The sequence below is a fragment of the Mesorhizobium sp. Ca11 genome (assembly GCF_020165275.1).
In the GTDB taxonomy this organism is placed as follows: domain Bacteria; phylum Pseudomonadota; class Alphaproteobacteria; order Rhizobiales; family Rhizobiaceae; genus Mesorhizobium.
Map to the genome: position 1 here is coordinate 56636 of NZ_JAIUHU010000012.1, position 54863 is coordinate 111498.

Genomic DNA, 54863 nt, shown 5'->3' on the forward strand with positions numbered 1-54863 from the left:
GGCGCGAGCAGGCCAAGGAACTGGCGAAGAAGTAATCCTCCGGCGACCGTGGTCGCCGGTACGCACTTGAAACGGAACGCGAACGCGTTCATAAGACCATTCAAGCGCCTCAGGGCGCATCGGAGTTAGTCAAATGGCACACAAGAAAGCTGGCGGTTCGTCGCGCAACGGTCGCGATTCGCACTCCAAGCGTCTCGGCGTGAAGAAGTTCGGCGGCGAAGCCGTCATCGCCGGCAACATCATCATTCGTCAGCGCGGCACGCAATGGCATCCGGGCACCAATGTTGGCATGGGCACGGACCACACCCTTTTTGCGCTCGAAGCCGGCGCAGTCACCTTCAACAAGAAAGCCAACGGCCGAACCTACGTATCGGTGAACCCGATTACCAAAGCAGCGGAGTAGCCGGTTCCGCACCATAACACCGGCGCCCATCTCGGGAACCGGTGTCTGGCCAGGCCAGGAAAAGGATCAGGAGAGATGGGTTTGCCCTCTCTCCTTTTTCATTTTTTCTTGCCCTGGAGGACTAAAATGGTTGCCGAAGCGGAAGACTCCGAAGACGAAAGTTACGCGATCGATTGCCCTGTGCTGGCCACTGAGCGTCTGGCCATGCGCGCCCCGCGCGAGAGCGATCTCGAGCAACTCGTCGCGCTGGCCGACAACCGGCATGTCGCCGAAATGCTGGCCCGCATGCCGCATCCCTATGGCGAAGCCGAGGGCCGCACCTTCCTCGCCATGGCGGCGTCGCGCCGCGCCGGCATCGTCTATGCCCTGACGCTCAAGGATACCGGCACCTTCGTCGGCTGCGCCGGGCTCAACACCACCGATCGTGGCCTGGAACTGGGCTACTGGATCGGCGAGCCTTACTGGAAGCGCGGCTATGCCACCGAGGCCGCGCACGCCCTGGTCGACCTCGCCTTCCAGCGGACCTCGATCCAGGTGCTGCATGCCTCGACAAGGGTGATCAATCCGGCCTCGCGCCGGGTCATCCACAAATGTGGCTTCCAGTATGCCGGCCAGGGCATGCTGAACTCGATCGTCGCGGGGCAGGTGCCGGTCGAGCGCTACAGGCTCGACAGGAAGACCTGGACGAGCCTGAGGAATTGGATTCATTTTTGACGATTGCTTCACAGGGCTGGGCAAGCGCCCCCTCACCCGGATTGCCAGCCGAATTGCGAAGGGCAATTCGGGGCAATCCGGCCTCTCCCCAAGGGGAGAGGAGCAGGTAAGCGCGGGCGCCAATCTCTTCTCCCCTCGGGGAGAAGGCGGCCGCGTAGCGGCCGGATGAGGGGGAGTTCAGAATTCAGCCCAGCTCGGCCCAGAGCGGCAGGTGATCGGAGCCGACGGCGTCCCGGTCGGACCATAGACGCTTCAGCGATCTGGCCAGCGAGGCGCTGGTGAAGATGTAGTCGATGCATTTGTGGCGGCGTTTGTCGTCGGGGCGGTCGGGGTCGACCCAGGTGACGAGGTCGGCGACGGCAAGGCGCTGGGCGACGTCGACGGCAAGATCGGCGGTCAGCGGCATGCCGAACTCATGGTCCGGGCGGCCGGCGAGTTCGACATATTCGGGCGAGCCCGGCAGCATGTTGAAGTCGCCCATGACGATGAAGGCTTCCGGATAGGGCAGGTCCGGCAGGCCGATCTCGGGAATGCCCGACAGGCCGCCGCCTTCGAGCGCATAGTTCAGGAGGCGCTGGCGCAGGAAGCGGATCTGGCTCTGGCGCTCGACCGGGCTGCGGTGGTCGAGATGGGTGGAATAGAAGCGGATGAAGCCGAGCGGCGTCTCGATCAGCGCTTCGAGCGCGCCGCGCTGGAAATTCATGGCCTCGAGGCTGCGGCTGCGCGGCAAAAGGAGATTGCGCGACAGATGAATGGGTGTCTTCGACAGCACCATGTTGCCGAGCTGGAAGGAGGTCGAGATGGCGCGGCCGTTCTCCAGGCGCGAGCCGATATTGACCTCGAAATTGCTGCCATAGGCGGCAAAATAATCGGGCAGCGCCTCGCTGATCTCGGCCACCATGTCGCGGTCGCCGTTGCGCGGATTGTTGCGGGTCACTTCCTGCAGCGCGACCACGTCGGCGCCGCGCACGGCGTTGGCGATGCGGCCGACATCGTATTTGCCATCGAGGCCGATGCCGTACTGGATGTTGTAGGAAACGATCTTCATTCCCGCGCCCCTTTAGTCCCCGCCAGTGCTACCGCGTGCGTGCCGAAAGGGCATCCGGCGCTTTAGTCGCAATTCGGCCTCGCCCTCGGCCCTGCCTTGGTTTAGAGCAATCCCGCAAGTGCAATAGCAGAAACTTGAAACGATGAAATTCCTCGACCAAGCCAAGGTTTACATCCGTTCCGGCGACGGCGGTGCCGGTTCGGTGTCGTTCCGGCGTGAAAAGTTCATCGAGTTCGGCGGGCCCGATGGCGGCGATGGCGGCCGCGGCGGCGATGTGTGGGCGGAAGCGGTCGACGGGCTGAACACGCTGATCGATTATCGCTACCAGCAGCATTTCAAGGCCAAGACCGGCATGCACGGCATGGGACGCAACATGACAGGCGCCAAGGGCGCCGACATCACGCTGAAAGTGCCGGCCGGCACGCAGATCTTTGCCGAGGACAATGAGACGCTGATCTGCGACCTGACCGTCGTCGGCCAACGCTTCCTGCTTGCCAAGGGCGGCAATGGCGGCTTCGGCAACCAGCATTTCAAGACCTCGACCAACCAGGCGCCGCGGCGCGCCAATCCCGGCCTGCCGGGCGAGGAGCTGAGCATCTGGCTCCGGCTCAAGCTGATTGCCGACGCCGGCCTGGTCGGCCTGCCCAACGCCGGCAAGTCGACCTTCCTTGCGGCCGTCACCGCGGCCAAGCCGAAGATCGCCGACTATCCGTTCACCACGCTCTATCCCGGCCTCGGCGTCGCCCGCATCGACGGCCGCGAGTTCGTGCTCGCCGACATTCCCGGCCTGATCGAGGGCGCGCATGAGGGGGTGGGCATCGGCGACCGCTTTCTCGGCCATGTCGAGCGCACGCGCGTGCTGCTCCACCTCGTCTCCGCGCAGGAGGAAAACCCGGGCAAAGCCTATAAGACGGTTCGCGCCGAGCTCGATGCCTATGGCAATGGGTTGACGGACAAGGTCGAGATCGTGGCGCTCAGCCAGGTCGACATCCTCGACGCCGACGCCCGCAAGAAGAAGGCGGCCTCGCTGAAGCGCGCCGCCGGCCGCGCGCCGATGCTGCTTTCGGCCGTCACCGGCGAAGGTGTCGAGGCCGTGCTGCGCGCGCTGATGGCGGTGGTCGCAGAAGCGCGCGATGCCGTTGCGGCTCCTGTCGACACGCGCTGGCGATAAGACCCATGAAATCGCTGAAATCATACCGGCGCATCACAGTGAAGATCGGTTCGGCGCTGCTCGTCGACCGCACGACCGGTTTGAAGCGCGACTGGCTGACCTCGCTTGCCGGCGACATCGCGGTGCTTGCCGATGCGGGCGCCGAAGTGCTCGTCGTCTCCTCGGGAGCCATCGCGCTCGGGCGCACCATTCTCGGCCTCGGCAAACGCGCGCTGAAGCTCGAGGAGAGCCAGGCGGCGGCCGCCGTCGGCCAGATCGCGCTTGCCGGCGCCTGGTCTGACGCGCTCGGCAAGGACGGGCTGAAATCGGGCCAGATCCTTTTGACCCTCGGCGATACGGAGGAACGCCGCCGCTATCTCAATGCGCGCGCGACGATCTCGACCCTGCTCAAGATGAAGGCGGTGCCGGTCATCAACGAGAACGACACGGTGGCGACCTCCGAAATCCGCTATGGCGACAACGACCGGCTGGCGGCGCGGGTGGCGACGATGATGGGCGCCGACCTGCTGGTGCTGCTTTCCGATATCGATGGGCTCTATACGGCGCCGCCGGCCAAGGATCCGCAAGCGAAGTTCATCCCGGTGGTCGACCGCATCACGCCGGATATCGAGGCGATGGCGGGCGCGGCCGCGTCCGAACTGTCGCGCGGCGGCATGCGCACGAAGCTCGACGCCGGCAAGATCGCCAATGCCGCCGGCACCGCCATGATCATCACGTCGGGCACCAGGCTTTCGCCGCTGATGGCGATCGAACGCGGCGAGCGCGCGACCTTCTTCAAGCCCAGCGCCAACCCGGTGAAGGGCTACAAGACCTGGATCGCCGGGCAGCTCGAACCGGCCGGCCGGCTCACGGTGGATGCCGGCGCCGTCGGGGCGTTGAAGTCCGGAAAGTCGCTGCTGGCTGCCGGCGTCAAGCTGGTCAGCGGCAATTTCTCGCGCGGCGATACGGTGGCGATCCTGTCGCCGGAGGGCCGCGAGATCGCGCGCGGCCTGGTTGCCTACGATGCCGCCGATGCCGTAAGGATCGCAGGCCTGAAGACGGCCGAGATCGAAAACGTGCTCGGCTACGAGGCGCGATCGGCGATGATCCATCGCGACGACCTTGTGGTAAGCGTTGCCGGCGACCAAGTATTGGCCGACGACTAGATGGGGCGGAGGGATGAACCATGCTGAAGCTGCATGAAAAGTCCGGCGAAGACACTGTGGCACTGATGGCCGATATCGGCCGTCGCGCTCGCGCCGCCGCCCGACCGTTGGTCGTCGCTTCCACCAGGGCAAAGAACGATGCGCTGGTTGCCATGGCAGACGCCATCCTGCGCAACGAGCAGGCCATTCTCGACGCCAACGCCATCGATACGTCGAATGGCGAGGAGGCCGGCTTGTCGGGTTCGTTCATGGACCGGCTGAAGCTCAATCCCTCGCGCATCAAGGCGATGGCCGACGGCATCCGCGAGATCGCCGCGCTCAAGGATCCGGTCGGCGAAACCATTGCGGCGTGGGACCGGCCGAATGGGCTCCGCATCGAACGCGTGCGCACGCCGCTCGGCGTCATCGGCGTCATCTATGAGAGCCGCCCGAATGTGACGGCGGACGCCGGCGCGCTCTGCCTAAAGGCCGGCAATCCGGTGATCCTGCGCGGCGGTTCGGATTCGATCAATTCTTCGGCCGCGATCCATGCCTGCATGGTCGAAGGGCTGAAGGCCGCCGGCCTGCCGCAGGAATCCATCCAGCTGGTGCAGACCACCGACCGCGCCGCCGTCGGCGAGATGCTGAAAGGTCTCGGCGGCAATCTCGACGTCATCATCCCGCGCGGCGGCAAAAGCCTGGTCGGACGCGTGCAGACCGAGGCGCGTGTGCCGGTCTTCGCGCATCTGGAAGGCATCTGCCATCTTTATGTCGACCGCTCGGCCGATCTCGACATGGCGGCCAATATCGCCGTCAACGCCAAGATGCGGCGCACAGGCGTGTGCGGCGCGGCCGAGACCTTGCTGGTCGACCGCGCGGCGGCCGCCACGCATCTGGTGCCGATCCTGGAAGCGCTGCGCGCCGCCGGCTGCGAGATCCATGCCGATGCCGAGGTGATGGAAGCCTTCGCCGACGCCAGCCCGGCGACCGATGCCGACTGGGTGACGGAATATCTCGACGCCATCATCGCGGTGAAGCTGGTCGACGGCGTCGCCGGTGCGATCGAGCATATCGAGACGTTTTCCTCGCACCACACCGAGGCGATCGTCGCCGAGGATACGGCTGCGGTTGAGCGCTTTTTCAACGAGATCGACTCGGCGATCCTGCTGCACAATGCCTCGACGCAGTTCGCCGATGGCGGTGAGTTCGGCATGGGCGCCGAGATCGGCATCGCCACCGGCAAGATGCATGCACGCGGACCGGTCGGTGTCGAGCAGCTCACCTCGTTCAAATACCGCGTGCGCGGGTCTGGACAGGTGAGGCCTTGACGCTTGCCGCTAGAGTGTGAGGCTTTGCGCCCAGGCCGCCCCCTCTGGCCTGCCGGCCATCTCCCCCTCAAGGGGGGAGATTGGCAGCTTCGGCGCCGGCGCTCGGCTTGCAACGCCGGCGATTGGCGAAAGTCGCGGCGACATCTGATCTCCCCCCTTGAGGGGGAGATGGCCGGCAGGCCAGAGAGGGGGGGCTAGCACCATGCTTTCCCAAGCTGAGCAGCCAGTCCCCGCCCGCTACCTCCGCATGCCGCACGCCGCCAGAGGGCTGACGGTGGGGCTGTTCGGCGGTTCGTTCAATCCGCCGCATGCCGGTCATGCGCTGGTCGCCGAGATCGCGCTGAGAAGGCTCGCGCTCGACCAGCTTTGGTGGATGGTGACGCCCGGCAATCCGCTGAAAAGCGCGCGCGAACTGGCGCCGCTCGCCGAGCGTGTCGAGCTGTCCGAAAAGATCGCCAGGAACCCGAAGATCAAGGTAACCGCCTTCGAGGCGGCGCAGCATGCGCGCTACACCGCCGACACGCTTGCCCTGGTCAAGGCGCGCAACCCAGGCGTGGATTTCGTCTGGATCATGGGCGCGGACTCATTGCGCGACTTCCACCGCTGGCAGCGCTGGCGCGAGATCGTGCTGACCTTCCCGATCGCGGTCATCGACCGTCCGGGCGCCACGCTCTCCTTCCTGTCGTCGGTCGTCGCCAAGACCTTCGACTATGCCCGTATCGACGAGGGCGACGCGCCGCTGCTTGCCCGCATGCCGGCGCCGGCCTGGACCTTCATCCACGGTCCGCGCTCCTCACTGTCATCCACGGCGCTCCGCAAGGCGGCGAAGGGGTAGAAGAGCTCCCCCTTCTCCCCTTGTGGGAGAAGGTGTCGCCGAAGGCGACGGATGAGGGGTGTTCCAGCTTGGCGAATGCGCTCACTAAAGCCGCAATCGCAAGCGTCTCACTCCGCTGGAACACCCCTCATCCGTCTTGCCGCTTCGCGGCAATCCACCTTCCCCCACAAGGGGGGAAGGGAAAGCGCGGCATGTCGCTTTTGAGGCGGCTTTTTTCCTGTCCGTAGACCAAGCTGCACAAGCATGCTGAAGCAGAACCCCACCACAACCGAACCCGCCCGTGCCGCGCAATCGGCGCCGCTTATCGCCATTGCCAGCGTCATCGTGTCGATGGCGCTGATCGCGATCGGCAATGGACTGATGTTCGCTTATATCCCGGTGCGCCTCGGCGCCGACGGGTTCGACCCGACCTGGGCCGGGCTGATCGTCACCGGGCTTTCGGCCGGCGGGCTGGCCGGCTGCATCCTGACCGGGCCGCTCGTCAAGCGAGTGGGTCACGCCCGCGCCTTCATGGTGCTTTCGGCGCTGATCGCGCTTTCCAATGCGGCGATCGGCGCCGGGCCGATACCGCTTTTATGGATCGCCGCGCGGGCGCTCTACGGCTTCGCCATCTGCGGGCTGTTCATCGTCGCGCAGAGCTGGCTGAATGACGCCTTGCCCAATTCGATCCGCGGCCGGGTCATGGCGGTGTTCTACGTCGCCTATATCGCCGGGCTAGGCGTGGGTTACGCGACGCTCGCCGCGGTCGACATCCATACAGCCGCGGCAGCGCTGATCGGCATCACCTTCACGGCGCTCTCCATCCTGCCGGTCGGCATGACGCGGCTGGCGCAGCCGCCGGCGCCGCAGGCCGCATCGGTGGCGCTTCGCCGCGCCTGGCGCATCTCGCCGGTCGGCGTCGCCGGCATGCTCGCCGTCGGCGGGCTGTCGATGATCGTCTCCGGCTTCGCGCCGATCCATGCCACCGCCAAGGGCTACAGCCAGGCCGACGTCGCGCTGCTGTTGTCGGCGATGCCGGTCGGCACGCTGATCCTGCAGATTCCGCTCGGCTGGATATCCGACCGCACCGACCGGCGCTACGTGCTGGCGGGCGCGGCGGCGCTCGCGGCGATCGCCAGCGTGCTTGCCATCGTCTTCGACGGTGGCGCGCTGATGGCGCTGGTGGTGATCTATCTCATCTGGGACGGAGCGTCGGAATCGATCTACGCGCTCTCCAGCGCGCATGCCGCCGACCGCGCCGGCAAGGACGAGCTTCTGGCGCTGTCGAGCTCGATGCTGTTCGCCTGGTCGCTGGCCGGCTTCATCGTGCCCGGCATCGTGACGGCGCTTTCCGCCGTCTTCGGCACCGCGACCTTCATCTATGTCGGCATCGTCATCGCATCGGCCTTCTGCCTGTTCGTGCTGTGGCGCGTGATGGCCGGCCGGCCGACACCCGCGCCCACAAGCGGCAGTTTCGCGCCGATGTCGGCGCAGACGCCCCTGCCGGTGGAGCTTGCCTTCGCGCAGGATGAGTCGGTCACTTCCAAGTGAAGAACCGGCACTGAAGAACCGGTGAGACTATTGCTTGCGCGCCTCCGGCGCCGGCATTTCCGGAGGCGGCAGCGGGATCGAGATGCCCTCGGTATCGAAAGCCTGCTTGGCGCGCTTGGTCATGTCGATCTGGGTCGAGAAATAGTCGGCGGCCGACGTCCAGTAGCGCAAGGTGAGTGAAACGGTGGTGTCGCCGAGACTGGCCACGAAGGCGATCGGCGCCGGTTCGCGCCGGATGCGCTTTTCGGCGGCGGCGATGGCAAGCAGCGTCTTTTGCGCGCGGTCGATGTCGTTCCACGAGCCGATGCTCAAGGTGACGTCGGTGCGCCGCACGCCGTTGCGGGTGAAATTGCGCACCGGCTGGTTCCACAGCGTCGAGTTGGGCGCCATCACATAGACACCGTCGACGGAACGCAGCTTGGTGGCGAAGAGACCGATCTCCTCGATGGTGCCGGCGATCGCGCCGACCTCGACATATTCGCCGATGCGGAAGGGCCTGAGCGCCAGAAGCATGATGCCGGCGGCGATGTTCTGCAGCGTGCCTTGCAGCGCCAGCCCGATGGCCAGGCCGGCAGCGCCTATTGCCGCGATGATGGAGGCGGTCTGCACGCCGAATTGGCCGAGCACCATGATGACGACGAGGATCAGGATGGCGTAACGCACGACCTGCGAGAAGAAATGCCGCAAGGTCTCATCGAAGCCGTGGATGTGGCCGAGGCCCGCATAGATCGAGCGCTCGGCAAGCCCGGCCACGAGATATCCGACAACCAGGAGGATGACGGCGCCGACGGCCGAGAAGGAATAGGAGACGATCAGCGTGCTCAGCTGTGCAAGCCCGGCCTGGATGGTGATGAGGGCGCTTTGCGGGTCGGTGGGCATGGCGGGTATCCCGTTGGTCAATGCGCCGATAACCCGTGCGTCTGGCATCGGTTCCCGCCTTTTGCGGCTTGGCGGAGCGCCTCCTCAACATCGCGCGGAGATCACGCTTCGAAGGCGCCCGTCTTGAAACTGCAACGGAACTCTGCCTATCTAAGTGGTGTCACCTGATTTGCCTGGTGATTTGGTTGTTCTTGTTGGGAAAGGAAACACACTGAGAACAGCACTGCGGAAGAAGGCTGACATCATGCCTTCGCCGGCAGGGATCAGCGGAAACGACGCCGCGTCCCTCGCCATCGACACAGTCCTTGCCAGTCTGGAAGACTCCAAGGCCGAAAACATCGTCTCAATCGACATCCAGGGAAAATCGAGCCTCGGCGACTATATGGTCATCGCCTCGGGCCGATCGCACCGTCATGTCTCGGCTGTCGCCGATCATCTCCTCAAGGCGCTGAAGGATGCCGGCCTCGGCAATGCGCGCGTCGAGGGGCTGGCCAGCGCCGACTGGGTCCTGATCGATTCGGGCGACATCATCGTCCACGTCTTCCGCCCCGAAGTCCGCGAATTCTACAATCTCGAAAAGATGTGGCAGGCGCCGGATCTCGAGGAAGAGACCCTGCACTGAGCCTTGATCCGCGTGCCGTGACCGTCACGGTGCGCGTTAGGACAAGCTCGCCGGGGCGAGGATGAAGATCACCGTTCATGCCGTGGGCCGGATGAAGACCGGCCCCGAGAGAGAACTCGCCGACCGCTATTTCGAGCGCTTCGCCAAGAGCGGGCCCGCGGTCGGGCTGGAGTTTGCCGGCATTGTCGAAATCCCCGAGAGCCGCGGACAGAGCGCCGACGAGCGCCGCCGCGAGGAAGCCCAGAAGCTGCAGGCGCAATTGCAGTCCGGCACCGTTCTCGTCCTGCTCGACGAACGCGGCAAGTCTCTTTCCTCGGAAGACCTGGCCGCCCGCATCGGCCAGTTGCGCGACGGCGGCCGCAAGGCGCTGGTCGTCGCGATCGGCGGTGCCGACGGCCATGACAGATCCCTGCGCGAGCAGGCTGACCTTGTGCTGTCCTTCGGCGCGCTGACCTGGCCGCACCAGCTGGTGCGCGTCATGCTGGGCGAGCAGCTTTACCGGATAGCGACGATCCTGGCGGGTCATCCGTATCATCGATCGTGATACGGCTCGACGGCCAAGAAGCTGGGGATTGCCGGCCCACGCCAGGATTTCTGCCTCAATCGCGCGGCAACGGGGTATTCTGTTTTACGCAATCCCGGACGGAAAACCGTTACGCACTTTTCCCGGAATTGCTCTGAGCGGCGCTTCCAACATGGTTGATGGTTCGTTAACGAAGCGGCGGATAGGTTAGAGGCCTGATGTCTGAAGGCTGGTACCCGATTACGCGCGCCTGGCGCGTCCGCTGCGGCTTGACCCTTGTCGCCGCCCTGGTCGCGCTCGGTCCGGTCCAGGCGGCCGAAAATTCGCTTGACCTTGCGCCCGACCCGGATCAGAGCCGGGCCGAATACGAGCAGGTTTCCAAGGAGATCACGCTCTCGTCGGAGCGGCTGGGCAAGCTCGCCGCCGACATCGCTTCGGTGCGCAAGGACTATGCTTCGATCACCGCGGCGCTCATCCAGTCGGCGATGACGGAGCAGAAGCTCGGTCAGGACATCGAGGATATCGGCGCCAAGCTCGAAGGGCTGAAGGCCGAGCAAAATAAGCTGCGCGCCTCGCTGATGGCGCGGCGCGACGTGTTGGCCGAAGTGCTCGGCGCATTGCAGCGCATGGGGCTCAATCCGCCGCCGGCGATCCTGGTCAAGCCCGAGGATGCGCTGTCGTCGGTGCGCAGCGCCATCCTGCTCGGCGCCGTGGTGCCGGAACTGCGCCAGCAGACCGACCGGCTGATGGCCGATCTCAAGGAGCAGACGCGTGTGACGGCCTCGATCGAGGCCGAGCGGGCCAGGTTGACCGCCGCCGTCACCGACCAGACGGCGGAGAAGAAGCGACTCACCATGCTGCTCGAAGCCAAGAAAAAACTGCAGGCTGATACCCAGGCCGCGATGGCGGCAGAGCAGCAGCACTCGCAGCAGCTGGCGGCGAAGGCGAGCAGCCTCAAGGACCTGATCGCCTCGCTCGAAGCCGACAAGGCGCGCAAGGCGCAGGACCAGGCCAAGGCGGGCGAGCGCAAATCGGCGGACAACGACACCACGGCCTCGACCACCGAGCTCGCTGCGCTGTCGGTGCCGGAAGCGAACCGTCTCACGGGATCGGCGCCGTTTTCGGCATTGCAAGGCCAGATCGCGCTGCCTGTCATCGGCAAGATCAAGCTGCGTTTCGGCGCCGACGATGGCAATGGCGCGGCGATGCAAGGCGACATGGTTGCGACACAATCGGGAGCCATCGTCACCGCGCCGGCGGACGGAAACGTGCTTTATGCGGGGCCGTTTCGCTCCTATGGTCAACTCTTGATCCTCAACGCAGGCGACGGGTATCATGTCGTTCTGGCGGGGATGAGCAGAATCAGCGTCGCGACCGGACAGTCGGTGCTCGCAGGAGAGCCGATCGGCGCGATGGGAGAGGCCCGGGTGGCAAGCACTTCGGCCTCGCGAAATGGAAATGCGGCGCTGGAACTCTATGTTGAGTTCCGCAAGGATGGAAAACCCGTCGATCCGGCCCCATGGTGGGCGGACCGATTTTCTGGAAGGACGTGAAATGATGCGGAAACTGTCGCTTCTGTTTGCCGGCGCGCTGATGGGCGCATCGGCAATGAGCCTGGTCTACGGCGCACCGGGTTCGGCGGCGAATGCTGCGGGTTCGGAAACCTATAAGCAGCTGGCGATCTTCGGCGACATCTTCGAACGCGTGCGCGCCAATTATGTGACGCCGCCGGACGATAAATCGCTGGTCGAGAACGCCATCAACGGCATGTTGTCCTCGCTCGACCCGCACTCCTCCTACATGAATGCCGAGCAGGCGCAGGACATGCGCGTGCAGACAAAGGGCGAGTTCGGCGGACTCGGCATCGAGGTCACCATGGAAAACGACCTCGTCAAGGTGATCACGCCGATCGACGACACGCCGGCCGCCAAGGCGGGCGTGCTTTCCGGCGATTACATCGCCAAGATCGACGGCGAGGAGGTTCGCGGCCTCACCCTCAACGACGCGGTCGAGAAGATGCGCGGGCCGGTCAACACGCCGATCAAGCTCACCATCCTGCGCCAGGGCGCCGACAAGCCGATCGAGCTGACGGTGGTGCGCGACATCATCAAGGTCAAGGCGGTGAAGTACCGGGTCGAGAACGACATCGGCTACATGAAGATCACCTCCTTCACCGAGAAGACCTATGACGATCTCGAGAACGCCATCGAGAACATCAAGAAGCAGGTGCCGAACGACAAGCTGAAGGGCTATGTGCTCGATCTGCGCCTCAATCCGGGCGGCCTGCTCGACCAGGCGGTCAGCGTGTCGGACGCCTTCCTCAAGCGCGGCGAGATCGTCTCGACGCGCGGCCGCGATCCGAAGGACGTCACCCGCTTCGACGCCAAGCCGAAGCAGGTCGACGACATCAACGGCAAGCCGATGATCGTGCTGGTCAATGGCGGCTCGGCGAGCGCCTCGGAAATCGTCGCCGGCGCGCTGCAGGACCTGCGCCGCGTCACGGTGGTCGGCACGCAGTCCTTCGGCAAGGGCTCGGTACAGACCATCATCCCGCTCGGCGAGAACGGCGCGCTCAGACTCACCACGGCGCTCTATTACACGCCGTCGGGCAAGTCGATCCAGGGCAAGGGTATCACGCCCGACATCAAGGTCGATCAGCCGCTGCCGCCGGATCTCCAGGGCCGCGACCTGACCCGTGGCGAATCCGACCTCAAGGGCCACATCAAGGGCGCCGACGAGAGCTCCACCGGCTCGGGCTCGGCAGCCTATGTGCCGCCGGATCCGAAGAACGACCTGCAACTGATCTATGCCGAGCAGCTTCTGCGCGGCGAGAAGACCGATCCGTCGTTCCCGCCGAACCCGGACAAGGCTGTGCTGAACCAGTAATGCGATCCGGCTCTGGCCGGCTGCGCGAAGCAATGCAATGCTGCCGGGGCCGCGAGGTTCCGGCAGTTTGATTCGGGGACTGCGGTTGGGGCGCCACGCGTGTGGGGTATCGCGCCAGCGATTGTGAAGCTTACGCGAGAGGTCACGAAAAAGTGACCCTGGCGTGCTTCCGGGGAAACACGACTTGGCTGAGATCGGCAAGGACATCGAACGCCCGCTCGGACAGACGCTCCGGCCTCAGCGCAAAGCCTCGCACGGCATCGGCTCCGGCTCGCTCATCGCGGTGCTGGCCGTGCTTGGCGTGATCGGTGTTTCCGGCGCTATTGCGCTGCGTGAAAGGCCGTTCCGCAAGCCGGAAGAGGTCGCCGTTTCGACGCCGAAGGTCACCGCCGAGGCTGCTCCTGCCGCGACAGCGGCGCCCGCGCCGGCTCCGATGGCGGCGGCGGCGCCACAGGCCAGCACGCCGATGAAGAGCGGCGGCCCGCAGATCATCCACGTCCAGACCGAAGAAGGCGACGGCCCGCCGAAGGCCGCTATCGTGATTCGCGATCCGTCGACGCTCGGCCAGAACCTCAAGGTCGCCCATATCCCGGACAGGGCGCTGATCGAGGCCACCGACACCGGACCGCTGCCGATCCGCAGCGCCGACGGCCGGCGGCCGTTCGACGTTTATGCGCGGCCTTGGTCGGGCGCGCGCGGGGCACGGGTGGCGATCGTCATCGGCGGGCTCGCCGTCTCGCAGACCGGCACGCAGGCGGCGATCGCCAAGCTGCCGGCCGAAGTGACGTTGGCCTTCGCGCCGCAAGGCAACAGTATCGGCCGCTGGATGCAGACGGCAAGGCAAAGCGGGCATGAGATCGTCATGCAGGTGCCGCTCGAGCCGTTCGATTATCCCAACGTCAATCCCGGCCGCAACACGCTGACTGTCGCGGCCAGCCCGGACGAGAATTTGAAGAGCCTGCACTGGGCCCTGTCGCGCACGACCAACTATACCGGGGTCATGAACTATATGGGCGCCCGCTTCTCGGCCGACGCCGCGGCGATGGAACCGTTCATGGCCGAGCTCGGTAAGCGGGGGCTTGCCTACATCGATGACGGCTCGTCATCGCGCAGTGTGGCGCCTGACCTGGCGTTGAAGGACGGCGTGCCATTCGTCGCCGGCGACATGGCGATCGATGCCGTCCAGGATCGCGGCGAAATCCTCAAGAAGCTGGACAGCCTCGAAGCCACGGCGCGGGCCAAGGGCAGCGCCGTCGGCGTCGGTTCGGCCTTCGATATCACCGTCGACACGGTGACGTCGTGGATTGCCGAAGCGAAGAAGCGCGGCATCGAGATCGTGCCGATCTCGGCTGTGGCGATCGATCCGCAAAAAGGCTAACCCTACCCGCCTCGCCGAACTCCATTCTCAAAGACAGCTGGAACGCTGACATATGGCCAAGACGATCGATCCCGAAACGCTGCCTTACCGTCCGTGCGTCGGGCTGATGATCCTCAACAAAGCAGGTCTGGTCTGGGTTGGGCACCGCATCGCCGAACCGGACAGCGAGTTCGCCGGCACGACGCAGCTTTGGCAGATGCCACAAGGCGGCATCGACAAGGGCGAAGAGCCGATCGAGGCCGCCGGGCGCGAGCTCTACGAGGAGACCGGCATGCGCAGCGTGTCGCTGCTGGCTGAGGCGCCGCGCTGGATCAATTACGACCTGCCGGAGCATCTGGTCGGCGTCGCCTTCAAGGGCCGCTATCGCGGCCAGACGCAGAAATGGTTCGCCTACCGCTTCGAGGGCGACGAAGGCGAGATCGAGATCAATCCGCCTCCCGGTGGCCATAAGGCCGAGTTCGATGAATGGGCCTGGCGGCCGATGCGGGAGCTGCCCGACCTGGTCGTGCCGTTCAAGCGCAAGGTCTACGAGCAGGTGGTCGCGGCGTTCCAGCATCTCGTCCCCTGAGTGGCCGCCATCTGTCCCGGTTGTCGCGGCCGCCCCATGGCCGTATTGATTGCCGATGCAATGAGCGGGGGTCGCCATGAGCGACGACACGGGACGCGGGTTTCCGGCACATGATGCAAGGAGTGGCTCGACGGTGAGCGAGGCGGCTGCCGGCGCGATCCTGACGATCGACCTCGGCGCCATCCGGGAAAACTACCGCCGGCTGAAGGCGCGGCTGGACGGCGTCCGCTGCGCCGGGGTGCTCAAGGCCGACGGATACGGACTTGGCGCCGCACAAGTGGCATCGGCGCTGGCGAAAGAGGGCTGCGGCATCTTCTTCGTCGCACTGCTCGGCGAGGGCATCGCGCTGCGCAAGGCGATCGGCCCGGGGCCGGACATCTTCGTGCTGAACGGGCTGCCTCCGGATTCTGAACCGGAAGCCGCGGCGGCCGGGCTTTGGCCGGTCATCAACAGCGCCATGCAGCTTAAGGCCTGGCGCGAGACCGCGCGAGGCATGGGCCAGAGCCTTGCCGCCGCCATCCAGGTCGACAGCGGCATGGCAAGGCTCGGCATGGCGCCGGCGGAAGTCGAGGCGGTCGCGGGGGAGATCGGCGCCTTCGATGGCGTCGACATTCGTTTTGTCATGAGCCATCTCGCCCGCGCCGACGAGCCGCAACAGGCGGCGAACGAGAGGCAGCGGCACGAATTCGAAAGGCTGCGCAGGATGCTGCCCGCGGCGCCCGCCTCCTTGGCCAACTCGTCCGGCATCTTTCTCGGGCCGGCCTATCACTACGACCTTGCCCGCCCGGGAGCCGCGCTTTACGGCGTCAACCCGACACCACACACACCCAATCCGATGCTGCCGGTCATACGGCTGCAAGCCAAGGTGGCGCAGACGCGGCAGGTCGACGCCGGCGCCGGCATCGGCTATGGCCATACCCACCAGGCGGATGGACCGCTCGATCTCGCGACCATTTCGCTGGGCTATGGCGACGGCTGGCACCGTCGCGCCGCTTCGGCCGCCTGGTTCGAGGGCGTGCGACTGCCCTTCGTCGGGCGCGTGTCGATGGACTCGATCATCCTCGACATTTCGGCGCTTTCGGCAGGTAGGCTCGGCGAAGGCGACCTCGTCGAGCTCATCGGTCCGTCGCAAAGCGTCGACGACGCGGCCGGCTATGCCGGTACCATCGGCTATGAGATATTGACTAGTCTGGGCGCGCGCTTTCACCGCCGTTACATCGGCGGATAACGCAGCCCTTGGCGGGTGCCGCAAAATCCGGCAGACAGGGAATGGCCATGCCTCGGGCGGCATGATCGGCCTTTGAGGGAGCCTTGAATGAAAGTCATCGTGCTGGGCGGCGGCGTGATCGGGGTCACCACCGCCTACTTCCTCGCCGAGGCCGGTCATGAAGTGACCGTCTACGATCGCCAACCGGGGCCGGCGCTCGAAACCAGCTTCGCCAATGCCGGCGAAGTATCGCCGGGCTATGCCTCGCCTTGGGCCGGGCCCGGTATCCCGGTCAAAGCCGTCAAATGGCTGTTGATGAAGTACGGCCCTCTGGTCGTGCGGCCCGCCTTCGACCCGAACATGTGGACCTGGCTCCTCAAGATGCTGCGCAACTGCACGGCCGAGCGCTACGCGCTCAACAAGTCGCGCATGGTGCCGCTTGCCGAATACAGCCGCGACACGCTGAAGGCGCTGCGCGAGGCGACCGGCATCACCTACGACGAACGGACCAAAGGCACGCTGCAGCTGTTCCGCAAGCAAAAGCAACTCGACGGCACCGGCGGCGACGTCGAGGTGCTGAAGAAATACGGTGTGCCTTACGAGATCCTCGACCGCGACGGCTGTATCGCCGCCGAGCCGGCCCTTGCGGCGGTGCGCGAGAAATTCGTCGGCGGCCTCAGGCTGCCGGGCGACGAGACCGGCGACTGCAAGATGTTCACCGACAAGCTCGCGGAACTTTGCGTGGCGCGCGGCGTGACCTTCGAATATGGCTCGACCATCCGGCGCATCGTCAGGAACCGCAATCGCCTCACCAACGTCCTCACGGAGGGCGGATGGAAATCCGCGGACGCCTTCGTGATGGCGATGGGCAGCTATTCGGCGCAGTTCATGCGCTCGCTGGGGCGGCCCATACCGGTCTATCCGGTCAAGGGCTATTCGATCACCGTGCCGATCGACAATGTCGAGGCCGCGCCTGTGTCGACCGTCATGGACGAGACCTACAAGGTGGCGATCACCAGGCTCGGCGACCGCATCCGGGTCGGCGGCACGGCGGAGATTTCGGGCTATGACCTTCGCCTGCAGGAATCGCGCCGCCGCACGCTCGAACACTCGGTCGGCGATCTCTTCCCCGGCGGCGGCGATCTCAAGGCGGCGAGCTTCTGGTGCGGCTTGCGGCCGATGACGCCGGATGGACCGCCCTTGATTGGGCAAAGCGAGGTTGCCAACCTCTATCTCAACACCGGCCATGGCACGCTCGGCTGGACCATGGCCTGCGGCTCGGCCAAGGTGCTCGCCGACATCATGTCCAACCGGGTGCCGGAGATCAACGCGCGCGACCTCAGCCCGGAGCGGTATCTCAAACCTATCTGAGGGGCTTTGCATCTGCTTCGGCGGGCTTGCCTCGGAACGCTTCCCCGACCCAGCTGTCGCCGAACAGCTGCTGGTAGAGCTTGGCGCTGGCAAGGCGGCGGCGACCAACTGCCTGTGATAGGATCGGCCGCAGCGAGGGGACTTTGGATGCGTCTTTTTCTTTTTGCGGCGGCCGCCTATCTGACCTGCGCCCCGCCGGCGCTGGCAGCGGACAAAACCGTTCACGACAAGGAGCACGGCTTTTCGCTGACCTATCCCGAGCAATGGGCGAGCGAAACCGCCTTTGACAACACCATTCGGCTCAAGATCAAATCCGGCGAAGGAGGGCTCACCTGCCGCGTGTCGGAAAATGCCTATGATCCGACCGCTCCCGACAATCCGCCCGATGTCAGGGCGTTCATGGAGGAAGACTGGAAGGTGAGCAACTGGCAGACCATGGTCGGCGTCGCCTATCAGTCGGCCGCCTTCCGCCAGGACAGGTTGGCGCATTTTCCGGACGGCTATCCGGTGCGCACAGCCGAGATGGATTTCCACTATGCCGACGAGAATGTCAGCTTCTACGGCCATTCCCGCATCGCGCTGACGCTGCGCAGCTCGCATTACGGCTTCGTCGATTGCGGGGTCGCGGGCGACAACTCCGAAGAGGTGGAGCGGAAATGGGCGCCGCTTGCGGACGAGGCCGAGAAGATCGTGAGCTCGTTCGTGCTCGACGCGGATTAGACAAAAAGGCCGCGCTCGCGTTCCACGGCCTTGGTAATGAAGTTGGCGACCAGCTGCACGCGGCGCAGCGGCCGCACCGATTCATGATAGACCAGCCAGTAGGCGCGGCGGATGGGCGCGACGATGTCGACCGGCACCAGCTCCGGCATCGAATGGGCGACAAAAGTGTGGAGGATGCCGATGCCGGCGCCGGAGCGCACCGCTTCGGCCTGGCCAAGCGCCGAGGAGATGGCAAAGCTGGTGCGCCATTCGGGGCTGAATTCGGCAGCATAGTCGAGCGAGGGGCTGACGATGAGGTCCGGCACATAGCCGATCAGCGTGTGCCGGCCGAGCTCGGCCGGCGCTTTCGGCAGGCCGTTGGCTTCGGCATAGGCGCGGGAGGCGAAGAGGCCGAGCGTATAGTCGACCAGCTTGCCCGCCACCAGCCGCCCTTCGCTCGGCCGCTCGACGGTGATCGCAATATCGGCCTCGCGCCTGGACAGCGAGAAGGAGCGCGGCACCGGCACCAGCTGGATGGTGAGCTCGCGGTGCAGCGCAGTCAGCTCGCCCAGCCGCTTTGCCAGGAAGGCGACGCCAAATCCGTCCGGCGCGCCGATGCGCACCGTGCCCGAAACGTCGTCGCCCTCGCCGGCAATGGTCGAGCGCGCGGCGATCATGTCGCTCTCCATGCGCTCGGCTATGTCGAGGAAGCGCTCGCCGGCCGGCGTCAGCTCGCTGCCGGTGGTCAGGCGGCGGAAGAGCTTTGTGCGGAGCGCCTCCTCGAGCGCGGCGATGCGGCGCGAGACGGTGGCGTGGTTGAGCTCCAGGCGCTTGGCCGCACCGAGAATCTGGCCGGCGCGGGCGACTGCAAGGAAGATGCGGACGTCATCCCAGTTCATGGGAGTGGTCCGTTTTAACCGGCAGCGCCGCGTTCCCGCCCACCCCCCTCTGTCCTGCCGGACATCTCCCCCGCAAGGGGGGAGATTGGCAGCTTCTCTGATGGCGCTTCTTTTCAATCGTTGGTGATTGGCGAAAGCCTTCGTGACGTCTGATCTCCCCCCTTGCGGGGGAGATGGCCGGCAGGCCAGAGGGGGGTGTGAAGGAACGCAAGCTTCGGCCTTTTCGGCAATCCATCATTTGCGGCAATTAATGCACACCTCGGGATCGTTGTCTATTTTCCGCACAACGGTTGCGTTTTGGCTCGCGTTGCCATCGCCGCCGCAAAGGCAGACAATGGGTCATCATCAGAACAGGGAGAGAAAAGCATGATCGAATACGGTCATTTCATCGGCGGCAAGCGTGTCGCCGGCACCAGCGGGCGCAAGCAGGATGTGATGCAGCCGATGGACGGCTCCGTGCGCGGCACGGTGGCGCTGGCCTCACAGGCGGAACTGCGCGCCGCGGTCGAGAACGCCAAGGCGGCGCAGCCGAAATGGGCGGCCACCAACCCGCAGCGCCGCGTGCGCGTGCTGATGAAATTCCTCGAGCTGGTCGCCCGTGACTACGACGAGCTGGCCGACATCCTGGCGCGCGAGCACGGCAAGACCATTGCCGATGCGCGCGGGGACATCCAGCGCGGCCTCGAAGTGGTCGAGGTCTGCATCGGCGCGCCGCACATGATGAAGGGCGAGTTCACCGACGGCGCCGGCCCCGGCATCGACGTCTATTCGATGCGCCAGCCGCTCGGCGTCGTCGCCGGCATCACCCCGTTCAACTTCCCCGCAATGATCCCGTTGTGGAAGATCGCCCCGGCCATCGCCTGCGGCAACGCCTTCATCCTGAAGCCGTCCGAGCGCGATCCGGGCGTGCCGTTGCGCATTGCCGAGCTCTTCATCGAGGCCGGCCTGCCCGAGGGGATCCTCAACGTCGTCAACGGCGACAAGGAAGTGGTCGACGCCATCCTCGACGATCCGGACATCAAGGCCATCGGCTTCGTCGGCTCGACGCCGATCGCGCATTACATCTATTCGCGCGGCACCGCCTCGGGCAAGCGCGTACAGTGCTTCGGCGGCGCCAAGAACCACATGATCATCATGCCCGATGCCGACATGGACCAGACTGTCGATGCGCTGATCGGCGCCGGCTACGGCTCGGCCGGCGAACGCTGCATGGCGATCTCGGTGGCTGTCCCGGTCGGCAACGACACCGCCAACCGTCTGATGGAAAAGCTGGTGCCTCGCGTCGAGAGCCTCAAGGTCGGCCCCTCGACCGACTCTTCCGCCGATTTCGGTCCGCTGGTGACCGCGCAGGCGCTGGAGCGCGTCAAGGGTTACGTCGATATCGGCGTCAAGGAAGGCGCCAAGCTCGTCGTCGACGGCCGCGGCTTTAAGATGCAGGGCTATGAGAACGGCTACTATATGGGCGGCTGCCTGTTCGACAACGTGACCGCCGACATGCGCATCTACAAGGAAGAGATCTTCGGGCCGGTGCTCTCGGTGGTGCGCGCGCCGCGCTACGAGGATGCCATCAAGCTCGCCAATGACCACGAGATGGGCAACGGCGTCGCCATCTTCACCCGCGACGGCGATGCCGCGCGTGATTTCGCCAGCCGCGTTCAGGTCGGCATGGTCGGCGTCAACGTGCCGATCCCGGTTCCGATCGCCTATTACACGTTCGGCGGCTGGAAGGCGTCGTCCTTCGGCGACCTCAACCAGCACGGTCCGGACGCGTTCCGCTTCTATACCAAGACCAAGACGGTCACCTCGCGTTGGCCGTCGGGTATCAAGGACGGCGCCGAGTTTGTCATCCCGACGATGAACTAGCCCGAACGGTCGTCCAAACCAACATTGAGAAGGCGCGGCGCAAGCCGCGCTTTCTTTTTATGGACGAAGGCGAAGCACAACTTCAGGCGCATGAATTCCGGCGCATCGCGTCATGCGTGCGTCCGCATATTCTAATAATTCCATCGCCGTGTGATGGAACCAACAGACCACCATCTGCCTTAGGCTTTATTCCTGCCATGCGTGCAGGCAACCAAGCAGCGCCGGTTCAAGCCGGGGTTCTCGTCTGGCGCGAGGAGGTGTCAGATGACACGATTTGTTGTGGCGGCAATATTGGCGGCGACGGCGATGACCGTTGGAGCCGCGCCGGCGAGCGCGGCGGCGCAATGCGCGGCGCGCGCCGACATCATCAAGGCGCTTGGCGACAAGTTCCACGAAACCGAGGCTGGGCGCGGCCTGATCAATCCGAACGTCGTGCTCGAGATCTTTGTCTCCGACCAGGGAAGCTGGACGGTGCTCGCCTCCGATACCAAAGGCCAGAGCTGCGTGCTTTCCGTCGGCGAGGGCTGGGACAGCCCGACGATCACCGCGGCGATGCCGGGCGCCTGAAACCGGCAGGGAGCCGGGGTGCGCGCCACAACGGCTCCCACGGTCGGGCGTCAAGTGGCGCCAAGCAAGGCGCTCTCCGCGGCGCCGCTTGTTTACGGAGCGGAGCTTCACCATATCGAATCTCAGGGAGTCATGATCTCCCGACGACAGACCGGAAGCCAGAAGGAGTGACGCGATGAAGACGTCCAATCCGGCCTGGAGCCTTCCGGCACACTGAGGCGGCCGAATGTGCCTCCCTTTGCCGGAATGCGACGGCAAAGGAGGTGCCCCATGGCACGCGAATTTTCGTTTCAATGGGTCAAGCTTGCGGCCCTTGGCGCCATGATGGCGCTGCCGGCAGTTCCGGCGCGGGCGCAAGTCATCTGCGGCGGCCATGACTATCTGGTCGCGAAGCTGGCGGAGGCATTCGAGGAGAAGCGGCTGGGCTATGGCGTGGCCGGACAAGTCGCCATCTTCGAGGTGTTCGTCTCGGCAGGCGGAACCTGGACCATCCTGATGACGGACGTCAAAGGCCAGAGCTGCATCCTGGCCGCCGGCGAGGGGTGGGAAGACACGCTGGCCACCGCGGTCGGGCAGCCGGGTGGCTGAAGCGCCTCGAGCAGGCGCTGGTCCTGCTCAGCGCGTGGCGGCCACCTCGGCATGACCGCGCAGCAGCGCTATCAGCTTCTTGGCGTCCTTGGCGGCGGCTTCCTCGTCGCCGTCGAGGATGGAACGGATCAGCGCCACGTGGTGCTCGGCCGATTCGGCGAGACCGGTATCGGCCTTGTAGCGATACCAGAAGCGGCGGCTGTGGGTCTGCAAGGGGCCTGCCACACGCGCCGCGAAGGGGTTGTCGGCGGCGATGGCCAGCGCTTCGTCGAGCGCCTTGTCGGCCTGGATGAAGGCAAGCACATTGCTCGAGATCACCGCCTTCTGCATGGCCAGGGCCGCTTCGTGGAACAGGTCGGCGGCCTCGCGGGTGACGAAGCGGGCGGCCGAGCGGGCGAGCACCACCTCGATGCCGCGCCGCGCATCCAGCACCCGCAGCCAGTCGCCGGCGTGAAGCGGCGCCACCGCGATGCCGGCACGGGGTCTGATGTCGAGAAGCCCTTCCCAGGCGAGCCGCTGGATAGCCTCGCGCACGGGGGTGCGTCCGAGACCCAGCCGCTCGATCAGCGCGCCTTCGGTGACGAAGCCCGACGGCGCCAGCTCGAGCGTGACGATCATATACTCAAGCGCGCGATAGGCCTTGGTCGCCGCCGGCTCGAAGGTCGCGTTCGCCTCGATGGATATCAGCGGGGAGATCAATGGCGGGCTCCTGATATATTTTTCATATATCATAAGTGATTCAGCGTTGACAGGCTAATTCTTAATAGATATACGGCTGATATATCAGAGGAGAGATAGCCATGTGGGCCGGAGTTTTCCCCGCCGTCACGACCAAATTCACCGCCGACGACCGTCTCGACCATGCCGAGATGGAGCGCTGCTACGGGCTGCAGATGGAGGCCGGCTGCGATGGCATCATTGTGTGCGGTTCGCTCGGCGAAGGATCCATGCTGTCGCCCGACGAGAAGATCGAGGTGCTGAAGGCGGCGCGGAAAGTCGCCGGGAAGAAGCCGGTGCTCTTGACCGTCAACGAGCCCGGCACGCGTGAGGCGGCTGCTATCGCCAAACGCTCCGCCAAGGAAGGCGCCGACGGACTGATGGTGGTGCCGAGCCCGATCTATCACACCGACCCGCAAGAGACGGTCGCCGCCCTTCGCGCCGTCGCCGAAGCAGGCGACCTGCCGGTCATGATCTATTCCAACCGGCTCGCCTATCGCGTCGACGTCACCGTCGATCTGATGGAGGAGCTGGCGTCGGACAAGCGTTTCGTCGCCATCAAGGAATCCTCCGACGACATCCGCCGATCGACCGAGATCATCAACCGCTTCGGCGACCGCTACGACCTCTTCACCGGCGTCGACAACCTTGCCTTCGAGGCGCTGTCGGTCGGCGCCATCGGCTGGGTCGCCGGCCTCGTCACCGCCTTCCCGCGCGAGACGGTCGCGATCTACCAGTTGATGCAACAGGGCCGACGCGACGAGGCGTTGGCGATCTACCGCTGGTTCCGGCCCTTGCTCGACCTCGATGTCTCGACCTATCTGGTCCAAAACATCAAGCTTGCCGAAGTGCTGGCGATCGATACCAATGATCGCGTGCGCATGCCGCGCCAGCCGCTGTCGGGTGAACGCCGCAAGGCGGTCGAAAAGATCGTCCGGGATGCGCTGGCGGTGCGGCCGAAGCTGCCGCCGCTGCAGACGTCTCCTCGATCGGCGGACAGCTTGGCGGCGGCCGAATAAGGGACAGCCCTGACGTGCAACGAAATTCCAAATCCTGGGAACAGGAGCGGCGCTCAGCCACCGGGGCATCTTCTGCCGGTGCACGGGGAGAAGCGGACGACATCGCCATCATTGGCGGCGGCATCATCGGCATCTGCGCTGCAACCCTGCTCTCGGAAGCGGGGCGCAGCGTCACCGTCTTCGACCGCACCGGCATCTGCGAGGAGACGAGCTCCGGCAATGCCGCCGCCTTCGCCTTCTCCGATGTGCTGCCGCTGGCGCATAAAGGCATGATACGGCAATTGCCGAAGTGGCTCGCCGACCCGCTCGGGCCTTTGGCCATCCCGCCGGCCTATCTGCCGAAACTTCTGCCCTGGCTGATCCGCTTCTGGCGGGCGGGCGCCGCCAGGCACTACGAAGCGAGTCTGGCGGCGCAGGCGGGCATGATGAAGCTCGCCCAAGCCGAATGGATGGAGCTGCTCGATCGCTCCGGCTCGCGGCCGATGCTGCGCGAGGATGGGTCGCTGGAATTTTATGAGAGCGAGGCGGAGTTCCGCGCCTCGCTGCCCGGCTGGGCCGAGCGCGAGCGTTTCGGCATCGGCTTTCGCCACGTCGAGGGCGAAGAGATGGCGGCGCTTCAACCGGGTCTTTCGCCGCGCTTCGTCAAGGGCACCTTCGTGCCGGGCTGGAAGACGGTCGCCGACCCGAAGCTGCTCGGCAAGGCGATCTGGGCCTATGCGGAAAAGCTCGGCGCCCGTTTCGAGCATGCGCGGGTCGCGCGCATAGAAGAGGATGCAAAGGGCCCCACGATCGTTCTGGCCGACGGCAGCAGGCGCGCGGCAAAGACGCTTCTGATCGCCGCGGGCGCCTGGTCTCATCTCCTGGCAAGGGATATCGGCGACCGCATCCCGCTTGAAACCGAGCGCGGCTATAACACGACGCTGCCGGTGTCGGCCTTCGACGTGAAACGGCAGCTGATCTTTTCCGGCCATGGCTTCGTCATCACGCCGCTCGAGACCGGCTTGCGCGTCGGCGGCGCCGTCGAGCTCGGCGGCATCGAGCGGCCACCAAATTTCGCCCGTTCCAAGGCGATGCTGGAGAAGGCGAAGCGTTTCCTGCCCGGGCTTGATCCGTCGGGAGGCCGCGAGTGGATGGGTTTTCGCCCCTCGCTGCCGGATTCCCTGCCGGTGATCGGCGCGGCGCGCGCGCCGAACGTCTATTATGCCTTCGGCCACGGCCATCTCGGCCTGACCCAGTCGGCGGCGACCGGCCGCTTGATCCGCGATCTCGTTCTCGGGCAGACTCCGCCGCTCGATCTCACGCCCTTCAGTCCGCAGCGTTTCTGAAAAAGAGTCCATCATGGCCAAAAAATCCTTCTTCTGCATCGACGGCCACACCTGCGGCAATCCGGTGCGCCTGGTCGCCGGCGGCGGGCCGTTGCTCGAGGGCGCGACCATGATGGAGCGGCGGGCGCATTTTCTCGCCGAATATGACTGGATCCGCACCGGACTGATGTTCGAGCCGCGCGGCCATGACGTGATGTCGGGCTCGATCCTCTACCCGCCGACGCGCGAGGACTGCGACATCGCCATCCTGTTCATCGAGACCTCGGGCTGCCTGCCGATGTGCGGGCATGGCACGATCGGCACCGTCACCATGGCCATCGAGCACGGGTTGGTGAAGCCGAAGACGCCGGGCGTGCTCAGGCTCGACACGCCGGCCGGCCTGGTTATCGCCGAATACAAACAGGTCGGCGAGTATGTCGAGGAGGTGCGCATCACCAACGTGCCGTCCTTCCTCTATGCCGAAGGATTGACCGTCGACTGCCCGGTGCTCGGCGAGATCAGCGTCGACGTCGCTTATGGCGGCAATTTCTACGCCATCGTCGAGCCGCAGAAGAATTACCGGGACATGGCCGATCACTCGGCCGGCGACCTCATCGCCTGGAGCCCGGTTGTGCGCCAGCGCCTCAACGGGAAATACTCCTTCGTGCATCCGGAGAACCCCGGCATCAACCGGCTGTCGCATCTGCTGTGGACGGGCAAGCCGAAACATGCCGAGGCCGACGCGCGCAACGCCGTCTTCTACGGCGACAAGGCGATCGACCGCAGCCCTTGCGGCACCGGCACCTCGGCCCGCATGGCGCAGCTCCATGCCAAGGGCAAGCTCAGGGCCGGCGACAGTTTCGTGCATGAATCGATCATCGGCTCGCTGTTCAAAGGCAGGGTCGAAAAGGAGGTCAGCGTGGCCGGTAAGCCGGCGATCATCCCCTCGATCGGCGGCTGGGCACGGATGACGGGCCTGAACACCATCTTCATCGACGACCGCGATCCGTTCGCGCATGGATTCGTCGTCACATAAGCGTCACAGCCTCACCCAACGGAAGGCATGCCGCCCAACATGGGCAGCCTCTGTTCGCGCAAGAAATCTTCTCATCAACTTATTTTGACGGCGATTTCTTCGAGCGGGTGGGCATTATAGGGCTGAATCGTCAAAGACATTGCGTTGTGCCAATGATAGGTTCCGCGATAGTCCAGGGGGCCGGGTACGAAAAACGGACAATCGGGCGGCGTGCTTCCAAAACACGCCCGGCGATTGAAAAATCACGTTGCAATCCGGGCTCGAGACTTTACGACTAGGGGAAATACGAAAAGGAGTGCGACCCGGAAACGGGCGACATTCCAGGGGAGCCGCGTAAATATGCAGTATTTCGTCCAGCAGCTTATCAATGGGCTGACGCTGGGATCTATCTATGGCCTGATCGCAATCGGCTACACGATGGTCTACGGCATCATCGGCATGATCAATTTCGCCCATGGCGATATCTTCATGGTCGGCGCCTTCACCGCCCTCATCGTCTTCCTGATCCTTGGCGCGTTGTTCTATTCGGTGCCGGTCGTGGTGGCGCTTCTGATCATGATGATCGTCGCCATGCTTCTCACCAGCCTCTACAACTGGACGATCGAGAAGGTGGCCTACCGGCCGCTGCGCGGCTCGTTCCGGCTGGCGCCGCTGATCACCGCCATCGGCATGTCGATCGCGTTGTCCAATTTCGTGCAGGTCACGCAAGGCCCGCGCAACAAGCCGATCCCGCCGCTGGTCAGCCAAGTCTACACTGTTGATGGTGTGAGCGTTTCGCTGAAGCAGATCCTCATCGTGATCGTCACCATCGTGCTGCTGGCGATTTTCTGGTATCTCGTCAACCGGACAGCGCTCGGGCGGGCGCAACGCGCCTGCGAGCAAGATCGCAAGATGGCAGCACTACTCGGTATCGACGTCGACCGCACCATCTCCATCACCTTCATCATGGGCGCAGCTCTCGCCGCCGTCGCCGGCACGCTGTTCCTGATGTATTACGGCGTCGTGGTGTTCTCGGACGGCTTCGTGCCGGGCGTGAAAGCCTTCACGGCGGCCGTGCTTGGCGGCATCGGCTCGCTGCCCGGCGCGGTGCTCGGAGGATTGCTCATCGGCTTCATCGAGAGCATGTGGTCGGCCTATTTCTCGATCGACTACAAGGACGTCGCCGCTTTCTCGATCCTGGCGATCGTGCTCATCTTCCTGCCCTCCGGCATCCTCGGCCGGCCTGAAGTCGAAAAGGTCTGATCCTGATGGCCGTTACCGTGTCTTCGGAGCGCGACGCCGTCGCTACTCCAGTTCAGCGCGCTTTTCGCGAAGCGCTCTATGCAGGCGCCATCGCGCTCGGCCTGTTCGTGCTGTTTATCGGTCTCAGGACCGACCAGAATATCTCCAACGAACTGATTCTGGTGCAGCGCTGGGGCCTGCTCGCCCTGGTGGTCATCGCCACCGCCGGGGGCCGCTTCCTGTATGTCGCCTATGGCCAGCCCTTCGTGGCCAGCCTGAAGATCGCCGACATCGACACAGGCCTGCTGCCCGACACCATGGCGGCACGCTTCTTCAGGATGCCTTATTTCGTAGCCGCGGTCGTTGTCGCAGCCCTGCTGTTCGTGCTGGCCGGCTCGCTTGACGGGCTGCTCGGACCCGACCTTGCCGGCTACGCGCGCTTTGTGCGGGCGCTGGCGATCATTTATGCCGTCGCCTGGGTAATGTATTATTTCCGGGCCTTCATCCACGCCCACTTCTCGGCGTTGGGCATCAGCGCGCTGGCGCTCTATCCGATCATCGTCGTGCTGGTGCTTGCGCTGGTAACAGGATCGATAGCGGGAGGGTTTCAGGGCTCTTTGAAGTGGGTCGACAATTTCGGCATCCAGATCCTGATCTATGTGATGCTGGCCTGGGGGCTGAACATCGTCATCGGCCTCGCCGGCCTGCTCGATCTCGGCTACGTCGCCTTCTATGCCGTCGGGGCGTATGCCTACGCGCTGCTCGGCACGCATTTCGGCCTGTCGTTCTGGATCCTGCTCCCGGCCGCCGGCTGCATGGCCGCCTTCTGGGGCGTCATGCTCGGCTTCCCGGTGCTGCGGCTGCGCGGCGACTATCTGGCGATCGTCACCCTTGCCTTTGGCGAGATCATCCGCCTCGTCCTGATCAACTGGCGCGAGGTGACAAACGGTTCGGCCGGCATTTCCGGCATTCCAAAGGTCTCCTTCTTCGGCCTGATGTCGTTCAACGTCTCGGATCCGAACTACATCGCCAAGGTGCTGCACATCGCCACATCGAGCGCCTATTACAAGATCTTCCTTTACTATCTGATCCTCGGACTCTGTCTTTTGACCGCCTTCGTTACCATCAGGCTGCGGCGGTTGCCGGTCGGCAGGGCGTGGGAAGCGCTGCGCGAGGACGAGATCGCCTGTCGCTCGCTCGGCATCAACACCACCACCACCAAGCTGACGGCGTTCGCCACCGGCGCCATGTTTGGCGGCTTCGCCGGCTCGTTCTTCGCCGCAAGGCAAGGTTTCGTCAGCCCCGAATCCTTCGTCTTCCTGGAATCGGCGATTGTCCTCGCCATCGTCGTGCTCGGCGGCATGGGTTCGCTGGTCGGCATCGCCGTAGCGGCGCTGGTGATGATCGGCGGCACCGAAGCGTTGCGGGAGCTCGACTTCCTGAAGCGGGTCTTCGGTCCCGATTTCACGCCTGAACTCTACCGCATGCTGCTTTTCGGCATGGCCATGGTCATCGTCATGCTGTGGAAGCCGCGCGGCTTCGTCGGCAGCCGCGAGCCGACGGCCTTCCTGAAGGAGCGAAGAGCGGTTTCAAGCTCCTTCACCAAGGAGGGGCACGGCTGATGAACGCGACCCCTTCCTCGAACGATTTCATCCTGCAGGTCGAGCATTTGTCGATGAGGTTCGGCGGCCTAGTCGCCATTGGCGACCTGTCGTTCCAGGCCAGGCGCGGCGAGATCACCGCGCTGATCGGCCCGAACGGCGCCGGCAAGACCACGGTGTTCAACTGCATCACCGGCTTCTACAAGCCGTCTGAAGGCATGATCACGCTGAACCGGGGGGACGGCTCGACCTATCTGCTCGAGCGCCTGCCCAACCACGAGATCCCGGCCCGCGCCAAGGTGGCGCGCACCTTCCAGAACATCCGCCTGTTCTCGGGCATGACGCTGCTGGAGAACCTCCTGGTCGCGCAGCACAACAAGCTGATGAAGGCTTCGGGCTATACTCTCCTCGGCCTGTTCGGCTTTCCGAGCTATCGCCAGGCCTCGGCCGAGTCGATCGAGCTCGCCAGGCACTGGCTGGAGAAGGCCGATCTTGTCGATCGCGCCGACGATCCGGCCGGCGACCTGCCCTATGGCGCGCAGCGGCGCCTGGAAATCGCGCGCGCCATGTGCACGGGGCCGGAGCTCCTGTGCCTCGACGAACCGGCCGCCGGCCTCAATCCGAAGGAATCTGCGGCGCTCAACGAGCTGTTGATGGGCATCAAGAGCACCGGCACGTCGATCCTGCTCATCGAGCACGACATGTCGGTGGTGATGCAGATCTCCGACCATGTCGTCGTGCTCGAATACGGCCGCAAGATCTCCGACGGCAATCCGGCGTCGGTCCGCACCGATCCGCGCGTCATCGCTGCCTATCTCGGCGTCGACGACGAGGAGGTCGAGACGGTGCTGACCGAGGTCGGCGATGAGGACGTGATCGAGCAGCTAGATACCGGCCCCGATTCCGCGCATGGGCCGGGAAATTCCGCCTCGATGATGGCGGGGCCGGTTTCCGATTCGGTCGAACATGGGAATGAGGGCGAGCGGGTCACGGTCTCGAAGGGCGCCTCGAAGGCGGCGCAAGTCGACGCGCGCGCTGCGTCGATAGCCAGCAAGCCTACAGCCAAGCCGGCCGCGAAGCGGAGCACTGGGAAGGCCGCGCCGAAGAAAACAACCGCCGGGGCTCCGGCCGCGAAGGCCGACAGCGCTTCGAAGGGCAAGGACGCAGCGGCCAAGCCCGCACCTGGCAAGCGTGGAGGGCGTAAATAATGGCCGGCACAACGCTGCTCGACATCAAGGGTGTCGAGACTTACTACGGCAACATCCGGGCGCTGAACGGCGTCGATGTCAGCGTCGACCAGGGTGAGATCGTGGCACTGATCGGTGCCAACGGCGCCGGCAAGTCGACGCTGATGATGACCATCTTCGGCGCGCCGCGCGCCCGCACCGGAACCATCACCTTCGCCGGCACCGACATCACCAAGATGCCGACGCATGAGATCGCACGCCTGCGCATCGCGCAATCCCCGGAAGGCAGACGCATCTTTCCGCGCATGACGGTGATGGAAAATCTGCAGATGGGCGCCAGCCTCGACAACCTCAAGCATTATGACGAGGACGTCGAGAGGGTGTTCACGCTGTTCCCGCGGCTGAAAGAGCGCATCGCCCAGCGCGGCGGCACGCTGTCGGGCGGCGAGCAGCAGATGCTGTCGATCGGGCGCGCGCTGATGGCGCGGCCGAAGCTTTTGTTGCTGGACGAGCCCTCGCTGGGCCTCGCTCCGCTGATCGTCAAGCAGATCTTCGACGCCATCCGCGAGCTCAACAAGACGCAGGGGCTGACCGTGTTCCTGGTCGAGCAGAACGCCTTCGGCGCGCTCAAGCTGGCCACGCGCGGTTATGTCATGGTCAACGGCAATGTGACGATGAGCGGCACCGGCAAGGAATTGCTCGCCAATCCGGAAGTGCGCGCCGCCTATCTCGAAGGCGGACATCATTAGAGCGCGATGACTTTCCCAGGATCGCCATCTCGCTCTAAGGTTTTGTTCTTGAAGCATGATCTTCTCCGAAAAGTCTGCAACTTTTCGGGATCATGCTAAGATCTGGGGACATCAATCATGCAGGGCATTATCTACGAAGAAGCCTCGATCTGGCAGTTTCTGTTCGTCACAGGCCTGCTTGGCGGCGGGGCGGCATGGATGACAGGCAAAGCGGCGGCTCAGACCTGGAGCACGTATCTGCGGCTGTTTTTCTTCCTGCTCGGTCTCGGTATCGGCGTCAGGTTCATCCATCACGCCTTGTTCGGCGGCACGATGTTCTCGCTGCATTACTATATCGTCGACACCATCGTCCTGATGATACTGGGCTTCCTCGGCTATCAATACACGCGCACCAACCAAATGGTCACGCAGTATAACTGGCTCTATGAAAGAGCTTCCTTGTTAAGCTGGAAACCGAAAGGTTGACGTTCACCATTACGCCGTTTCGGGGATGAATCGGCGTGACAAGTGCCTGAAAATCGGCATTCTATGCTTTCTGCGATAAGGGTGGGCATCGCATGAAAGTATCATCCACGCCCACTCCGTAAATGGGAGCGTTTCAATGAAAAAATCACTTTTGTCCGCCGTGGCGCTGACCGCGTTCGTCGCGTTCAGCGGCAGCGCGTGGGCCGACATCCTGATCGGCGTCGCCGGTCCGATCACCGGCCCGAACGCCGCCTTCGGCGCGCAGTTGCAGAAGGGCGCGGAACAGGCGGTCGCCGACATCAATGCGGCGGGCGGCATCCTCGGCCAGCAGCTCAAGCTCGAGATCGGTGACGATGTCTCCGATCCCAAGCAGGGCATCTCGGTCGCCAACAAGTTCGTCGCCGACGGCGTCAAGTTCGTCGACGGCCACTTCAACTCCGGCGTGTCGATCCCAGCCTCGGAAGTCTACCAGGAAAACGGCATGCTCGAGATCACGCCGGCCGCGACCAACCCGAAGTTCACCGAGCGCGGCATGTGGAACACCTTCCGCACCTGCGGTCGTGACGACCAGCAGGGCAAGGTGGCTGGCGACTACATTGCCAAGAACTTTAAGGATGCCAAGATCGCCATCATCCACGACAAGACGCCTTATGGTCAGGGCCTCGCCGACGAGACCAAGAAGAACCTCAACGCCAACGGCATCACGGAAGTGTTGTACGAAGGCGTGAATGTCGGCGACAAGGACTTCTCGGCCCTCATCGCCAAGATGAAGGAAAACGGCGTCACGCTCATCTACTGGGGCGGCCTGCACACCGAAGCCGGCCTGATCATCCGTCAGTCGGCCGATCAGGGCCTGAAGGCGCCGCTGTTCTCGGGCGACGGCATCGTCTCCAACGAATTGGCCTCGATCGCGGGCGACGCCGTTGCCGGCACGCTCAATACCTTCGCTCCGGATCCGCGCAAGAATCCGGCCGCCAAGGAAGTGGTCGAGAAGTTCCGCGCCAACGGCTTCGAGCCGGAAGCCTACACGCTCTACTCCTATGCCGCGGTGCAGATCATCGCCCAGGCCATCGCCAAGACCGGCTCGGCTGACGACGCGCAGAAGGTTGCGGAGACGATCAGGGCCAACACCTGGAAGACCGCCATCGGTGACATCGGCTACGACAGCAAGGGCGACATCACCCGTCCTGACTATGTCATCTATGAATGGAAGAAGGGCGACGACGGCAAGTACAGCTACTTCGAGAAATAAGCCGGCAAACTCAAGCCGACTTTTCGGGGATGCCCGGCGCTCGCGCCGGGCATTTTCGTTTGCGGGCGAGGCCAACCGGAAGCTCCGCGCCGCGCCTCGGGCCATACCCGTCCACCACCCATGATCTGTGTTCGAAGAACAGCAATGACGATTTGGCGCAAACAGGCGACTTAAATCGTTTTAGCTGTCGCGCAAATTTGTTTGCGCTGCAGCATTTTCACGTTAATCATTGCGCCGGTTCATCTCCCTTCCGCTGCTGGAGCCTACTCCTTGGCCATCACGAAGATCCTCGTCGCCAACCGGTCCGAAATCGCCATCCGCGTGTTCCGCGCGGCCAACGAGCTCGGCCTCAAAACCGTGGCGATCTGGGCGGAGGAGGACAAATATTCGCTGCACCGCTTCAAAGCCGACGAGAGCTATCAGGTCGGCCGCGGACCGCATCTGGCCAAGGACATGGGGCCGATCGAGAGCTACCTGTCGATCGAGGAGGTGATCCGGGTCGCCAGGCTGTCGGGCGCCGACGCCATCCATCCCGGCTACGGCCTGCTGTCGGAAAGTCCGGAATTCGCCGAGGCCTGCGCCGAGGCAGGCGTCACCTTCATCGGCCCGAAGCCGGAAACGATGCGCCGGCTCGGCAACAAGGTCGCCGCGCGCAACCTGGCGATTGAAGTCGGCGTCCCGGTCGTCCCGGCAACCGATCCGCTGCCGGACGACATGGACGAGGTCAAGAAGCTCGCCGCGCAAATAGGCTATCCGGTGATGCTCAAGGCCTCGTGGGGCGGCGGCGGCCGGGGCATGCGCGCCATCCGCGCCGAGGCCGACCTCGCGCGCGAGGTGATGGAAGGCAAGCGCGAGGCCAAAGCCGCCTTCGGCAAGGACGAGGTCTATCTCGAAAAGCTGATCGAGCGCGCCCGCCATGTCGAGGTGCAGGTGCTGGGCGACACGCATGGCAATGCCGTGCATCTGTTCGAGCGCGACTGCTCGATCCAGCGCCGCAACCAGAAGGTCGTGGAGCGTGCGCCGGCCCCCTATCTCAGCGAGGAGCTGCGCCAGGAGCTTTGCGGCTATGCGCTCAAGATCGCGCGCGAGACCAGCTATATCGGCGCCGGCACGGTCGAGTTTCTGCAGGACGCCGACACCGGCAAGTTCTATTTCATCGAGGTCAATCCGCGCATCCAGGTCGAGCACACCGTTACCGAGCAGGTGACCGGCATCGACATCGTCAAGGCGCAGATCCACATCCTCGATGGCTTCGCCATCGGCACGAAGCAATCGGGCGTGCCGGCGCAGAAGGACATCAGGCTGAACGGCCACGCGCTGCAGTGCCGCATCACCACCGAGGATCCGGAGCACAATTTCATTCCGGATTATGGCCGCATCACCGCCTATCGCGAGGCGGCCGGCTTCGGCATCCGGCTCGACGGCGGCACCGCCTATTCGGGCGCGGTCATCACCCGCTTCTACGATCCGCTGCTCGAAAAGGTGACGGCCTGGGCGCCGACGCCCGGCGAGGCGATCTCGCGCATGAACCGGGCGCTGCGCGAGTTCCGCATCCGCGGCGTCGCGACCAACCTCACCTTCCTCGAAGCGATCATCAACCACCCGCGCTTCGCCGACAATTCCTACACGACGAGGTTCATCGACACGACGCCGGAGCTGTTCGAGCAGGTGAAGCGGCAGGACCGCGCCACCAAGCTGCTCAACTACCTGGCCGATGTCAGCGTCAACGGCCACCCCGAGACGCGCGGGCGGCCAATGCCGAAGGCGAATGCGGCCGCACCCGTGGTGCCCTATCTCAACGGCCATGTTCCGGACGGCAGCAAGCAGAGGCTCGATGCGCTTGGCCCCGAGAAATTCGCGGCCTGGATGCGCGGGGAGCGCCAGGTGCTGGTCACCGATACGACGATGCGCGACGGCCACCAGTCGCTGCTCGCCACGCGCATGCGCACCTATGACATCGCCGGCATCGCCGGCACCTATGCGCGGGCGCTGCCGCAATTGCTCTCGCTGGAATGCTGGGGCGGCGCGACCTTCGACGTCGCCATGCGCTTCCTCACCGAGGACCCGTGGGAGCGTCTGAGCAAAGTGCGCGAGGCCGCGCCCAATCTTCTGCTGCAGATGCTTCTGCGCGGCGCCAACGGCGTCGGCTACACCAACTATCCCGATAATGTCGTCCAGCATTTCGTCGCCCAAGCGGCAGCCGGCGGTGTCGATCTGTTCCGCGTCTTCGACTGCCTTAACTGGGTCGAGAACATGCGCGTCGCCATGGATGCGGTCGGCGCCGAGGGCAAGCTGGTCGAAGCGGCGATGTGCTACACCGGCGACATCCTCGATCCGGCGCGGGCGAAGTACGATTTGAAATACTATGTCGGGCTGGCCAAGGAGCTGGAGGCGGCCGGCGCGCATATCATCGCCGTCAAGGACATGGCCGGCCTGTTGAAGCCGGCCGCGGCGCGCGTGCTGTTCAAGGCGCTGCGCGAGGCGACCGACCTGCCGATCCATTTCCACACGCACGACACGTCAGGGCTGTCGGCGGCGACGGTGCTGGCAGCGGTGGAGAGCGGCGCCGACGCTATCGACGCAGCGATGGATTCCTTCTCCGGCAACACCTCGCAGCCCTGCCTCGGCTCGATCGTCGAGGCACTGAAGGGCACCGAGCGCGACCCCGGTCTCGATCCGCAATGGATCCGCCGCATTTCCTTCTACTGGGAAGCGGTGCGCAACCAGTACGCAGCCTTCGAGAGCGATCTCAAGGGACCTGCCTCGGAGGTCTACCTGCACGAGATGCCGGGCGGCCAGTTCACCAACCTCAAGGAACAGGCGCGCTCGCTCGGGCTCGAGACGCGCTGGCATGAGGTGGCGCAGGCCTATCACGACGTCAACCTGATGTTCGGCGACATCGTCAAGGTGACGCCCTCGTCCAAGGTGGTCGGCGACATGGCGCTGATGATGGTCAGCCAGGATCTCACCGTCGCCGATGTCGAGAACCCGGCCAAGGACATCGCCTTCCCCGATTCGGTCGTGTCGATGCTGCGTGGCGATCTCGGCCAGTCGCCCGGCGGTTGGCCGGCGGCGCTGCAGAAGAAGGCGCTGAAGGGCGAAAAGCCGATCACCGTGCGGCCCGGCTCGCTGCTAAAAGCAGCCGACCTCAAGGCTAGCCGCAAGGACATCGAGGGCAAGCTCGACCGCAAGCTCTCGGAGTATGAATTCGCCTCCTGGCTGATGTACCCGAAGGTGTTCACTGATTTCGCCGCGGCGCAGGAGACCTACGGGCCGGTGAGCGTGCTGCCAACGCCGACCTATTTCTACGGCATGAAGCCGGAAGACGAGATCTTCCTCGATATCGAGAAGGGCAAGACGCTGGTGGTTCGCTGCCAGGCGTTCGGCGAAGTCGACGACAAGGGCATGGTCACCGTGTTCTTCGAGCTCAACGGCCAGCCGCGCCGCGTCAAGGTGCCGGACAGGGCGCATGGCGCTTCCGCCGCCAAGGCGCGCCGCAAGGCCGAGCCCGGCAATGAGGGGCATGTCGGCGCGCCGATGCCCGGCGTCGTGTCGGCGCTTGCCGTGGCGGCCGGACAGGCGGTCAAGGCGGGCGACGTGCTCTTGTCGATCGAGGCCATGAAGATGGAAACCGCGCTGCATGCCGAACGCGACGGCGAGATCGCCGAGGTGCTGGTGAAGGCCGGCGATCAGATCGACGCGAAGGATCTGTTGATCGCATTCAAATAAGGTGTGCCGATATTCAGGTGAGGCCGGCCTGCAAACGCCGGCTTCCTGCGCTTCCGGTGCTCACGTCCTTAAGTACGCTCCGCTCCGGTTCTCGGAATCCATCGTTTTCGACTCGGCCTGACCTGAATCTCGGCACACCTTTGGATGTGCGCAGCCGTCCACAGGCGCTCGACAAGTGTCTTGACCCGCCGCGCCCGCTCGGGCAGGGAACCCGCTCCAATTTGCCGTGGCGGGAATCGCCACTGCTCCAGAAGACGCGGAGAGAAAAATGGCCGACGAAATCACCGAGACCAGCCAGACTGTAGCCGCCGGCCAGCTGCGCACCATCATCGAGCGTATCGAGCGGCTCGAGGAAGAGAAGAAGACGATCTCCGACGACATCAAGGATGTCTATGCCGAAGCCAAGGGCACTGGCTTCGACACCAAGGCGATCCGCACCATCGTGCGGTTGCGCAAGAAGGATCAGGCCGAGCGCCAGGAAGAGGAGTCCATCCTCGATCTCTACAAGGCCGCTCTCGGCATGGCGTAAGCCTCATGGCCGGAGACCGGCCATGAACGAATTCGACTTCGGCGGCCGTCGCGCCTCGGAGTTCCGCCATCGCGGCTTCTGGGCGCTGTTCGCCGAACGGCACCCGCAAGAAAGGCAAAGGCTCGCTCGGCGCGGGCCATGGTTCTGGCAGCGCGGGCTGCCGGATTTCGCTTTGGTTCTTTCGATGTATGTCGCGCCGGCGCAGAACCATGTCGGCGTCTTCTTCGGGCGCAACGAGAAGTTCGGCGCCACGGAGTCCTGGTCGCGGTTGAAGCCGTTCCAGCCGGCGATCGAGGCCAGGCTGAAGCTCAGGCCCGAGCAGAGCTGCGAAGGTCTCGGCATCAACTCGATGTGGCGGGTGAACTGCTACGCCGAGGACAATTGGCCGGCCATGAGCGACTGGCTGGTGCGGGAATGCTCACGCTTCGAAGAAGCCGTGACCGAAATTCTCGGGCAGCGATAGGTCGCGGGCGATGAGGGATTTTTTCCGTTCGCGCTGGAGAGGCCAGGTTCCGCTCGATCGGCTGTTCTGGCGCGATATGCTGCTGGTCGGTACCATTCTGAGCATCGCCTCTTCGGCGCTGGCGCTGGTCCTGCTCGGGTTGAAGCTGCCGCTCTGGCTGGTGCTGGCGGTGCATTTCCTCCCCGTCCCCTACACCATTTTCCTGACGGTCGCTGTCTGGCGGACCGCGGAGAAGGCCGGGGGCTTCAAGGCGCAGCTGATGATGCTCGGTTCCGCGCTCTGGCTGATCACAACGGTCGTTGTGTAGAGCCGGATGGAGCATGAAAAAGGGCGGCCGGGGCCGCCCTTTGCGAAGACTGGAAGCCCAGATCAGACCGCAGGCTCGAAGCGCAGCGCCACGCCATTGATGCAGTAGCGCAGGCCGGTCGGCGGCGGGCCGTCCTCGAAGACATGGCCGAGATGGCTGCCGCAGCGGGCGCAATGGCATTCGGTGCGGACCATGCCGTAGCTGCGGTCGACGGTGGTCTCGATCGAGCCCGGGACCGGATCGTTGAAGCTCGGCCAGCCGGTGCCGCTCTCGAACTTCAGCTTGGATTCGAACAGCGGCTGGTCGCAGCCGACGCAATAGAAGGTGCCGGCGCGCTTTTCGTAGAGTAGGGCGCAACTGCCGGGGCGCTCGGTGCCGTGGTTGCGCATCACGGCATATTGCTCCGGGGTCAGCCGGGCGCGCCACTCGGCATCGGTGCGGGTGACGGGATAGGCGTGAGTGTCCATGAAATCTCCTCGGCCTTGGCGGCTCGTTGTTGCTTGCAACGGTTATTCGCACAAACATAGGCATCTGTTACAAATGCCGCCAGCGAAAGCGAGCTAGTGCTTGCGCGACAACTGCCTGGTCGCAGCTTCAAGCCCGGCCAATGTCAGCGGGAACATGCGGCCGCCGAAGATGTCGCCGATCAACTGGATCGAGTGCGTGTAGCGCCAGTTCTTCTCAGCTTCGGGATTGAGCCATATCGCGTTCGGCCATTGCTGCAGCAGGCGGGCCAGCCACACGCTTCCGGCCTCCGGATTCCAGTGCTCGACCGAGCCGCCCGGATGGGCAATCTCGTAAGGGCTCATCGAGGCGTCGCCGACAACGATCACCTTGTAGTCCGGCCCGTATTTGTGAATGAGGTCGAAGGTCGGGATTGTCTCGGCCAGCCGCCGGCGATTGTCCTTCCAGACGCGCTCGTAAAGGCAATTGTGGAAGTAGAAATATTCGAGCTGGCGGAACTCGGCGCGCGCGGCGGAAAACAGTTCCTCGACGCCGCGTATATGGTCATCCATTGAGCCGCCGACATCGAAGAACATCAGAAGCTTCACGGCATTGCGCCGCTCGGGCCGCGTCTTGACGTCGAGATAGCCATGCTCGGCGGTGGCGTGGATAGTGCCGGGCAGGTCGAACTCTTCCTCGGCGCCCTCGCGCACCCAGCGGCGCAGCCGCTTCAGTGCCACCTTGATGTTGCGGGTGCCGAGCTCGACGGTGTCGTCGAAGTTCCGGAATTCGCGCTTGTCCCAGACCTTCACCGCGCGGCGATGCCGGCTGTCATGCTGGCCGATGCGAACCCCTTCGGGGTTGTAGCCATAGGCGCCGAAGGGCGAGGTGCCGCCGGTGCCGATCCATTTCGAACCGCCCTGGTGGCGCCCCTTTTGCTCCTCGAGGCGCTGCTTCAAGGTCTCCATCAGCTTGTCGAAACCGCCCAGCGCTTCGACCAGCTTCTTTTCCTCCTCGGTCAGGTGCTTTTCCGCCAAACGGCGCAGCCATTCCTCGGGGATGTTGACGACATCGACGGCATTCGGGCCGCCGAGCGCCTCGACACCCTTGAAGACATGCGCGAAGACCTGGTCGAAACGATCGATATGACGCTCATCCTTCACCAGGGCCGAGCGCGCGAGGTAGTAGAAAGCCTCGACGTCATAGTCGACCAGCCCGGCCTCCAGCCCTTCCAGCAGCGACAGATATTCCCTGAGCGAAACAGGAACCCGCGCGGCCTTCAGTTCTAGGAAGAAGGGGATGAACATCAGTCCCTTATAGCAAATCGTACTCGATGAATCCGGTTCGCCTTGCCACATGGTCGTAGAGCCGGCGCGCCGTGGCGTTGGTCTCGTGCGTCATCCAGTAGACATTCTTGACGCCGATCTTGCCGGCCTCGTCCCGCACCGCTTTGATCAGCGCCGCGCCCACGCCTTTGCCGCGCACCTCCGGATCGGCGAACAGATCCTGCAGGTAGCAGTTGTTGACCAGTGACCAGCAGGAGCGATGGTAGAGGTAGTGGGTCAGCCCAACCGCCTTGCCGTCGAACGTGGCGATGAAACCTTTCGGCTCGAATTCGCCTGCCGTGAACAAACGCTTCCAGGTGACGTCGTAGACCTCGTCCGGCAGCTTGGTCTCGTAGAAGGTGAGGTAGGCAGTCCACAAGCGCCGCCAGTCGGCGTGGTCGGACTGCACGAACGGGCGAATGGCGATCTCGGACATCTTTTCTCCTCCAGTGCTTTGGTCTGAAGCTGCGGCAGCGACCGATTGCCGGCAACGGTCCACGGACGGGGAAAGCGCTATTGCTGCCGTCTGGCCATGAAGGCCAGCCGCTCGAACAGGTGCACGTCCTGCTCGTTCTTGAGCAGCGCGCCGTGCAGCTTCGGCAGCATGTTCTTGGGATCGGCGCGCAGGTCCTCGGGCGCGATGTCGTCGGCGACCAGCAGGCGGATCCAGTCGAGCGCTTCGGAGGTCGACGGCTTCTTCTTCAGGCCCGGCACATCGCGGATCTCGTAGAACTGGCTCAGTGCCGCCCGCACCAAATTCTGCTTGATGCCGGGGTAATGCACCTCGACGATCCGGTGCAGCGTGTCGATGTCGGGGAAGCGGATATAGTGGAAGAAGCAGCGGCGCAGGAAGGCGTCCGGCAGTTCCTTCTCATTGTTCGAGGTGATGATGACGATGGGCCGGAACTCGGCGCGGATCGTCTCGCCGGTCTCGTAGACGAAGAACTCCATCCGATCGAGCTCCTGCAGGAGGTCGTTGGGGAATTCGATGTCGGCCTTGTCGATTTCGTCGATCAAAAGCACGACTTTTTTCTGCGCAGCGAAGGCATCCCACAGCTTGCCGCGCTTGATGTAATTGGCGATGTCGTTGAAGCGCTCGTCGCCGAGTTGGCTGTCGCGCAGCCGCGAGACGGCGTCATATTCGTAGAGGCCCTGTTGCGCCTTGGTGGTCGATTTGACGTTCCATTCGATGAACTCCAGCCCGAGCGCCGAAGCCACCTGGCGGGCAAGCTCGGTCTTGCCGGTGCCGGGCTCGCCCTTGACCAGCAAGGGCCGCTCCAGCGCGATCGCGGCATTGACCGCAACCATCAGATCCTTGTCGGCGACATAGGCCGCAGTGCCTTCGAAACGCATCTTTTCTCCTGTCCGTGCGGCGGACCGTAAGGAGGCTGGACGGGCCGCGCAAGGGCGGTTGCCGGACAGCTTCCCATCGGGACGGTCCGCAAGACGAATTATGCGCAAATGGTGACCCGTTTCTCTGGCGCACGGCTAATCATCGGCCTATATTTGTCGACGGCGGTCTGCGCTTCCCGGCAGGAGAAACTTATCCCCGGGGCCTTATCGATCCTTAGGGAGCTGTCCCTGGGAAGACCCGTGGGTTTTCTCACACGGCGCCCACCTACTTTGTAGGCACCCGGGATCGACCTCTCCACCGGTTGCGTGGATCGTCGCTCTCCTGTTTTCGGGAGACAAGCGTCTTCTCTCTGTTTGACGCATTCCAGGAAAACCGCGGCGCACTTTGCTGGAATTGCGCTAGAAAGCGTCGCTCCTAAATCTCCATCCAAATCTGACCCTTTCTAGCGTCGGCGCATGTCACCTTCCAAAGACCTGAAAAAACAGCTTCGCAAGGAGGCGCTGGCGCGCCGCGATGCGCTCGACGAGTTCTGGCGCGTCGAGATCGCGCTCGAAATGGCCGAGACCGCGAAGGAAAAAATCGACTTTGAACCCGGTCGGGTCGTCTCCGGCTTCTGGCCGATGCGCTCCGAGGTCGATGTGCGGCCGCTGATGTTCGCGCTGCGCGAGAAGGGCGCAAGGCTCTGCCTGCCGGCGATCCTCGACAAGACCACGATCGTCTTTCGCGAGCTGGTGCGCGGCGCGCCGATGGTCGAGATGGGATTCGGCACGGTCGGGCCGCATGAAGAGGCGGAAGTGCTCGACCCGACGCTCATGCTGGTGCCGCTCGCCGCCTTCGACGGCCGCGGCCACCGTATCGGCTACGGCGCCGGCTATTACGACCGCGCCATTGCCAGGCTGGCCGACAAGGGCATCACGCCGAGGCTGATCGGCATCGCCTTCGATTGTCAGCAAGTCGAGCGGGTGCCGGATGAGAACCATGACGTCATCATTCCGGAAATACTGACCGAGAGCGGGTTGCGCCGGTTCACGCCGCAATTATAGATAGTCGGCGAGGCTGATGGTCTTCGCGGAAGTCATGCAGCTTGGCAGACTTCGGCTCGGGATCGTATGAGACTTCTCTTCCTCGGCGACATGGTTGGCAAAACAGGGCGCACGGCAGTCTGGGAACAGCTGCCGGGGCTGATTTCCGACTTCAAGCTCGACTTCGTCATCGTCAATGGCGAGAACGCCGCCGGCGGCTTCGGCATCACCGAGGAGATCTTCCGCGAGACGCTCGCGGCCGGCGCGGATGTCGTCACCACCGGCAACCATGTCTGGGACCAGCGCGATGCGCTGATCTTCGCGCCGCGCGAGGAGCGCTTCCTGCGTCCCTCCAATTTCCCGAGGGGCACGCCGGGCCGCGGCTCGGGCGTTTACATCGCGCGCAATGGCGCGCGCGTGCTGGTCGCCAACATCATGGGCCGCGTCTTCATGCATCCCGAGCTCGACGACCCTTTCCAGGCCGGCGAGCGTGAGCTTGCCGCCTGCCCCCTCGGTGAGCAGGCCGATGCAGCCATCATCGATTTCCACGCCGAGGCGACCTCGGAGAAGATGTGCTTCGCGCATTTCGTCGACGGTCGCGCCAGCCTGGTGGTCGGCACGCATACGCATCAGCCGACCGCCGACCATCAGATCCTCAATGGTGGCACCGCCTATATTTCGGACGCCGGCATGTGCGGCGATTATGATTCCTCGCTCGGCATGGACAAGGAAGAACCGCTGAACCGGTTCCTTTCCAAGGTACCGAAGGGCCGTTTCGAGGCGTCCTCAGGGCCTGCGACGCTCTGCGGCGTCGGCGTCGATATTTCGGACCGCACCGGGCTTGCCGAAAAAATCGCGCCGTTTCGTCGCGGACCGCGGCTGGAAGAAACGGCGCCGTCCTTCTGGTCGTGACATTGATATAAGCGAAATCAATACCTAACTGGCGACGAAGCCCGCGAAACTGCTCTAGATCGTAGAGGGGACGACCTTCATGCAGCTTGTCGAATTTCTGGCGCCGCACTTTCATTTTGTTTCCGATCCGACTGCGTGGGTCGCGCTTTTGACGCTGGTGGTGCTCGAGATTGTGCTCGGCATCGACAACCTGATCTTCATCTCGATCCTGACCAACAAGCTGCCGGAGGCGCAGCGCGCCCGCGCACGCCGGCTGGGCATTTCGGCGGCGCTGATCATGCGACTGATCCTGCTCGCCACGATCTCGATCATCGTGCAATTGACGACGCCAGTGTTTACCGCCCTCGGCCACGGCTTTTCCTGGCGCGACCTGATCCTGATCGCCGGCGGCCTGTTTCTGGTCTGGAAGGCGACCAAGGAAATCCATCACACGGTCGACCCGCAGGATCATCAGGACACGATGGTCGGCGGCACGCTGCAGATGAGCCTTGCCGGAGCGATCTTCCAGATCCTCCTGCTCGACCTCGTGTTCTCGATCGATTCCATCATCACTGCCGTCGGCATGACCGACGAGATCGCCATCATGTATATCGCGGTGATCGTGGCGGTGAGCGCGATGATGCTGGCGGCGACGCCGCTTGCCAATTTCATCGCCAGGAACCCCTCTATCGTCATGCTGGCGCTCGGCTTCCTTTTGATGATCGGCATGACGCTGATCGCCGACGGCATGGGCTATCATGTGCCCAAGGGATACATCTACGCCGCCATGGGCTTTTCCGCGCTGGTCGAAGGCCTCAACATGCTGGCGCGACGGCGTAAGAGGCAGAGGTCGGGCGAGGGGCACTGAGGCTCGCCACCACGCCGGCGAGCCGCTAGGCCGAAACACCCTTCGGGTGACGGTCGCCGATCAGGCCGAGCGTCAGGCCCTGTTCCAGCCATGCCTTGGCGCCGGCAAGCACCAGCGCGAAGCCGCCGGTGGATTCGACCGCCTGCTTGACCTGTTCGTCGGCGGAACCGGCGAAGGCGAAATTGCGGATTTCGAGGAAGGTCGCTTCATCCGGCATTTTGGTGAATGTCCAGACGACGGTGGTCGGCGGATCGCTCCACTGCATGATGATCTTCTCGTTGGGGACGATCTCGCTCACCTCGACCTTGGTCGAGACGCCATACATGCGCCATTCCCATTCGACCGGCTTGCCCTCATTCAGGCGACCGCTGGAATGCGTAAACCAGAATTTCGTGGTGACCGCCGGATCGACGATCGCTTCGAACACCTCGGCGACCGGCCGACGGATCAGCATGGCGGTTTCGGCGATGGGAGATTCTCTGAGCTCCATACGGTTCTCCTTTCCGGCGGGATTCACCAGGCGTCCGGCTCCCGCACGAGGTGAATGATGTTGGCCGGGTTAGTGATCCAGCCGCCACGAAAGCCTTCACCCAGAGGTTCTATTGCGTCGCAGCGCACGACACCGGCCTTTGCAAGATGGGAGGCCGCGCTCTTGAAGTCCGGTGTGAAAAGCTCCAGCCAGATTTCGGCCTGGCTCATCATCGGCGCCTCGTCGATCCAGAGGCGATTGGGACCAAGTTCGAAACCGATCGCCGGCGCCTTCGCCGTAAACGGCTTCAACCCCACAACATCGCGATAGAAGGCGATCGTTGCCTCGTATTGGTGCGACGGCACCTTCATGGCGATGTTGATGCCGCCTGTGATCTCGGTGTTCATTGCCGATCCTCTCGGTTGCGTTGGATGTCGTTACGGCAGGTTGATCTGCCAGGAGACGCCGAAGCGGTCGTTGAGCCAGGCGAAACGCTGGCTGAAACCATAATTGCCGGTCGGCATCAGGAAGCCGCCGTCCTTGGAAAGAACGCCGACGATCCGCTCGAGCTCCTCTTCGGACGAGCAGTCAACAAAGAAGGAAAAGGACGGCGTGAAGGTAAAGGCGTGGTGGACGGGGCTGTTGTAGATCCTGACCTCGACGCCGCCGATCAATGCGCGCGCCAGCTTGAGCGTTCCTTCCGCCCCGTCCTCGCCCGAGCCATAGCGCGTGATGTCGAGCACACGGCTCTCGGAAATGGTCTCGCAATAGAGGCTCACGGCCTCCTCGGCCTTTCCCTCGAACATCAGGAATGGCGTTGCTTTTGTCATCGGGCGACCTCCTCCTGCCGGATATCCGGACCTGAATGTCGGGCTCAGATGTTGGTCTCGTTGGCCGGCTCGCCGCGCAGCTCGCTGCGATAGTAGCCGTCGCGCAGATTGATGCCGTATTCGAGATAGGCCTTCATGCAGGCCAGCATCTGCGACCAGCCCTCGCAATTGAGGTAGGATTTCTTCAGGCCGGCCTCGCCTTCATGCCAGCCGGACTCGGCGATGGTGACGAAAGTGCCGCCGTCTTCCAGCGGCTCGAAATTCATTTCGATACGGGTCTTGTAGGCGGGCTTGCCGTCGGCGTCTGTCGCGTCCCAGCGCAGCACGATGCGCTCGTCCTTCGTCACCTCGTCGACTTCGACCGGTACAGACTTCCACCAGGTGACGGTGGTGCCCGACACAAGCGGCGCCGAAGCGCCGCCGATGGTGGTGAAATAGCCGCTGAGCTTTGTCGGGTTCACGACGGCATCGAAGACCTCGCCGATCGGTTTGCCGATGCGTCCGGAAATCCTGAAACCAAGGGACATATCCACAGCTCCTTCCTTGCTGCTTGAAACGATATGTTATAGAAATATAACATGTCAAGCCAAACCTCCGACGACCATGTTTTCAAGGCCTTGGCGCATGCGCGCCGGCGCGAATTGCTGGATCGCCTGAAGGATGAGCCGCAGACCACCGGCGCGCTGTGCGAGGCGTTCCCGGACATGGACCGCTGCACGGTGATGATGCACCTGAAAGTGCTGGAGGAGGCCGATCTGGTGGTGGCGAAGCGTGAGGGGCGCGAACGCTGGAACCATCTCAATGCGCTGCCGATCCAGCAGATCCACGACCGCTGGATCAGCCAGTATGCCGGCCACGCCATCAGCATTCTCGATCGGCTGAAGTCCGATCTGGAGGGGTGAACGGCTCTCTTCGGCCTTGGCGTGATGGCGCGTCTGGACGAATTGAGCCGATTTATCTATAAGCCGGCCATTCCGACAAAGAGCGCCACGTGCCTTCGCAGGCATGCCCGGGGCGTTCTGAAAATTTGAATTCGAGCATTTTGCCGAAGACGCGGTGACGACACCTCGCTTCGAAATGCTCTAGCCGAACACGACAGGGGTGCCATGGCTGGCCATTCGCAGTTCAAGAACATCATGCACCGCAAGGGCCGTCAGGACGCGGTGCGGTCGAAAATGTTTTCCAAGCTGGCGCGCGAAATCACCGTCGCCGCCAAGACCGGCACGCCGGATCCGGCGATGAACCCCAGGCTGCGCCTTGCCGTGCAGAACGCCAAGGCGGTGTCGATGCCGAAGGATAACATCCAGCGTGCCATCAACAAGGCGTCCACGGGCGACGGCGAGAACTACGAGGCGGTGCGCTACGAAGGCTACGGCCCCGGCGGCGTGGCGCTGATCGTGGAAGTGCTGACCGACAACCGCAACCGCTCGGCCTCCAATGTGCGCGCCGCCTTCACCAAGGCCGGCGGAGCGCTCGGCGAAACCGGCTCGGTGTCGTTCATGTGGAACCGCGTCGGCGAGATCTATTACCCGGCCTCGGCCGGCAGCGCCGACAAGGTGATGGAAGCCGCGATCGAGGCCGGCGCCGATGACGTGGAATCGGACGAGGAAGGCCACACCATCTATTGCGCCTTTGAGAATCTCGGCGACGTTTCGAAGTCGCTCGAGACCGCGCTCGGCGAGGCGGAATCGGTCAAGCCGATCTGGCAGCCGCAGAACAACGTCCCGGTCGACGAAGAGCGGGCGCAGTCGCTGATGAAGCTGGTCGCCACGCTCGAGGACGATGACGACGTGCAGAGCGTCTACGCCAATTTCGAGGTCGACGACGAGACGATGGCCAAGCTCAGCGCGGCCTGACCGGCCACGCGATACGATATGAGCGAGAAGCCGCTGCCAATCATCCGCATCACCTATTGCACGCAGTGCCAGTGGCTGTTGCGGGCCGGCTGGATGGCGCAGGAGCTGCTCTCGACCTTCGGCACCGATCTCGGCGAAGTGACGCTGGTGCCGGGCACCGGCGGCATCTTCACCATTTCCTGCAACGACGTGCTTGTCTGGGAGCGCAAGCGCGACGGCGGTTTTCCGGACGCGGCAAAGCTCAAGCAGCTGGTTCGCGATGTCATCGATCCCGACCGCGACCTCGGCCACGCCGATCGCAAGGATCGCAAAAAAGACCCCGCCTGATGAACTCCCCGAAAGTTGGACGCAACCTTCGGGGGTTGCATTCGCGGGCTGCCGTTTTTCAGATCAATGCCATGATGAAGCAAGCCATCGCGACTATCGCAGTGACGGTGCGGACGTGATTCCACATCACCCACTCGCTCAGATGGTTTGCCCACACGGCGGCGCCGTTGGCGCTGGCAGGATCGACGGCGGCTAAGGCGTCATTGAGCGGCACGTTGAAGACCATGGTCACGATCGGATTGCCGACGAAATAGATCACGGCACCGGCAAGCAGCCAGTAGGAGCCGGACTGGCTCCAGCCGAAGAAAACGCCGGCAATCAGCACGAGGCAGATGAGGCCGGTGCCGAACAGCGCCGTCATGAAGGTCGGCGTGATCACCGTGACGTTGATCGAATTCATCGCCGCGATGCCGCTTGGGATGGGCAGCCGGGCAAGTGCTGCCATGACGAAATTCGAGAAGGCGAAGAAGACGCCGCCGACGACGCCGGAGCCGATCGCGGCGACAAAGGTGAGGGTGGGAAGAAGTTTCATCATCTCAGTTGCTCCAGATGCCGGGTTCTGCTCGATTTCGAAATACGAGTAATCCTCACATTTGCAGAACGTGATAAACCCTCGTATTTTGTGAGTCAAGCCGGTTTCCGAGAAATCGCCCAAGGAGAGAGAGCCATGGATGAGAAAACCGCCGCGAGGCCAAACCAGGCGGACATTGCTGCGCCGCGCCGGTCGCCGAGCCAGCAACGCAGCCGCGAGCGGGTCGAACGCATGCTCTCCGCCGCCTCGGCGCTGATTGCCGAGCAGGGCAGCGACGCCATGCGCATGGGCGAGGTGGCGGAACGGGCCGGCGTGTCGATCGGCTCGCTCTACCAGTTCTTCCCGGACAAGCGGGCGATCGTCTGGGCGCTGGCCGAGCGCTACACGGCCGAAAGCCAGGCCTGCATTTCCGCGGCGCTGAAGGATGTCAGCGATGCTGAAGGCCTGCGCAGGTCGTTTTCGGAACTGGTCGATATCTACTACCAGCTGTTCCTGGCCGAGCCGGTGATGCGCGACATCTGGTCGGGCACGCAAGCCGACAAGGCGCTGCGCGAACTGGAGCTCGCCGACAGTCGCGCCAATGCCGACTTCCTGCTCTCGGTGCTGAAGCGGGTTCGCCCCGATGCCGATCCGATCGAATTGGAGACGGCCGCGTTTCTCGTCTGGCAGATGGGCGAGGCCGCGGTGCGGCTGGCTATCTCGGTCGAGCGGGACGAGGGCGACAGGCTGGTTGAGGCCTACAAGCGAATGGCGCTGAGGGAGCTGGTGGGGGAGTAGGAACGATTTCCGCAGCGTCGTAAGGCTTGGGTTCCTCGCCCCCGCCAGGGGCGGGGGAGAGGTGTCCGCGAAGCGGACGGAGCGGGGGCCTCGTAGGGCGCTCCCCTCTCCGTCTCGGCTTCGCCGAGCCACCTCTCCCCACTTCGTGGGGCGAGGAACCTTGAACTTTCAAGCGCCGGCGCTGCCCCTCATCCGCCCTTCGGGCACCTTCTCCCCGTAGAACGGGGAGAAGAACGAAACTGGCAACAAAAAACCCGCCTCGAAGGCGGGTTTCTCGAAATCTGCCGATGTATCCGGCTTAGAGGCCGAAACCCTCGAAACGCTTCTTGAACTTTGAGAGGCGGCCGCCGCGGTCGAGCAGGGTCTGCTGGCCGCCGGTCCAGGCCGGGTGCGTGGTCGGGTCGATGTCGAGGTTCATCGTGTCGCCTTCCTTGCCCCAGGTCGAACGGGTCTGGTATTCGGTGCCATCGGTCATGACGACCTTGATGGTGTGGTAGTCGGGATGGATATCGGCCTTCATTGTCGTGTTTCCTGGCTGCCGGCGCTGGCAACGGGCCTGAAGGCCTGCGTCGATGCGCCCCTTTTTAAAACTCGAAGCCGCAGCTAATGAAAAGCCACGGCTTCTAAAACGGTCGGCGAGCCTATACATCAGCCGGAATTGAATCACAAGGCCGCGGCGGGCGCATATTGAAGCGCGGTCCCGCCAAGCGGCCAGAGGAAACGCTCATGGCGGAAATCGGTGGCAGCGCAAGCGAGCGCAGACGCTCGGTCCGGCCGCTCCGCAGCCTCTTTCCGTACGTTACCCGCTACCGGAAGCTGGTGATGGGCGCCGTCATCTCACTGATCGTGGCGGCGGTGACGACGCTTGCCTTGCCGATGGCCGTGCGGCGCATGATCGACCATGGTTTCCAGGCCGCTAGCTCCACCTTCATCGCGGAATATTTCGCGGCGCTGGTTCTGATGGCGGCTTTGCTGGCTGCCGCTTCGGCCAGCCGCTACTATTTCGTCATCACGCTCGGCGAGCGGGTCGTGGCCGACATTCGCCGCGACGTCTTTTCGCATGTCACCACGCTGTCGCCGGCGTTTTTCGATCGCGCGCATTCGGGCGAGATCGTGTCGCGGCTTGCCGCCGACACCACGCAGGTGAAGTCGGCGGTCGGCGCAACCGCCTCGGTCGCGTTGCGCAATCTCATCCTCGGCCTCGGCGCGGTGGCGATGATGGTGGTCACGAGCCCGAAACTTTCCGGCCTGGTCATTGCAGCCATTCCGGTGATCGTGCTGCCGCTGGTCGCCTTCGGCCGCTCGGTGCGGCGCAAGTCCCGGCAAGCGCAGGACACGCTCGCCGAGGCCACCGCCTATGCCAGCGAGCAGATCGGCGCGGTGCGCACGCTGCAGGCCTTCACCAACGAAAAGCTCGTCACCGGCCGTTTTGCGGATGCTGTCGACGCCGCCTTCGAGGCGGCGCGCGCATCGGTGTTCGCGCGCTCGTTCCTCACCTTCTTCGCCATCTTCATGATCTTCTCCTCGGTAGTCGCGGTGCTGTGGTTCGGTTCGCGCGACGTGCTTGCCGGCACGCTGTCGCCGGGCACGCTCGGCCAGTTCCTGCTCTATTCGGTGTTTGCCGCCGGCGCGCTCGGCGCGCTGTCGGAGGTCTGGAGCGAGCTGTCGCAGGCGGCGGGCGCCGCCGAGCGGCTGACGGAGATCCTGGCAGAGACGCCGGCGATCCGGCCGCCGGTCGATCCGCTTCCCTTGCCGGCAACGGCCAAGGGCGCGATCAGCTTCGACGACGTGTCCTTCTCCTATCCGGCGCGGCCGGACCGCGCTGCGGTGCATGGATTGAGCTTCCAGGTGAAGCCAGGCGAGACAGTGGCGATCGTCGGGCCTTCGGGTGCGGGAAAAAGCACTGTCTTCTCACTGATCCTGCGCTTCTACGATCCCGAGACCGGCCGCGTCGTCATTGACGGCGTCGACGTGCGCGAGGCCGATCCGGCCGCGATCCGCCAACGCACCGCGATCGTGCCACAGGACGTGACCATCTTCGCGGCGAGCGTCCGCGACAATATCGGCTTCGGCAGGCAGGGCGCCAGCGGTGCCGAGATCGAGGCCGCGGCCAAGGCAGCGCTTGCCGACGAATTCATCGCCAGGCTCGACAAGGGCTATGACAGCCAGGTCGGCGAGCGCGGCGTGACGCTGTCCGGCGGGCAGCGCCAGCGCATCGCGATCGCCCGCGCCATCCTGCGCGACGCGCCGATCCTTCTGCTCGACGAAGCGACCTCGGCGCTCGACGCCGAGAGCGAGACGCTGGTGCAAAGAGCGCTGGAGCGGCTGATGCGCGGCCGCACCACCATCGTCATCGCGCACCGGCTGGCGACGGTGCTCAAGGCCGACCGCATCCTCGTCATGGACGGCGGGCGCATCGTTGAGGAAGGCACGCATCAGAGCCTGGTCGCCAAGGGCGGCATCTACACGCGGCTCGCCAAGCTGCAGTTCGAGACCGGAGCCAGCGCCTTCAAGGGCGCGGCGGAGTAGGCACGCCGCACCCAGCCGGTTTCGACCCGCGGGTCAGTTGCCGTAGCGCCTCCTCAAGTGCTCGGTGAAGTAAGCAGCGTTGAGCTTCTCGCCGGTGGCGCGCTCGAGCAGGTCCGGCGTCGACCAGCGCGAGCCCTGCGACCAGATCTTTGCGCGACGCCACTCGTTGATGGCGGTGAAATCGCCCTTGGCGAGATCCTGGTCGGCGGACGGATGCTCCCTTGTCAGAGCCGCCCATTGCTGCGCGGCCATCATGGCGCCTAGCGTATAGGAGGGGAAATAGCCGAAGGCGGCACCCGGCCAATGCACGTCCTGCATCGGGCCGTCAGCCGGATTATCGATGGTCGAGAGCCCGAGATAATCGCGCATCTTGGCATCCCAGGCCTGGGGCAGGTCGGCGACCTCCAGCTGGCCGGACACGAGCTCCTGTTCGAGTTCGTAGCGCAGGATGACATGCAGCGGATAGGTGACTTCGTCGGCGTCGACGCGGATCAGGCCGCGCTCGACATGGTGGACATGCGGCAGGATGTCGTCGATCGACCAGGCTTCGCCGAGATGTTTCTCGACCACCGGCAGCGCCCAGCGCCAGAAGGCCGGGTTGCGGCCGATCTGCTTTTCGACAAACAGGCTCTGGCTCTCATGCACGGCCATGCCGCGCGCCTTACCGAGCGGCCAGTGCGACCAAGCCTTCGGCAGGTTCTGCTCGTAGAGGGCGTGGCCGGTCTCGTGCAGCACGCCCATCAGCGCCGACAGGAAGTCGGAGGTCTTGTATCGGGTGGTGATGCGCACATCGGTCGGCACGCCGCCGCAGAAGGGATGATGCGATACCGAGAGCGAGCCGTGGGTGAGGTCGAAGCCGACGGCCGCCATCATGGCAAGGCCAAGCTCGCGCTGGCGCTCGACGGCATAGCTGCCGGAGAGCGGCTTCAGCGGGTGCTTCGCCAGCCGGGCATCCTGCACGGCCAGCGCATGCGGCAGGAAGTCGCGCAGGAAGGCCTTCAGCTCGGCAAACACCGGCGTGATGTCGGCGGCGCGGTTGCCGGGATCGTACTGTTCCATCAGCGCGTCATAGGGGGCTAAGCCGAGGGCGTCGGCGCGCAGCGCCGCTTCCTCGCGCACCAGGGTCACGACGCCTTCCAGCGCCGGCAGGAAGCCGGCCCAGTCATTCTTGGCGCGCAGGTCGCGCCAAAGCTGCTCGGAGCGCATGCGCGCCACCGTCTGGCGCTCGACGAATTCGACCGGCAGACAGGTGAGGTTGGTATATTGGCGGCGCAGTTCCCGCACCGCCGCCTGCTGCTCTTCGCCGAGCGGCTCGGCTTCGGCCACTGAAATCCAGTCGCCGATCTCGGGCGCGGTGGCCTGGCGGTGCAGCATGCCGGCAAGCGAGGACATCGCCTCGGCGCGCTTCTCGCCGCCGCCGACCGCCATATGCGTTGCTTCGTCGGCGCCGAGGATCGCCAAGGCATGCTCCAGCGCTTCGAGCTTGTGGCCGAGTTGGTCGAGTTTCTGGAAGGACATGGCGGGTTCCGGCTGCAAAGGGGCTGGCGCGAAAAGATACCAAGGCGCGAAGCTTGGCAACCCTGGTTGGCGATCCAGGGTCAGCCTATCTTGCGCGGCGGCGTCGACGTGTGGTCAATACTTGTCCGAAGGACGGAGGGGACAATGATCGGCGATATCCTGGTCGGGCTGGTGGCGCTGATCCACTGCTATATCCTCTATCTGGAGATGGTGCTGTGGGATACGCCGCGCGGCCGCAAGGCGTTCAGGCTGACGCCGGAATTCGCCAGCGCCTCGAAGGTGCTTGCCGCAAATCAGGGACTCTATAACGGCTTTCTCGCCGCGGGCCTGATCTGGGGCCTCTATCTCGGCGCCGGCGGGTTCCAGATCAAGATGTTCTTCCTGCTCTGCGTCGCCATCGCCGGCCTCTACGGCACCGCGACCGTCAGCCGCAAGATCCTGTTCATCCAGACGGCGCCGGCGGTGCTCGCCATCATCGCGCTTTGGCTCGGCCTGTAATCGAAGCAGGGCGCGATCGAAAAAGGGCGCCCTCGGGGCTAGGTCCCGCGGGCGCCAGGTCGTCCCTTCCTCTGCGATCGGAGCAAATGCTCTAGCCGTTCGGGTAATTCCCGCCGTCGGAACCATCGCCCATCATGATGCCGCTGCCGGTGTCGTTCATCAGTCTCTGGTCGACATTGTCGAGCCTGCGCAGCAGCTCATGGTATTGCGCGGACGGTATCCTGCCGTGATCCGAAGCCGCGACATGTTCCGCGGCCTGGCTGATATGCGCGGCGCGCATATGCAGGTGCTGCGCTTCCGAGGCCGAGATGCTGTTCGCTTCGCGGGCGTCGGTGATGCCCTGGTTCACGCCCTGGATCTGCTCGATCAGGCTCGTCACGCGTGGTCCGGTCATAACGGTCGGATCGGGCGTGTCCAGGGCGCCGCCCCTGTGATGTCCGGCCGCATAGGCGCCGGCGAGCGGAGCCGCGATCAGAACCGCAGCGAGGGTTGCAGTCTTGAGAGATGTTGAAACGCGCATGGCGGCGCATCCTCCTACCAGGAAGAGAGCGGCCGCGCCGCTTCGTCTTCCGACCTTACGGGCCGTCCGGTTCCGTCGCGTCGCGATGCGGGGCATCGCCGGCGGACCCCGGCCCTGCGCGGCAAGTTAGGTGCGTCGATTTGCGATGTGTAATTAAAAAAAGATAATGTTTTCGGCGCTTGTCGCGGCGACTTGGTGCTCTAAGTATTCAGCCGACGAACAACTTCCCGTGACTTGGCGTGATAATAGCTCACCGTTCGGTGAGCTTCAGTTCAATGCGGCGATTCTTGCTGCGCGCCTCGTCGGTGTCGGCGGGATCTAGCGGCTGGAACTCGCCGAAGCCGGCGGCCACCAGCCGGTTGGCCGGCACGCCGTTCTCGATCAGGAACTTCACCACCGAGGTGGCGCGGGCGGTCGACAATTCCCAATTGTCGCGATAGCGGCCGGTGCCGGACAGCGGCTTGTTGTCGGTATGGCCGTCGACGCGCAGCACCCAGCTGATCTCGGGCGGGATTTCCTTCTGCAATTCGATGATGGCGTCGGCGAGCTTCTTCATCTCGACCTTGCCGGCGTCGTTGATCACGTCGGAGCCGGTCGGGAACAGCACCTCCGACTGGAAGACGAAGCGGTCGCCGACGATACGGATGTTCTCGCGGTCGGCGAGGATCTCGCGCAGCCGGCCGAAGAAGTCGGAACGATAGCGGTTGAGCTCCTGCACGCGCTGCGCCAGCGCGACGTTCAGGCGGCGGCCGAGATCGGCGATCTTGGTGTTGGAGTCGCGGTCGCGCTGCTCGGAGACGTTGAGCGCGTCTTCCAGGGCGCCGATCTGCTTGCGCAGCGCCGCGATCTGCTGGTTGAGGATCTCGACCTGGCTCAGCGCCTGCTGGCTGATCTGGCGCTGGTTGCTGAGCTCGCCCGAAAGCTGGTCAGCTCGTTTGTTGGCCGCGTCGCCGGCGCCGGCGCCCTGCGCCAGCAGTTGTTCGAGCCGGCTCTTTTCGGCTTGCGCCGCCGACAGCGACGCCTGCAGGTTGGCGAGCGAATCCTCCTTGTCCTGACTGTTCGTGCGTTCCAGGGCGAGCAGCTGGGTCAGCTCGTTGATCTGCGAGTTGAGGCGGTTCAGCACCGCGTCCTTGCCGGAGATCTCGCGGCTGAGCAGGAACTGCGCCAGCACGAAAACGGTAAGCAGGAACATGATCGCAAGCAGCAGCGTCGACAATGCGTCGACAAAGCCTGGCCAATAGTCGATGCGGCGGTCGGCGCGCCGTCTTGCCAGCGCCACGTCAGTGGACCCCTTGCTTCTTCAGCGCGTCGGCGATCTTTT

59 protein-coding genes, 1 other RNA gene and 1 pseudogene (2 of these 61 running past the window's edge) are annotated in these 54863 nt (G+C 64.2%); 43 read left to right on the forward strand and 18 right to left on the reverse strand.

What is annotated here, in order from left to right:
- From LB538_RS20845 to LB538_RS20855, 3 genes are all read left to right on the forward strand, one after another.
- Positions 1 to 35, forward strand: the end of a protein-coding gene (locus LB538_RS20845) for a 50S ribosomal protein L21 (RefSeq protein WP_224528228.1). It extends 664 nt beyond the left edge of the window; only the last 35 of its 699 coding nucleotides appear in the window; its start codon lies off the left edge, out of view; it ends in the stop codon at positions 33 to 35.
- 98 nt (positions 36 to 133) lie between these two features.
- Positions 134 to 403, forward strand: coding sequence for a 50S ribosomal protein L27 (gene rpmA, locus LB538_RS20850; RefSeq protein ID WP_095767205.1), 270 nt, complete (start codon positions 134 to 136; stop codon positions 401 to 403).
- Between the two features lie 126 nt (positions 404 to 529).
- On the forward strand, positions 530 to 1117 hold the full coding sequence (locus LB538_RS20855; RefSeq protein WP_224528225.1) for a GNAT family N-acetyltransferase: 588 nt from the start codon (positions 530 to 532) through the stop codon (positions 1115 to 1117).
- Between the two features lie 184 nt (positions 1118 to 1301).
- On the opposite strand, the gene LB538_RS20860 is transcribed toward LB538_RS20855, so the two are convergent.
- Complete coding sequence (locus tag LB538_RS20860) at positions 1302 to 2165, reverse strand: endonuclease/exonuclease/phosphatase family protein (RefSeq protein WP_224528222.1); 864 nt, start codon at positions 2163 to 2165, stop codon at positions 1302 to 1304.
- 142 nt (positions 2166 to 2307) lie between these two features.
- Between LB538_RS20860 and obgE the strand changes: the two genes are divergently transcribed.
- The 5 genes from obgE to LB538_RS20885 all read left to right on the forward strand — a co-directional run bounded on the left by obgE (position 2308) and on the right by LB538_RS20885 (position 8153).
- Positions 2308 to 3336, forward strand: coding sequence for a GTPase ObgE (obgE, locus tag LB538_RS20865; protein WP_224528218.1), 1029 nt, complete (start codon positions 2308 to 2310; stop codon positions 3334 to 3336).
- Between the two features lie 5 nt (positions 3337 to 3341).
- A complete protein-coding gene (gene proB / locus LB538_RS20870) occupies positions 3342 to 4481 on the forward strand; it encodes a glutamate 5-kinase (protein ID WP_224528213.1) in 1140 nt (379 codons plus the stop codon).
- Positions 4482 to 4501: 20 nt separating this feature from the next.
- Entirely contained in the window at positions 4502 to 5788 is a 1287-nt protein-coding gene (locus tag LB538_RS20875) for a glutamate-5-semialdehyde dehydrogenase (RefSeq protein ID WP_224528211.1), read from the forward strand.
- Positions 5789 to 5990: 202 nt separating this feature from the next.
- Positions 5991 to 6623, forward strand: a complete 633-nt coding sequence (locus LB538_RS20880; RefSeq protein WP_224528208.1) for a nicotinate-nucleotide adenylyltransferase — start codon at positions 5991 to 5993, stop codon at positions 6621 to 6623.
- 243 nt (positions 6624 to 6866) lie between these two features.
- The gene (locus LB538_RS20885) at positions 6867 to 8153 is read left to right on the forward strand and encodes an MFS transporter (RefSeq protein ID WP_224528197.1); all 1287 of its coding nucleotides are present in this window, start codon (positions 6867 to 6869) and stop codon (positions 8151 to 8153) included.
- A gap of 27 nt (positions 8154 to 8180) precedes the next feature.
- On the opposite strand, the gene LB538_RS20890 is transcribed toward LB538_RS20885, so the two are convergent.
- Positions 8181 to 9032 carry a mechanosensitive ion channel family protein gene (locus LB538_RS20890; protein WP_095767214.1) on the reverse strand — a complete coding sequence of 284 codons (852 nt, stop codon included), beginning with the start codon at positions 9030 to 9032 and terminating at the stop codon, positions 8181 to 8183.
- Between the two features lie 244 nt (positions 9033 to 9276).
- Between LB538_RS20890 and rsfS the strand changes: the two genes are divergently transcribed.
- From rsfS to LB538_RS20935, 9 genes are all read left to right on the forward strand, one after another.
- Positions 9277 to 9654 carry a ribosome silencing factor gene (rsfS, locus tag LB538_RS20895; protein ID WP_095767215.1) on the forward strand — a complete coding sequence of 126 codons (378 nt, stop codon included), beginning with the start codon at positions 9277 to 9279 and terminating at the stop codon, positions 9652 to 9654.
- 61 nt (positions 9655 to 9715) lie between these two features.
- The gene (gene rlmH, locus LB538_RS20900; protein ID WP_140546819.1) at positions 9716 to 10198 is read left to right on the forward strand and encodes a 23S rRNA (pseudouridine(1915)-N(3))-methyltransferase RlmH; all 483 of its coding nucleotides are present in this window, start codon (positions 9716 to 9718) and stop codon (positions 10196 to 10198) included.
- Between the two features lie 197 nt (positions 10199 to 10395).
- The gene (locus LB538_RS20905) at positions 10396 to 11730 is read left to right on the forward strand and encodes a murein hydrolase activator EnvC family protein (RefSeq protein WP_224528193.1); all 1335 of its coding nucleotides are present in this window, start codon (positions 10396 to 10398) and stop codon (positions 11728 to 11730) included.
- Position 11731: 1 nt separating this feature from the next.
- Positions 11732 to 13063, forward strand: coding sequence for a S41 family peptidase (locus LB538_RS20910; RefSeq protein WP_176477009.1), 1332 nt, complete (start codon positions 11732 to 11734; stop codon positions 13061 to 13063).
- A 184-nt stretch (positions 13064 to 13247) separates the two neighbouring features.
- Positions 13248 to 14441 (forward strand): divergent polysaccharide deacetylase family protein, encoded by a 1194-nt coding sequence (locus LB538_RS20915; protein ID WP_224528190.1) that lies wholly within the window; start codon positions 13248 to 13250, stop codon positions 14439 to 14441.
- Between the two features lie 52 nt (positions 14442 to 14493).
- Positions 14494 to 15009, forward strand: coding sequence for an RNA pyrophosphohydrolase (locus LB538_RS20920; RefSeq protein WP_224528185.1), 516 nt, complete (start codon positions 14494 to 14496; stop codon positions 15007 to 15009).
- Positions 15010 to 15085: 76 nt separating this feature from the next.
- Positions 15086 to 16237, forward strand: a complete 1152-nt coding sequence (alr, locus tag LB538_RS20925) for an alanine racemase (RefSeq protein ID WP_224528182.1) — start codon at positions 15086 to 15088, stop codon at positions 16235 to 16237.
- Between the two features lie 87 nt (positions 16238 to 16324).
- Entirely contained in the window at positions 16325 to 17587 is a 1263-nt protein-coding gene (locus tag LB538_RS20930) for a D-amino acid dehydrogenase (protein WP_095767221.1), read from the forward strand.
- Between the two features lie 147 nt (positions 17588 to 17734).
- On the forward strand, positions 17735 to 18307 hold the full coding sequence (locus LB538_RS20935) for a hypothetical protein (RefSeq protein WP_224528178.1): 573 nt from the start codon (positions 17735 to 17737) through the stop codon (positions 18305 to 18307).
- Here LB538_RS20935 and LB538_RS20940 read toward each other — a convergent pair.
- On the reverse strand, positions 18304 to 19185 hold the full coding sequence (locus tag LB538_RS20940) for a LysR family transcriptional regulator (protein WP_224528174.1): 882 nt from the start codon (positions 19183 to 19185) through the stop codon (positions 18304 to 18306). The two genes, LB538_RS20935 and LB538_RS20940, sit on opposite strands and share 4 nt — an antisense overlap.
- Before the next feature lie 366 nt (positions 19186 to 19551).
- Between LB538_RS20940 and LB538_RS20945 the strand changes: the two genes are divergently transcribed.
- From LB538_RS20945 to LB538_RS20955, 3 genes are all read left to right on the forward strand, one after another.
- Complete coding sequence (locus LB538_RS20945) at positions 19552 to 21048, forward strand: CoA-acylating methylmalonate-semialdehyde dehydrogenase (protein WP_224528169.1); 1497 nt, start codon at positions 19552 to 19554, stop codon at positions 21046 to 21048.
- 264 nt (positions 21049 to 21312) lie between these two features.
- Positions 21313 to 21615: a hypothetical protein gene (locus LB538_RS20950; protein ID WP_140841768.1), complete on the forward strand. Its 303-nt coding sequence runs from the start codon at positions 21313 to 21315 to the stop codon at positions 21613 to 21615.
- A 270-nt stretch (positions 21616 to 21885) separates the two neighbouring features.
- A complete protein-coding gene (locus tag LB538_RS20955; protein WP_224528156.1) occupies positions 21886 to 22203 on the forward strand; it encodes a hypothetical protein in 318 nt (105 codons plus the stop codon).
- A gap of 27 nt (positions 22204 to 22230) precedes the next feature.
- On the opposite strand, the gene LB538_RS20960 is transcribed toward LB538_RS20955, so the two are convergent.
- A complete protein-coding gene (locus tag LB538_RS20960) occupies positions 22231 to 22935 on the reverse strand; it encodes a GntR family transcriptional regulator (protein ID WP_224528154.1) in 705 nt (234 codons plus the stop codon).
- A 68-nt stretch (positions 22936 to 23003) separates the two neighbouring features.
- Here LB538_RS20960 and LB538_RS20965 point away from each other — a divergent pair, with 68 nt between their 5' ends.
- The 13 genes and pseudogenes from LB538_RS20965 (at position 23004) to LB538_RS21025 (ending at position 37782) form a co-directional block, all read left to right on the forward strand.
- Positions 23004 to 23939, forward strand: coding sequence for a dihydrodipicolinate synthase family protein (locus LB538_RS20965; protein ID WP_224528152.1), 936 nt, complete (start codon positions 23004 to 23006; stop codon positions 23937 to 23939).
- 14 nt (positions 23940 to 23953) lie between these two features.
- Entirely contained in the window at positions 23954 to 25264 is a 1311-nt protein-coding gene (locus tag LB538_RS20970; RefSeq protein ID WP_224528149.1) for an NAD(P)/FAD-dependent oxidoreductase, read from the forward strand.
- Between the two features lie 13 nt (positions 25265 to 25277).
- Complete coding sequence (locus LB538_RS20975) at positions 25278 to 26279, forward strand: 4-hydroxyproline epimerase (protein WP_224528146.1); 1002 nt, start codon at positions 25278 to 25280, stop codon at positions 26277 to 26279.
- Positions 26280 to 26618: 339 nt separating this feature from the next.
- Positions 26619 to 27521 (forward strand): branched-chain amino acid ABC transporter permease, encoded by a 903-nt coding sequence (locus LB538_RS20980; RefSeq protein ID WP_224528143.1) that lies wholly within the window; start codon positions 26619 to 26621, stop codon positions 27519 to 27521.
- 5 nt (positions 27522 to 27526) lie between these two features.
- Positions 27527 to 29122 carry a high-affinity branched-chain amino acid ABC transporter permease LivM gene (livM, locus tag LB538_RS20985; RefSeq protein WP_095767233.1) on the forward strand — a complete coding sequence of 532 codons (1596 nt, stop codon included), beginning with the start codon at positions 27527 to 27529 and terminating at the stop codon, positions 29120 to 29122.
- Positions 29122 to 30282, forward strand: a pseudogene (locus tag LB538_RS20990) (ATP-binding cassette domain-containing protein); the annotation flags it as partial. The gene livM and the pseudogene LB538_RS20990, both read left to right, overlap by 1 nt.
- A 26-nt stretch (positions 30283 to 30308) precedes the next feature.
- A complete protein-coding gene (locus LB538_RS20995; protein WP_224528140.1) occupies positions 30309 to 31037 on the forward strand; it encodes an ABC transporter ATP-binding protein in 729 nt (242 codons plus the stop codon).
- 117 nt (positions 31038 to 31154) lie between these two features.
- The gene (locus LB538_RS21000) at positions 31155 to 31502 is read left to right on the forward strand and encodes a DUF6867 family protein (RefSeq protein ID WP_095767236.1); all 348 of its coding nucleotides are present in this window, start codon (positions 31155 to 31157) and stop codon (positions 31500 to 31502) included.
- A gap of 136 nt (positions 31503 to 31638) precedes the next feature.
- Complete coding sequence (locus tag LB538_RS21005; protein ID WP_095767237.1) at positions 31639 to 32754, forward strand: branched-chain amino acid ABC transporter substrate-binding protein; 1116 nt, start codon at positions 31639 to 31641, stop codon at positions 32752 to 32754.
- Positions 32755 to 33024: 270 nt separating this feature from the next.
- Positions 33025 to 36483, forward strand: a complete 3459-nt coding sequence (gene pyc, locus LB538_RS21010) for a pyruvate carboxylase (RefSeq protein WP_224528138.1) — start codon at positions 33025 to 33027, stop codon at positions 36481 to 36483.
- Positions 36484 to 36751: 268 nt separating this feature from the next.
- Complete coding sequence (locus LB538_RS21015; protein WP_095767239.1) at positions 36752 to 37012, forward strand: DUF2312 domain-containing protein; 261 nt, start codon at positions 36752 to 36754, stop codon at positions 37010 to 37012.
- A gap of 22 nt (positions 37013 to 37034) precedes the next feature.
- On the forward strand, positions 37035 to 37475 hold the full coding sequence (locus tag LB538_RS21020) for a hypothetical protein (protein ID WP_140841746.1): 441 nt from the start codon (positions 37035 to 37037) through the stop codon (positions 37473 to 37475).
- A 10-nt stretch (positions 37476 to 37485) separates the two neighbouring features.
- On the forward strand, positions 37486 to 37782 hold the full coding sequence (locus LB538_RS21025; RefSeq protein ID WP_095767241.1) for a hypothetical protein: 297 nt from the start codon (positions 37486 to 37488) through the stop codon (positions 37780 to 37782).
- Positions 37783 to 37844: 62 nt separating this feature from the next.
- On the opposite strand, the gene msrB is transcribed toward LB538_RS21025, so the two are convergent.
- The 4 genes from msrB to LB538_RS21045 all read right to left on the reverse strand — a co-directional run bounded on the left by msrB (position 37845) and on the right by LB538_RS21045 (position 40904).
- Entirely contained in the window at positions 37845 to 38249 is a 405-nt protein-coding gene (gene msrB / locus LB538_RS21030) for a peptide-methionine (R)-S-oxide reductase MsrB (RefSeq protein ID WP_224528136.1), read from the reverse strand.
- 93 nt (positions 38250 to 38342) lie between these two features.
- Complete coding sequence (locus LB538_RS21035) at positions 38343 to 39533, reverse strand: vWA domain-containing protein (RefSeq protein ID WP_224528119.1); 1191 nt, start codon at positions 39531 to 39533, stop codon at positions 38343 to 38345.
- Positions 39534 to 39540: 7 nt separating this feature from the next.
- A complete protein-coding gene (locus LB538_RS21040; protein WP_140841738.1) occupies positions 39541 to 39987 on the reverse strand; it encodes a GNAT family N-acetyltransferase in 447 nt (148 codons plus the stop codon).
- A 77-nt stretch (positions 39988 to 40064) separates the two neighbouring features.
- Positions 40065 to 40904, reverse strand: coding sequence for an AAA family ATPase (locus LB538_RS21045; RefSeq protein WP_095767244.1), 840 nt, complete (start codon positions 40902 to 40904; stop codon positions 40065 to 40067).
- Between the two features lie 161 nt (positions 40905 to 41065).
- Between LB538_RS21045 and ssrS the strand changes: the two genes are divergently transcribed.
- From ssrS to LB538_RS21065, 4 genes are all read left to right on the forward strand, one after another.
- A non-coding RNA gene (gene ssrS / locus LB538_RS21050) (6S RNA) lies at positions 41066 to 41221 on the forward strand.
- A gap of 139 nt (positions 41222 to 41360) precedes the next feature.
- On the forward strand, positions 41361 to 41948 hold the full coding sequence (locus LB538_RS21055) for a 5-formyltetrahydrofolate cyclo-ligase (RefSeq protein ID WP_224528105.1): 588 nt from the start codon (positions 41361 to 41363) through the stop codon (positions 41946 to 41948).
- A 66-nt stretch (positions 41949 to 42014) separates the two neighbouring features.
- Positions 42015 to 42839, forward strand: coding sequence for a YmdB family metallophosphoesterase (locus LB538_RS21060; RefSeq protein WP_095767248.1), 825 nt, complete (start codon positions 42015 to 42017; stop codon positions 42837 to 42839).
- Between the two features lie 79 nt (positions 42840 to 42918).
- Entirely contained in the window at positions 42919 to 43686 is a 768-nt protein-coding gene (locus tag LB538_RS21065; protein WP_224528104.1) for a TerC family protein, read from the forward strand.
- Positions 43687 to 43711: 25 nt separating this feature from the next.
- Here LB538_RS21065 and LB538_RS21070 read toward each other — a convergent pair whose 3' ends face one another.
- Genes LB538_RS21070 through LB538_RS21085 form a run of 4 tightly spaced genes read right to left on the reverse strand, consistent with a single transcriptional unit; the run spans position 43712 to position 45512 of the window.
- The gene (locus LB538_RS21070; protein ID WP_224528102.1) at positions 43712 to 44176 is read right to left on the reverse strand and encodes an SRPBCC family protein; all 465 of its coding nucleotides are present in this window, start codon (positions 44174 to 44176) and stop codon (positions 43712 to 43714) included.
- Positions 44177 to 44199: 23 nt separating this feature from the next.
- Complete coding sequence (locus LB538_RS21075; protein ID WP_224528099.1) at positions 44200 to 44562, reverse strand: hypothetical protein; 363 nt, start codon at positions 44560 to 44562, stop codon at positions 44200 to 44202.
- A 30-nt stretch (positions 44563 to 44592) separates the two neighbouring features.
- Positions 44593 to 44985, reverse strand: coding sequence for a VOC family protein (locus LB538_RS21080; RefSeq protein WP_224528097.1), 393 nt, complete (start codon positions 44983 to 44985; stop codon positions 44593 to 44595).
- Positions 44986 to 45029: 44 nt separating this feature from the next.
- Positions 45030 to 45512 (reverse strand): SRPBCC domain-containing protein, encoded by a 483-nt coding sequence (locus LB538_RS21085; protein WP_224528094.1) that lies wholly within the window; start codon positions 45510 to 45512, stop codon positions 45030 to 45032.
- Between the two features lie 51 nt (positions 45513 to 45563).
- Here LB538_RS21085 and LB538_RS21090 point away from each other — a divergent pair, with 51 nt between their 5' ends.
- The 3 genes from LB538_RS21090 (at position 45564) to LB538_RS21100 (ending at position 47168) form a co-directional block, all read left to right on the forward strand.
- The gene (locus tag LB538_RS21090; RefSeq protein ID WP_224528092.1) at positions 45564 to 45887 is read left to right on the forward strand and encodes an ArsR/SmtB family transcription factor; all 324 of its coding nucleotides are present in this window, start codon (positions 45564 to 45566) and stop codon (positions 45885 to 45887) included.
- A gap of 204 nt (positions 45888 to 46091) precedes the next feature.
- Positions 46092 to 46841, forward strand: a complete 750-nt coding sequence (locus LB538_RS21095) for a YebC/PmpR family DNA-binding transcriptional regulator (RefSeq protein WP_224528090.1) — start codon at positions 46092 to 46094, stop codon at positions 46839 to 46841.
- Between the two features lie 18 nt (positions 46842 to 46859).
- Positions 46860 to 47168 carry a SelT/SelW/SelH family protein gene (locus LB538_RS21100; protein ID WP_224528088.1) on the forward strand — a complete coding sequence of 103 codons (309 nt, stop codon included), beginning with the start codon at positions 46860 to 46862 and terminating at the stop codon, positions 47166 to 47168.
- 58 nt (positions 47169 to 47226) lie between these two features.
- Here the strand turns inward: LB538_RS21100 and LB538_RS21105 are convergent, their stop codons facing one another.
- Positions 47227 to 47703 (reverse strand): DUF1772 domain-containing protein, encoded by a 477-nt coding sequence (locus LB538_RS21105; RefSeq protein WP_224528087.1) that lies wholly within the window; start codon positions 47701 to 47703, stop codon positions 47227 to 47229.
- A gap of 132 nt (positions 47704 to 47835) precedes the next feature.
- On the opposite strand from LB538_RS21105, the gene LB538_RS21110 reads away from it, so the two are divergent.
- Positions 47836 to 48477 (forward strand): TetR/AcrR family transcriptional regulator, encoded by a 642-nt coding sequence (locus LB538_RS21110; RefSeq protein WP_224528085.1) that lies wholly within the window; start codon positions 47836 to 47838, stop codon positions 48475 to 48477.
- 298 nt (positions 48478 to 48775) lie between these two features.
- Here LB538_RS21110 and rpmE read toward each other — a convergent pair whose 3' ends face one another.
- Complete coding sequence (rpmE, locus tag LB538_RS21115) at positions 48776 to 48997, reverse strand: 50S ribosomal protein L31 (protein WP_027166741.1); 222 nt, start codon at positions 48995 to 48997, stop codon at positions 48776 to 48778.
- 206 nt (positions 48998 to 49203) lie between these two features.
- Between rpmE and LB538_RS21120 the strand changes: the two genes are divergently transcribed.
- On the forward strand, positions 49204 to 51006 hold the full coding sequence (locus tag LB538_RS21120; RefSeq protein ID WP_224528084.1) for an ABC transporter transmembrane domain-containing protein: 1803 nt from the start codon (positions 49204 to 49206) through the stop codon (positions 51004 to 51006).
- 33 nt (positions 51007 to 51039) lie between these two features.
- Here the strand turns inward: LB538_RS21120 and LB538_RS21125 are convergent, their stop codons facing one another.
- Positions 51040 to 52524 carry a carboxypeptidase M32 gene (locus tag LB538_RS21125; protein WP_224528081.1) on the reverse strand — a complete coding sequence of 495 codons (1485 nt, stop codon included), beginning with the start codon at positions 52522 to 52524 and terminating at the stop codon, positions 51040 to 51042.
- Between the two features lie 144 nt (positions 52525 to 52668).
- Here LB538_RS21125 and LB538_RS21130 point away from each other — a divergent pair, with 144 nt between their 5' ends.
- The gene (locus tag LB538_RS21130) at positions 52669 to 53022 is read left to right on the forward strand and encodes a DUF1304 domain-containing protein (protein ID WP_224528069.1); all 354 of its coding nucleotides are present in this window, start codon (positions 52669 to 52671) and stop codon (positions 53020 to 53022) included.
- A gap of 91 nt (positions 53023 to 53113) precedes the next feature.
- Here the strand turns inward: LB538_RS21130 and LB538_RS21135 are convergent, their stop codons facing one another.
- From LB538_RS21135 to LB538_RS21145, 3 genes are all read right to left on the reverse strand, one after another.
- A complete protein-coding gene (locus LB538_RS21135) occupies positions 53114 to 53542 on the reverse strand; it encodes a hypothetical protein (RefSeq protein ID WP_224528067.1) in 429 nt (142 codons plus the stop codon).
- Positions 53543 to 53792: 250 nt separating this feature from the next.
- Entirely contained in the window at positions 53793 to 54821 is a 1029-nt protein-coding gene (locus LB538_RS21140; protein WP_140841706.1) for a peptidoglycan -binding protein, read from the reverse strand.
- A gap of 1 nt (position 54822) precedes the next feature.
- Positions 54823 to 54863, reverse strand: partial view of a MotA/TolQ/ExbB proton channel family protein gene (locus tag LB538_RS21145; RefSeq protein ID WP_095767261.1) — the 3' end only. 982 nt of this gene lie beyond the right edge of the window; 41 of the gene's 1023 nt are visible here — the last part of the coding sequence; its start codon lies beyond the right edge, outside the window; the stop codon is at positions 54823 to 54825.

Excerpts from the sequence above, each read along its gene's own strand:
- rpmA (WP_095767205.1), top strand. The coding sequence starts at position 134 with ATGGCACACAAGAAAGCTGGCGGTTCGTCGCGCAACGGTCGCGATTCG.
- LB538_RS20855 (WP_224528225.1), top strand. The coding sequence starts at position 530 with ATGGTTGCCGAAGCGGAAGACTCCGAAGACGAAAGTTACGCGATCGAT.
- LB538_RS20860 (WP_224528222.1), bottom strand. The coding sequence starts at position 2,165 with ATGAAGATCGTTTCCTACAACATCCAGTACGGCATCGGCCTCGATGGC.
- obgE (WP_224528218.1), top strand. The coding sequence starts at position 2,308 with ATGAAATTCCTCGACCAAGCCAAGGTTTACATCCGTTCCGGCGACGGC.
- proB (WP_224528213.1), top strand. The coding sequence starts at position 3,342 with ATGAAATCGCTGAAATCATACCGGCGCATCACAGTGAAGATCGGTTCG.
- LB538_RS20875 (WP_224528211.1), top strand. The coding sequence starts at position 4,502 with ATGCTGAAGCTGCATGAAAAGTCCGGCGAAGACACTGTGGCACTGATG.
- LB538_RS20880 (WP_224528208.1), top strand. The coding sequence starts at position 5,991 with ATGCTTTCCCAAGCTGAGCAGCCAGTCCCCGCCCGCTACCTCCGCATG.
- LB538_RS20885 (WP_224528197.1), top strand. The coding sequence starts at position 6,867 with ATGCTGAAGCAGAACCCCACCACAACCGAACCCGCCCGTGCCGCGCAA.
- LB538_RS20890 (WP_095767214.1), bottom strand. The coding sequence starts at position 9,032 with ATGCCCACCGACCCGCAAAGCGCCCTCATCACCATCCAGGCCGGGCTT.
- rsfS (WP_095767215.1), top strand. The coding sequence starts at position 9,277 with ATGCCTTCGCCGGCAGGGATCAGCGGAAACGACGCCGCGTCCCTCGCC.
- rlmH (WP_140546819.1), top strand. The coding sequence starts at position 9,716 with ATGAAGATCACCGTTCATGCCGTGGGCCGGATGAAGACCGGCCCCGAG.
- LB538_RS20905 (WP_224528193.1), top strand. The coding sequence starts at position 10,396 with ATGTCTGAAGGCTGGTACCCGATTACGCGCGCCTGGCGCGTCCGCTGC.
- LB538_RS20910 (WP_176477009.1), top strand. The coding sequence starts at position 11,732 with ATGATGCGGAAACTGTCGCTTCTGTTTGCCGGCGCGCTGATGGGCGCA.
- LB538_RS20920 (WP_224528185.1), top strand. The coding sequence starts at position 14,494 with ATGGCCAAGACGATCGATCCCGAAACGCTGCCTTACCGTCCGTGCGTC.
- alr (WP_224528182.1), top strand. The coding sequence starts at position 15,086 with ATGAGCGACGACACGGGACGCGGGTTTCCGGCACATGATGCAAGGAGT.
- LB538_RS20930 (WP_095767221.1), top strand. The coding sequence starts at position 16,325 with ATGAAAGTCATCGTGCTGGGCGGCGGCGTGATCGGGGTCACCACCGCC.
- LB538_RS20935 (WP_224528178.1), top strand. The coding sequence starts at position 17,735 with ATGCGTCTTTTTCTTTTTGCGGCGGCCGCCTATCTGACCTGCGCCCCG.
- LB538_RS20940 (WP_224528174.1), bottom strand. The coding sequence starts at position 19,185 with ATGAACTGGGATGACGTCCGCATCTTCCTTGCAGTCGCCCGCGCCGGC.
- LB538_RS20945 (WP_224528169.1), top strand. The coding sequence starts at position 19,552 with ATGATCGAATACGGTCATTTCATCGGCGGCAAGCGTGTCGCCGGCACC.
- LB538_RS20950 (WP_140841768.1), top strand. The coding sequence starts at position 21,313 with ATGACACGATTTGTTGTGGCGGCAATATTGGCGGCGACGGCGATGACC.
- LB538_RS20955 (WP_224528156.1), top strand. The coding sequence starts at position 21,886 with ATGGCACGCGAATTTTCGTTTCAATGGGTCAAGCTTGCGGCCCTTGGC.
- LB538_RS20960 (WP_224528154.1), bottom strand. The coding sequence starts at position 22,935 with ATGATATATGAAAAATATATCAGGAGCCCGCCATTGATCTCCCCGCTG.
- LB538_RS20965 (WP_224528152.1), top strand. The coding sequence starts at position 23,004 with ATGTGGGCCGGAGTTTTCCCCGCCGTCACGACCAAATTCACCGCCGAC.
- LB538_RS20975 (WP_224528146.1), top strand. The coding sequence starts at position 25,278 with ATGGCCAAAAAATCCTTCTTCTGCATCGACGGCCACACCTGCGGCAAT.
- LB538_RS20980 (WP_224528143.1), top strand. The coding sequence starts at position 26,619 with ATGCAGTATTTCGTCCAGCAGCTTATCAATGGGCTGACGCTGGGATCT.
- livM (WP_095767233.1), top strand. The coding sequence starts at position 27,527 with ATGGCCGTTACCGTGTCTTCGGAGCGCGACGCCGTCGCTACTCCAGTT.
- LB538_RS20995 (WP_224528140.1), top strand. The coding sequence starts at position 30,309 with ATGGCCGGCACAACGCTGCTCGACATCAAGGGTGTCGAGACTTACTAC.
- LB538_RS21000 (WP_095767236.1), top strand. The coding sequence starts at position 31,155 with ATGCAGGGCATTATCTACGAAGAAGCCTCGATCTGGCAGTTTCTGTTC.
- LB538_RS21005 (WP_095767237.1), top strand. The coding sequence starts at position 31,639 with ATGAAAAAATCACTTTTGTCCGCCGTGGCGCTGACCGCGTTCGTCGCG.
- LB538_RS21015 (WP_095767239.1), top strand. The coding sequence starts at position 36,752 with ATGGCCGACGAAATCACCGAGACCAGCCAGACTGTAGCCGCCGGCCAG.
- LB538_RS21020 (WP_140841746.1), top strand. The coding sequence starts at position 37,035 with ATGAACGAATTCGACTTCGGCGGCCGTCGCGCCTCGGAGTTCCGCCAT.
- LB538_RS21025 (WP_095767241.1), top strand. The coding sequence starts at position 37,486 with ATGAGGGATTTTTTCCGTTCGCGCTGGAGAGGCCAGGTTCCGCTCGAT.
- msrB (WP_224528136.1), bottom strand. The coding sequence starts at position 38,249 with ATGGACACTCACGCCTATCCCGTCACCCGCACCGATGCCGAGTGGCGC.
- LB538_RS21035 (WP_224528119.1), bottom strand. The coding sequence starts at position 39,533 with ATGTTCATCCCCTTCTTCCTAGAACTGAAGGCCGCGCGGGTTCCTGTT.
- LB538_RS21040 (WP_140841738.1), bottom strand. The coding sequence starts at position 39,987 with ATGTCCGAGATCGCCATTCGCCCGTTCGTGCAGTCCGACCACGCCGAC.
- LB538_RS21045 (WP_095767244.1), bottom strand. The coding sequence starts at position 40,904 with ATGCGTTTCGAAGGCACTGCGGCCTATGTCGCCGACAAGGATCTGATG.
- LB538_RS21055 (WP_224528105.1), top strand. The coding sequence starts at position 41,361 with ATGTCACCTTCCAAAGACCTGAAAAAACAGCTTCGCAAGGAGGCGCTG.
- LB538_RS21060 (WP_095767248.1), top strand. The coding sequence starts at position 42,015 with ATGAGACTTCTCTTCCTCGGCGACATGGTTGGCAAAACAGGGCGCACG.
- LB538_RS21065 (WP_224528104.1), top strand. The coding sequence starts at position 42,919 with ATGCAGCTTGTCGAATTTCTGGCGCCGCACTTTCATTTTGTTTCCGAT.
- LB538_RS21070 (WP_224528102.1), bottom strand. The coding sequence starts at position 44,176 with ATGGAGCTCAGAGAATCTCCCATCGCCGAAACCGCCATGCTGATCCGT.
- LB538_RS21075 (WP_224528099.1), bottom strand. The coding sequence starts at position 44,562 with ATGAACACCGAGATCACAGGCGGCATCAACATCGCCATGAAGGTGCCG.
- LB538_RS21080 (WP_224528097.1), bottom strand. The coding sequence starts at position 44,985 with ATGACAAAAGCAACGCCATTCCTGATGTTCGAGGGAAAGGCCGAGGAG.
- LB538_RS21085 (WP_224528094.1), bottom strand. The coding sequence starts at position 45,512 with ATGTCCCTTGGTTTCAGGATTTCCGGACGCATCGGCAAACCGATCGGC.
- LB538_RS21090 (WP_224528092.1), top strand. The coding sequence starts at position 45,564 with ATGTCAAGCCAAACCTCCGACGACCATGTTTTCAAGGCCTTGGCGCAT.
- LB538_RS21095 (WP_224528090.1), top strand. The coding sequence starts at position 46,092 with ATGGCTGGCCATTCGCAGTTCAAGAACATCATGCACCGCAAGGGCCGT.
- LB538_RS21100 (WP_224528088.1), top strand. The coding sequence starts at position 46,860 with ATGAGCGAGAAGCCGCTGCCAATCATCCGCATCACCTATTGCACGCAG.
- LB538_RS21105 (WP_224528087.1), bottom strand. The coding sequence starts at position 47,703 with ATGATGAAACTTCTTCCCACCCTCACCTTTGTCGCCGCGATCGGCTCC.
- LB538_RS21110 (WP_224528085.1), top strand. The coding sequence starts at position 47,836 with ATGGATGAGAAAACCGCCGCGAGGCCAAACCAGGCGGACATTGCTGCG.
- rpmE (WP_027166741.1), bottom strand. The coding sequence starts at position 48,997 with ATGAAGGCCGATATCCATCCCGACTACCACACCATCAAGGTCGTCATG.
- LB538_RS21120 (WP_224528084.1), top strand. The coding sequence starts at position 49,204 with ATGGCGGAAATCGGTGGCAGCGCAAGCGAGCGCAGACGCTCGGTCCGG.
- LB538_RS21125 (WP_224528081.1), bottom strand. The coding sequence starts at position 52,524 with ATGTCCTTCCAGAAACTCGACCAACTCGGCCACAAGCTCGAAGCGCTG.
- LB538_RS21130 (WP_224528069.1), top strand. The coding sequence starts at position 52,669 with ATGATCGGCGATATCCTGGTCGGGCTGGTGGCGCTGATCCACTGCTAT.
- LB538_RS21135 (WP_224528067.1), bottom strand. The coding sequence starts at position 53,542 with ATGCGCGTTTCAACATCTCTCAAGACTGCAACCCTCGCTGCGGTTCTG.